Source organism: Lachnoanaerobaculum sp. ICM7, assembly GCF_000287675.1.
In the GTDB taxonomy this organism is placed as follows: Bacteria; Bacillota; Clostridia; order Lachnospirales; family Lachnospiraceae; genus Lachnoanaerobaculum.
The window spans coordinates 1-57,671 of record NZ_ALJL01000016.1 but is presented as its reverse complement, the minus strand read 5'-3'; the positions used below and the strand labels follow the sequence as shown (position 1 = coordinate 57,671).

The 57,671-nt window shown below is 35.4% G+C and carries 46 protein-coding genes (1 of these 46 running past the window's edge); 42 read left to right on the top strand and 4 right to left on the bottom strand.

What is annotated here, in order from left to right:
- The 18 genes from nifJ to HMPREF1140_RS02930 all read left to right on the top strand — a co-directional run.
- On the top strand, positions 1–2,618 hold the 3' portion of the coding sequence (gene nifJ / locus HMPREF1140_RS03015; RefSeq protein WP_009662442.1) for a pyruvate:ferredoxin (flavodoxin) oxidoreductase. Its footprint begins 910 nt before the window's first position; only the last 2,618 of its 3,528 coding nucleotides appear in the window; the start codon falls outside the window, past its left edge; the stop codon is at positions 2,616–2,618.
- A gap of 195 nt (positions 2,619–2,813) precedes the next feature.
- Complete coding sequence (locus HMPREF1140_RS03010) at positions 2,814–4,439, top strand: helicase HerA-like domain-containing protein (protein WP_009662494.1); 1,626 nt, start codon at positions 2,814–2,816, stop codon at positions 4,437–4,439.
- A 2-nt stretch (positions 4,440–4,441) separates the two neighbouring features.
- On the top strand, positions 4,442–5,452 hold the full coding sequence (locus HMPREF1140_RS03005) for a deoxyguanosinetriphosphate triphosphohydrolase (protein WP_009662456.1): 1,011 nt from the start codon (positions 4,442–4,444) through the stop codon (positions 5,450–5,452).
- Positions 5,453–5,462: 10 nt separating this feature from the next.
- Positions 5,463–7,202 carry a DNA primase gene (dnaG, locus tag HMPREF1140_RS03000; RefSeq protein ID WP_009662650.1) on the top strand — a complete coding sequence of 580 codons (1,740 nt, stop codon included), beginning with the start codon at positions 5,463–5,465 and terminating at the stop codon, positions 7,200–7,202.
- 10 nt (positions 7,203–7,212) lie between these two features.
- Positions 7,213–8,382 carry an RNA polymerase sigma factor RpoD gene (rpoD, locus tag HMPREF1140_RS02995; protein ID WP_009662565.1) on the top strand — a complete coding sequence of 390 codons (1,170 nt, stop codon included), beginning with the start codon at positions 7,213–7,215 and terminating at the stop codon, positions 8,380–8,382.
- 5 nt (positions 8,383–8,387) lie between these two features.
- A complete protein-coding gene (locus tag HMPREF1140_RS02990) occupies positions 8,388–9,068 on the top strand; it encodes a tRNA (adenine(22)-N(1))-methyltransferase (RefSeq protein WP_009662622.1) in 681 nt (226 codons plus the stop codon).
- The gene (locus HMPREF1140_RS02985) at positions 9,055–9,843 is read left to right on the top strand and encodes a Nif3-like dinuclear metal center hexameric protein (protein ID WP_009662682.1); all 789 of its coding nucleotides are present in this window, start codon (positions 9,055–9,057) and stop codon (positions 9,841–9,843) included. The genes HMPREF1140_RS02990 and HMPREF1140_RS02985 overlap by 14 nt, the downstream gene beginning before the upstream one ends.
- 3 nt (positions 9,844–9,846) lie before the next feature.
- Positions 9,847–10,941, top strand: a complete 1,095-nt coding sequence (locus HMPREF1140_RS02980) for a response regulator transcription factor (protein ID WP_009662706.1) — start codon at positions 9,847–9,849, stop codon at positions 10,939–10,941.
- Positions 10,931–12,370: a sensor histidine kinase gene (locus HMPREF1140_RS02975; RefSeq protein ID WP_051000435.1), complete on the top strand. Its 1,440-nt coding sequence runs from the start codon at positions 10,931–10,933 to the stop codon at positions 12,368–12,370. Before HMPREF1140_RS02980 ends, HMPREF1140_RS02975 begins: the two co-directional genes overlap by 11 nt.
- A 161-nt stretch (positions 12,371–12,531) precedes the next feature.
- The gene (locus HMPREF1140_RS02970) at positions 12,532–13,611 is read left to right on the top strand and encodes an ABC transporter substrate-binding protein (RefSeq protein WP_009662704.1); all 1,080 of its coding nucleotides are present in this window, start codon (positions 12,532–12,534) and stop codon (positions 13,609–13,611) included.
- Between the two features lie 80 nt (positions 13,612–13,691).
- Complete coding sequence (locus tag HMPREF1140_RS02965) at positions 13,692–15,191, top strand: sugar ABC transporter ATP-binding protein (RefSeq protein ID WP_035619856.1); 1,500 nt, start codon at positions 13,692–13,694, stop codon at positions 15,189–15,191.
- Positions 15,188–16,249, top strand: a complete 1,062-nt coding sequence (locus HMPREF1140_RS02960) for an ABC transporter permease (protein WP_009662539.1) — start codon at positions 15,188–15,190, stop codon at positions 16,247–16,249. Before HMPREF1140_RS02965 ends, HMPREF1140_RS02960 begins: the two co-directional genes overlap by 4 nt.
- Positions 16,239–17,258 carry an ABC transporter permease subunit gene (locus tag HMPREF1140_RS02955; protein ID WP_009662472.1) on the top strand — a complete coding sequence of 340 codons (1,020 nt, stop codon included), beginning with the start codon at positions 16,239–16,241 and terminating at the stop codon, positions 17,256–17,258. The genes HMPREF1140_RS02960 and HMPREF1140_RS02955 overlap by 11 nt, the downstream gene beginning before the upstream one ends.
- A gap of 199 nt (positions 17,259–17,457) precedes the next feature.
- On the top strand, positions 17,458–20,163 hold the full coding sequence (locus HMPREF1140_RS02950) for a vWA domain-containing protein (RefSeq protein WP_156789892.1): 2,706 nt from the start codon (positions 17,458–17,460) through the stop codon (positions 20,161–20,163).
- Positions 20,164–20,244: 81 nt separating this feature from the next.
- A complete protein-coding gene (gene lepB, locus HMPREF1140_RS02945; RefSeq protein WP_330370046.1) occupies positions 20,245–20,763 on the top strand; it encodes a signal peptidase I in 519 nt (172 codons plus the stop codon).
- The gene (locus tag HMPREF1140_RS02940) at positions 20,763–22,013 is read left to right on the top strand and encodes a DUF7601 domain-containing protein (protein ID WP_242822856.1); all 1,251 of its coding nucleotides are present in this window, start codon (positions 20,763–20,765) and stop codon (positions 22,011–22,013) included. The genes lepB and HMPREF1140_RS02940 overlap by 1 nt, the downstream gene beginning before the upstream one ends.
- A 3-nt stretch (positions 22,014–22,016) precedes the next feature.
- Positions 22,017–22,754 carry a class B sortase gene (gene srtB, locus HMPREF1140_RS02935; protein ID WP_009662411.1) on the top strand — a complete coding sequence of 246 codons (738 nt, stop codon included), beginning with the start codon at positions 22,017–22,019 and terminating at the stop codon, positions 22,752–22,754.
- A 1-nt stretch (position 22,755) separates the two neighbouring features.
- Entirely contained in the window at positions 22,756–23,589 is an 834-nt protein-coding gene (locus HMPREF1140_RS02930; RefSeq protein WP_009662702.1) for an LPXTG cell wall anchor domain-containing protein, read from the top strand.
- Positions 23,590–23,619: 30 nt separating this feature from the next.
- Here the strand turns inward: HMPREF1140_RS02930 and HMPREF1140_RS02925 are convergent, their stop codons facing one another.
- A complete protein-coding gene (locus tag HMPREF1140_RS02925; RefSeq protein WP_009662495.1) occupies positions 23,620–24,705 on the bottom strand; it encodes a response regulator in 1,086 nt (361 codons plus the stop codon).
- Positions 24,702–26,399, bottom strand: a complete 1,698-nt coding sequence (locus HMPREF1140_RS02920) for a sensor histidine kinase (protein ID WP_009662433.1) — start codon at positions 26,397–26,399, stop codon at positions 24,702–24,704. The genes HMPREF1140_RS02925 and HMPREF1140_RS02920 overlap by 4 nt, the downstream gene beginning before the upstream one ends.
- A 216-nt stretch (positions 26,400–26,615) precedes the next feature.
- Between HMPREF1140_RS02920 and HMPREF1140_RS02915 the strand changes: the two genes are divergently transcribed.
- From HMPREF1140_RS02915 to ftsH, 24 genes are all read left to right on the top strand, one after another.
- A complete protein-coding gene (locus HMPREF1140_RS02915; RefSeq protein WP_009662641.1) occupies positions 26,616–27,974 on the top strand; it encodes an ABC transporter substrate-binding protein in 1,359 nt (452 codons plus the stop codon).
- Between the two features lie 96 nt (positions 27,975–28,070).
- Positions 28,071–28,961 (top strand): carbohydrate ABC transporter permease, encoded by an 891-nt coding sequence (locus HMPREF1140_RS02910; RefSeq protein ID WP_009662579.1) that lies wholly within the window; start codon positions 28,071–28,073, stop codon positions 28,959–28,961.
- Between the two features lies 1 nt (position 28,962).
- The gene (locus HMPREF1140_RS02905) at positions 28,963–29,793 is read left to right on the top strand and encodes a carbohydrate ABC transporter permease (protein WP_007591734.1); all 831 of its coding nucleotides are present in this window, start codon (positions 28,963–28,965) and stop codon (positions 29,791–29,793) included.
- Between the two features lie 2 nt (positions 29,794–29,795).
- Entirely contained in the window at positions 29,796–32,129 is a 2,334-nt protein-coding gene (locus HMPREF1140_RS02900) for a transglutaminase-like domain-containing protein (protein WP_009662609.1), read from the top strand.
- Positions 32,129–33,439: an alpha-L-fucosidase gene (locus HMPREF1140_RS02895; protein WP_009662714.1), complete on the top strand. Its 1,311-nt coding sequence runs from the start codon at positions 32,129–32,131 to the stop codon at positions 33,437–33,439. Before HMPREF1140_RS02900 ends, HMPREF1140_RS02895 begins: the two co-directional genes overlap by 1 nt.
- Positions 33,440–33,448: 9 nt before the next feature.
- Positions 33,449–34,126, top strand: a complete 678-nt coding sequence (locus tag HMPREF1140_RS02890) for a copper homeostasis protein CutC (protein WP_009662486.1) — start codon at positions 33,449–33,451, stop codon at positions 34,124–34,126.
- Positions 34,127–34,734: 608 nt separating this feature from the next.
- Complete coding sequence (locus tag HMPREF1140_RS02885; RefSeq protein WP_009662612.1) at positions 34,735–41,337, top strand: RHS repeat-associated core domain-containing protein; 6,603 nt, start codon at positions 34,735–34,737, stop codon at positions 41,335–41,337.
- Between the two features lie 13 nt (positions 41,338–41,350).
- Complete coding sequence (locus tag HMPREF1140_RS02880; protein ID WP_009662540.1) at positions 41,351–41,770, top strand: hypothetical protein; 420 nt, start codon at positions 41,351–41,353, stop codon at positions 41,768–41,770.
- A 754-nt stretch (positions 41,771–42,524) separates the two neighbouring features.
- Positions 42,525–43,403, top strand: coding sequence for a YicC/YloC family endoribonuclease (locus HMPREF1140_RS02870; protein ID WP_009662463.1), 879 nt, complete (start codon positions 42,525–42,527; stop codon positions 43,401–43,403).
- Between the two features lie 7 nt (positions 43,404–43,410).
- A complete protein-coding gene (gmk, locus tag HMPREF1140_RS02865) occupies positions 43,411–44,043 on the top strand; it encodes a guanylate kinase (protein WP_009662697.1) in 633 nt (210 codons plus the stop codon).
- The gene (gene rpoZ, locus HMPREF1140_RS02860; protein WP_007591751.1) at positions 44,044–44,289 is read left to right on the top strand and encodes a DNA-directed RNA polymerase subunit omega; all 246 of its coding nucleotides are present in this window, start codon (positions 44,044–44,046) and stop codon (positions 44,287–44,289) included. It abuts the gene before it with no gap.
- 72 nt (positions 44,290–44,361) lie between these two features.
- Positions 44,362–45,684 (top strand): 30S ribosomal protein S12 methylthiotransferase RimO, encoded by a 1,323-nt coding sequence (gene rimO / locus HMPREF1140_RS02855; protein WP_009662503.1) that lies wholly within the window; start codon positions 44,362–44,364, stop codon positions 45,682–45,684.
- On the top strand, positions 45,681–46,220 hold the full coding sequence (gene pgsA / locus HMPREF1140_RS02850) for a CDP-diacylglycerol--glycerol-3-phosphate 3-phosphatidyltransferase (protein ID WP_009662488.1): 540 nt from the start codon (positions 45,681–45,683) through the stop codon (positions 46,218–46,220). Before rimO ends, pgsA begins: the two co-directional genes overlap by 4 nt.
- Positions 46,221–46,243: 23 nt before the next feature.
- Positions 46,244–46,972: a nicotinamide-nucleotide amidohydrolase family protein gene (locus HMPREF1140_RS02845; protein ID WP_009662446.1), complete on the top strand. Its 729-nt coding sequence runs from the start codon at positions 46,244–46,246 to the stop codon at positions 46,970–46,972.
- 34 nt (positions 46,973–47,006) lie between these two features.
- Positions 47,007–47,318: a hypothetical protein gene (locus HMPREF1140_RS02840; RefSeq protein WP_009662648.1), complete on the top strand. Its 312-nt coding sequence runs from the start codon at positions 47,007–47,009 to the stop codon at positions 47,316–47,318.
- A complete protein-coding gene (locus HMPREF1140_RS02835) occupies positions 47,315–48,193 on the top strand; it encodes a hypothetical protein (protein WP_009662557.1) in 879 nt (292 codons plus the stop codon). The genes HMPREF1140_RS02840 and HMPREF1140_RS02835 overlap by 4 nt, the downstream gene beginning before the upstream one ends.
- Before the next feature lie 37 nt (positions 48,194–48,230).
- The gene (locus HMPREF1140_RS02830; protein ID WP_009662484.1) at positions 48,231–48,572 is read left to right on the top strand and encodes an arsenate reductase family protein; all 342 of its coding nucleotides are present in this window, start codon (positions 48,231–48,233) and stop codon (positions 48,570–48,572) included.
- Positions 48,563–49,201 (top strand): cyclodeaminase/cyclohydrolase family protein, encoded by a 639-nt coding sequence (locus HMPREF1140_RS02825; RefSeq protein WP_035619790.1) that lies wholly within the window; start codon positions 48,563–48,565, stop codon positions 49,199–49,201. The genes HMPREF1140_RS02830 and HMPREF1140_RS02825 overlap by 10 nt, the downstream gene beginning before the upstream one ends.
- Positions 49,198–50,037: a bifunctional 5,10-methylenetetrahydrofolate dehydrogenase/5,10-methenyltetrahydrofolate cyclohydrolase gene (locus HMPREF1140_RS02820; protein ID WP_009662601.1), complete on the top strand. Its 840-nt coding sequence runs from the start codon at positions 49,198–49,200 to the stop codon at positions 50,035–50,037. The genes HMPREF1140_RS02825 and HMPREF1140_RS02820 overlap by 4 nt, the downstream gene beginning before the upstream one ends.
- A gap of 85 nt (positions 50,038–50,122) precedes the next feature.
- A complete protein-coding gene (locus HMPREF1140_RS02815; RefSeq protein ID WP_009662428.1) occupies positions 50,123–50,710 on the top strand; it encodes a helix-hairpin-helix domain-containing protein in 588 nt (195 codons plus the stop codon).
- Positions 50,711–50,719: 9 nt separating this feature from the next.
- Positions 50,720–51,415: a response regulator transcription factor gene (locus HMPREF1140_RS02810; RefSeq protein WP_009662715.1), complete on the top strand. Its 696-nt coding sequence runs from the start codon at positions 50,720–50,722 to the stop codon at positions 51,413–51,415.
- 3 nt (positions 51,416–51,418) lie between these two features.
- Positions 51,419–51,895 carry a 23S rRNA (pseudouridine(1915)-N(3))-methyltransferase RlmH gene (gene rlmH, locus HMPREF1140_RS02805; RefSeq protein ID WP_009662626.1) on the top strand — a complete coding sequence of 159 codons (477 nt, stop codon included), beginning with the start codon at positions 51,419–51,421 and terminating at the stop codon, positions 51,893–51,895.
- A 95-nt stretch (positions 51,896–51,990) separates the two neighbouring features.
- The gene (locus tag HMPREF1140_RS02800; RefSeq protein WP_009662606.1) at positions 51,991–54,285 is read left to right on the top strand and encodes a hydratase; all 2,295 of its coding nucleotides are present in this window, start codon (positions 51,991–51,993) and stop codon (positions 54,283–54,285) included.
- Positions 54,286–54,296: 11 nt separating this feature from the next.
- Positions 54,297–56,171 (top strand): ATP-dependent zinc metalloprotease FtsH, encoded by a 1,875-nt coding sequence (ftsH, locus tag HMPREF1140_RS02795; RefSeq protein ID WP_009662516.1) that lies wholly within the window; start codon positions 54,297–54,299, stop codon positions 56,169–56,171.
- A 49-nt stretch (positions 56,172–56,220) separates the two neighbouring features.
- Here the strand turns inward: ftsH and HMPREF1140_RS02790 are convergent, their stop codons facing one another.
- Positions 56,221–56,655, bottom strand: a complete 435-nt coding sequence (locus HMPREF1140_RS02790; RefSeq protein ID WP_009662666.1) for an aspartate carbamoyltransferase regulatory subunit — start codon at positions 56,653–56,655, stop codon at positions 56,221–56,223.
- Positions 56,655–57,569: an aspartate carbamoyltransferase gene (pyrB, locus tag HMPREF1140_RS02785; protein WP_009662583.1), complete on the bottom strand. Its 915-nt coding sequence runs from the start codon at positions 57,567–57,569 to the stop codon at positions 56,655–56,657. The genes HMPREF1140_RS02790 and pyrB overlap by 1 nt, the downstream gene beginning before the upstream one ends.
- Positions 57,570–57,671 lie beyond the last annotated feature (102 nt).

Below are 57,671 nucleotides of genomic sequence, written 5' to 3'. Positions count from 1 at the left end.
GACTTTACAGACCATTTAGTGCACAGGCACTTATCGACGCTATCCCTGACAGTGTTAAGAGAATCGAAGTTCTTGACAGAACAAAAGAGCCGGGATCACTTGGTGAGCCGCTTTGGCTTGATGTTGTTGCAGCACTTAAGGGAACAAAGTTTGATGCTGTTCCTGTATTCAGCGGTCGTTACGGTCTTGGTTCAAAGGATACAACACCTGCTCAGATAGTTGCAACATTCCACAACACAGAGAAGAAGAGATTTACTATCGGTATCAATGATGATGTTACACATCTTTCACTTGATCCCGGTCCTGTTCTTATTACAACACCTGAAGGAACTACAAACTGTAAGTTCTGGGGTCTTGGTGCAGACGGTACTGTAGGTGCTAATAAGAACTCTATCAAGATTATCGGTGATAACACAGACCTTTATGCTCAGGCATATTTTGACTATGACTCAAAGAAGTCAGGTGGTGTTACAATGAGCCACTTGCGTTTCGGTAAGAAGCCTATTAAGTCAACATACCTTATTCGTAAGGCAAACTTTGTAGCATGTCACAACCCTGCATATATGAGAAAGTACAACATGGTACAGGAACTTGTTGACGGAGGTACATTCCTTCTTAACTGTACATGGTCTGATGCGGAGCTCGAAGAGCATATCCCCGGACAGGTTAAGAAGTATATCCATGACCACAAGATCAACTTCTACACAATCGACGGTGTAAAGATTGGTATTGCTACAGGTATGGGACCTACAAGAATTAACACAATTCTTCAGTCAGCATTCTTTAAGCTTTCAGCAATTATTCCTGAGGAGCAGGCTATTGACCTCATGAAGAAGGCTGCTGAGAAGACTTACGGAAGAAAAGGTGAGGATGTAGTTAAGAAGAACTGGGCGGCTATCGAAGAAGGCGCTAAGAACGTTCATAAGGTAGAGGTTCCTGCAAGCTGGGCTGATGCAAAGGATGAGGGACTTGACTATGCAGTACATACAGAGGGTAGAGAGGATGCAATCAAGTTTGCCAACACTATCCAGACAGCTGTAAGCGCACAAGAGGGTAACAATCTTCCTGTATCCGCATTCGTTGACTATGTTGACGGTACAACACCTGTAGGTACATCAGCATATGAGAAGCGTGGTGTTGCTGTAAATATGCCTATCTGGAACAGTGATAACTGTATTCAGTGTGGATTCTGTTCATATGTATGTCCTCATGCTGTTATCAGAACAGTTGCTCTTACAGAGGATGAGGCAAATAATGCTCCTGAGGGAATGAGCGTACTTCCGATGACAGGTATGCCGAACTACAAGTTTACAGTAGCCGTATCAGCTCTTGACTGTACAGGTTGCGGTTCTTGTGCTAACGTATGTCCGGGAAAGAAGGGCGAGAAGGCTCTTGTAATGGAGAGTATGCCTGAGAATGTACATAGACAGGCTTGGTTCGATTACGCGGCAGCTACACCTGAGAAGGCTGAAGTTATAGCTAAGTTCAAGGAGACAACAGTTAAGGGATCACAGTACAAGAAGCCGTTACTTGAGTTCTCAGGCGCTTGTGCAGGTTGTGGTGAGACACCTTATGCAAGACTTATTACACAGCTCTTCGGTGACAGAATGTACATTTCAAATGCTACAGGTTGTTCATCAATCTGGGGTAACTCTTCACCTTCAACACCTTATACAGTAAATGATAAGGGTCACGGTCCTGCTTGGTCAAACTCATTGTTCGAGGATAATGCGGAGTTCGGTTACGGTATGTTCCTTGCAAATGAGGCTATCAGAAAGGGTCTTAAGTCAAAAGTAGAGGCTATTGCCGAGAACGGTTCAGAAGAACTTAAGGCAGCAGCTAAGGAATACCTTGATACATTCACTGTAGGTGCATTAAACGGTACAGCAACAGATAATCTTGTAGCTGAACTTGAGAAGTTAAATACAGCTGAAGCTAAGGATATCTTAGATAATAAGGAATTCTTATCAAAGAAGAGTCAGTGGATCTTCGGTGGTGACGGTTGGGCTTACGATATCGGTTTCGGAGGTCTTGACCATGTAATCGCAAGCGGTAAGGATGTAAACATCATGGTATTTGATACAGAGGTTTACTCAAATACAGGTGGACAGAGCTCAAAGTCAACAAAGACAGGTGCTGTAGCACAGTTTGCTGCCGGCGGTAAGGATGTTAAGAAGAAGGATCTTGCAAGTATTGCAATGAGCTATGGTTATGTATACGTAGCACAGATAGCTATGGGTGCAGATTACAACCAGACTGTTAAGGCATTGGCTGAGGCAGAGGCTTATCCGGGTCCATCACTTGTTATCGCATATGCTCCATGTATCGCTCACGGTATCAAGAAGGGTATGAGCAAGGCTATGACAGAGGAGAAGCTTGCTGTTGAGGCAGGTTACTGGAATAACTTCAGATTCAACCCCGATGCTGAGAACAAGTTCACTCTTGATTCAAAGACACCTACAGGAGATTACCAAGAGTTCCTTAAGGGTGAGGTTCGTTACTCATCTCTTGCACTCAAGGATCCTGAGAGAGCAGCTAAACTCTTCGAGAAGAATGAGGAAGATGCTAAGGAAAGATTCTCATATCTTGAGAAGCTTGTAACATTATATTCAAAATAATATAATCTTATATTTAATATAAATAGAATTAATAGACGAAAGTTTATTTAGTGTACAGACGGAAGCCGCTTTTGCGGTCAAAGAGAGTCGATACTTTAAGTATCGGCTCTTTTTGTATTAAAATATTTTATTCACTTGTTATAATATGAAAGTTGGGATAGAATAGAAGTATAAAGTGAAATTTCAGGAGATACTATGTATAAAGATAATGAAATATGGGTGGCAAGTGACGGTGATGCCAAATTATGTATAAAATCAAAATATGCAAACAGACACGGACTGATTGCGGGAGCTACAGGAACGGGTAAAACAGTTACTTTAAAGGTAATGGCGGAATCATTTTCAGACGCCGGAGTTCCGGTATTTTTATCTGATATAAAGGGTGATTTATCAGGTATGTGTAAGCCGGGCGAAGAAAAAGAAAGTATAACTAAAAGAGTTGCCGATCTTGGTATGGGAGAAGATTTTTCTTTTAAGGCATATCCTACAGTTTTCTGGGATATATTCGGGAAGAAGGGATTACCTCTCAGAACCACAATCTCGGAGTTCGGACCTATGCTTTTGGCAAAGCTTCTTGACCTTAATCAGATTCAGACAGACATACTGAATATTATATTTAAGATAGCGGATGATGAGGGATTACTTCTTATCGATTTAAAAGATTTAAAGAGTATGCTCAACTATGTCAGTGAAAATGCCACAGACTATAAGGCGGAGTATGGAAATATAGCACCTCAAAGTGTCAATACCATAATGAGAGGTCTTGTAGCTCTTGGAGATAAGGGCGGAGATGTATTCTTCGGTGAGCCGGCACTTGATATAAATGATTGGTTTGTTACCAAGGACGGCAAGGGTATGATAAATGTTCTTGATGCAACAACTATCATAAACGATCCGGGAATATATGCAACTTTTATGCTTTGGATGTTGGCTGAACTCTTTGAGATAATGCCTGAGGTCGGAGATCTTGACAAGCCTAAGATGGTATTTTTCTTTGATGAAGCACATCTTTTATTTAAAGATACTCCAAAGGCTTTACTTCAAAAGATAGAGCAGGTAGTAAAACTTATAAGATCAAAGGGTATCGGTGTATACTTTATAACACAAAACCCAAGCGATATACCGGATGAGGTACTTGCGCAGCTCGGTAACAAGGTTCAACATGCACTCAGAGCTTATACACCTGCAGAGCAAAAAGGTATAAAGGCCGCAGCACAGAGTTACAGAGCAAATCCTGATTTTGATACGGCTGAAATTATAACAAATTTGGGTATAGGTGAAGCAGTTGTATCATTTATAGAGGATGACGGTGCACCTGCTATGGTAAGAAAGGCTAATGTACTTCCGCCACAGTCATATCTCGGAGCAATTGATGATATGATGAGAGCCGCAGTTATTTCAATGTCGGATTTGGCAGAGAAATATAAAGATATGGTGGATAGAGACTCGGCATATGAATTCTTACAGAGATTGCAAGTGGAAATTTCACAAAAGCAGGAAGAGGAAAAACAGGCTGAGACAGCAAGAAAAGAAGCTGAAAAACAGGCTGAAATAGAAAGAAAAGAGGCCGAAAAGCAGGAAAAGGCGGCACAAAAGGAAGCTGAGAGGCAGGCTAAAGAAGCCGAAAAGGAAGAAAAAAAGAAAAAGGATGCCATAAAGAAGGGGGTAGCTGCTGTGGCAGGTACGGCTGCAGGAACTATCGGAAGGCAGATTGGTAAGACTTTAGGAAAATCAGGCGGAAAATTCGGTTCAAGCCTGGGAGGAAATCTGGGAGCAAGCCTTGGAAGAGGAGTACTCTCAACATTATTTAAACTAAAATAATTATGAATATAAGAGAAGATATAGAACTTAGAGAGGAATTGACTCTAAGTAAATACGCCGCTTTAAGTAAAAATTCTTTAGGAAGAGACAGGTATGAAGAGCCTTGTGATATAAGGACTGTATATCAAAGAGACAGAGACAGAATACTTCACTCAAAGGCGTTTAGAAGACTGAAACATAAGACTCAAGTTTTCCTGGCGCCTGAAGGAGATCATTACAGAACAAGACTTACTCATACACTTGAGGTGGCGCAGATTGCAAGAACTATAGCCAAGTCTCTAAGATTAAATGAAGATTTGACGGAAGCGATAGCTTTGGGGCATGACCTTGGACATACGCCTTTCGGACATTCGGGGGAGGATGTTTTAAATGATGTATGTTCATTCGGTTTTGCACATTATGAGCAGAGTGTTAGAATTGTTGAGTTCATAGAAAAATCCGGACGTGGACTTAATCTCACAAAAGAAGTCAGAGACGGTATATTAAATCATCGTACATCAGGTAATCCTTCCACCTTGGAGGGTCATGTTGTAAGACTTTCAGATAAGATTGCCTATATAAATCATGATATAGACGATTCTATAAGAGCACGTATTATGGAAGAAGATGATATTCCAAAAGAATACAGTGATATACTCGGCCATTCAGTGAGAGAAAGACTTAACAATTTGGTACATGGTGTGATAGAAGGAAGCATTGATAAGCCTGAAATTTCTATGAATAGAGAGATATATAAGGCAATGATGGGACTTAGAACATGGATGTTTAAAAAGGTATATTACAATGAAGTTCCAAAATCACAGGAGGGAAAGGCCAAGACTATGATAAAGTCATTATTTGACTATTATATGTGCCATACCGATAAGCTTCCGGATGAATATATATATTTTATAAAAGAGTTGAATCAGGACAGAGAACTGGTAGTTTGTGATTATATTGCCGGAATGACGGATTTATATGCAATAGAAAAATTCAAAGATATATTTGTTCCAAAGTCCTGGGATGTATATTAAGGAGAAATAATTGTATTATTCAAATGAAATAATAGATGAGGTAAGATCTGCAAATGATATAGTGGATGTTGTTTCAAGCTATGTGAAAATACAAAAAAAAGGTGCTAACTATATGGGACTCTGTCCCTTTCATGCAGAAAAATCTCCTTCATTTTCAGTATCACAGAGCAAGCAACTATTCCATTGTTTCGGTTGTGGTGTCGGGGGAGATGTAATAGCTTTTATAAGGCAGTATGAAAATTATTCTTTTACAGAAGCATTAACACTGCTGGCCAAAAGAGCCAATATAGAATTGCCACAGGTAAGTGACAATGACAGAGCAAAAAATGATGAAAAAAACATTATTCTTGAAATAAATAAGACTGCCGCAAAGTATTTCTATGAAAACTTGCTTTCAAAAGACGGTGAGATCGGATTGAAATACTTCAAAGACAGAGGGCTTGAGAGCAGACATATTACTCATTTCGGACTTGGATTTGCAAAAAAAACATCAAATGATCTGTATCAATATCTTAAAGGTATGGGATACAGTGATGATATATTGAAAAAAAGCGGTCTTATAAATATTGATGAAAAGGGTGCAAGAGACAGATTCTGGAACAGAGTTATGTTTCCGATAATAGACGTCAATTCCAGAGTTATAGGGTTTGGTGGAAGAGTCTTGGGCGACGGACTTCCAAAATATGTAAATTCACCTGAGACCCTTGCTTTTGATAAGAGTAGGAATCTTTACGGATTGAATTTTGCAAAGAGAACAAGAAGAGACTTTTTTTTGGTGTGTGAAGGATATATGGATGTCATAGCTTTACACAATGCAGGATTTGAGAACTCTGTGGCAAGTCTTGGAACCGCACTCACACCTCTGCATGTAAAACTTATAAGTAGATATACAAAAAAGGTTATACTTACATATGATTCTGACGGTGCAGGTATAAATGCGGCAAAGAGAGCTATTCCTCTTTTAAAAGAAGAAAACTTAAATGTAAAAGTATTATCTATGGCTCCGTACAAAGATCCGGATGAATTTATAAAAAATCTCGGAAGTGAGGAATTTCAAAAGAGGATAGATTCTGCAGATAATGCCTTTCTTTGGGAAGTTGAAATACTGAAGAAAGATTATAATTTAAACGAGCCTGATGAAAGGACAAACTTTTACAGGGAAGTTGCAAGAATGCTAAGCGGATTTCATGAAAAGCTTGAAAGAGAAAATTACACTCATGCTGTAGCAAAGAGATTGATGATTGAATATAATGCACTCTTTGATATGGTTAATTCCTTCGGAAATACTACAGTTTCCGAAAATAAAAATTCGAGTAAAGAAAATAAAAAAATTGATGACGGATATACAAAAGCACAGGGACTTTTGCTTACATGGATGGTTGAGGAAGTGTCACTTTTTGATAAGATAAGTGAGTATATTTCTCCGGAAAATTTCAGCGAAGGTTTCTATAGGGATGTAGCTGTAAAGATATTTGAAAAACTTAGAACCGGAGATTTGAGATTTTCAAATATATGTGATGACTATGCGGATGACATGGAAAAACAGAGACTGCTTTCCAAAATACTTAATACAACTTTGGGGACTAACCTCAGTGACGACGAAAAGAAAAAAGCTGTCACTGAAAGTATACTTAAAATCAGACAGGCGAGTTTAGACGAGAAAAGTAAAAATGCAAAAGGTATAGAAGAGTTTCAAAAAATTATCGAGGAACAGGCGATATTGCGAAAACTTCATGTTGATTTAGGTTAGTGGAGGAAGTATGAGGGGGAAGAATTTAAATAATGAGTTTGAAAAGATATTAAAGAAAGATTTTAACGGAAAAATCAATGCTTCAAATATCCAAAAGATTTTCTCTGATAATGATATACCGAAGGAATATCTTCCTGATTTTATTGAATTTCTTGAAAAGAGAGATATTTTTATTGATGAGGATTATGAGAAAGAGCCTACTGAATTTGACAGCGATGCAGACCCGGAAGAATTCATTATTCTAAAGGAAAATGAATTTGAAGATGAGTTCAATGAAGAGGATATAAAGGACCTTGAAAATATAAACTTAAATATACTTGATGATTTGGACGATTATGTTTCCGTAGAAGATCCTATAAAGATGTATCTGAAGGAAATAGGCAAAATTCCTTTACTTAGTGTGGAAGAAGAGATGGTACTTGCTCAGAAAATTTCCGACCCTGATGAAAACATAAGAAAGGAAGCCGCAAAAAAAATGGCGGAATCCAATTTAAGGCTTGTTGTAAGCATTGCAAAAAGATATATGGGCAGAGGAATGCAACTTTTGGACCTTATACAGGAAGGAAATCTTGGGCTTTTACGTGCTGTTGAAAAATTTGATTATCAAAAGGGATTTAAATTTTCAACTTATGCAACATGGTGGATAAGGCAGGCTATAACCAGATCTATTGCAGACCAGGCCAGAACCATAAGGATTCCGGTGCATATGGTTGAGACAATAAACAGGCTTATAAAGACACAGAGAAAACTTGTACAGGAGCTTGGCAGAGAGCCGAAACCTGAGGAAGTTGCAAAGATAATGAGTCTTCCGGTATCGAAAGTAAGGGAGATAATGAATTTTGCACTGGAACCTGTATCTATGGAAACACCTATAGGTGATGAAGACGATTCACATCTGGGAGATTTTTTACAGGATTTTAATGCTAAAGTTCCTGTCAACTTCGCAATGGATGTGCTCTTACATGACCAATTGATTGAAGTAATAAAATCACTTACCGAAAGAGAACAAAAGGTAATCCTCCTTAGATTCGGACTTGAGGACGGAAAACCCAGAACACTTGAAGAGGTAGGAAAGGTCTTCGGAATCACAAGAGAGAGAATAAGGCAAATTGAAGCAAAAGCTCTAAGAAAGCTTAGAAATCCGTCAAAAACAAAAAGATTAAAAGATTTTTTGGAATAGAAAAAATGAAACTGTCAAAAAGATTGCAAACTATTGCTGATTTTGTGAAGAAAAATTCAGTGGTAGCGGATATAGGAACGGATCACGCACATATACCTATCTATCTTATAAAAAATAATATAATAGATAAGGCTTATGCCTGTGATATAAATAAAGGACCATTGGAAAAAGCAAAAGAAAACATAGAAAACTTCGGTGTAAGTGAAAATATTGTTCTGAGACTTTCTAACGGTCTTGATAAAATGTCAAGTAAAGAGGTGGATACAATAATAATAGCCGGAATGGGTGGAGAACTCATTATAGATATTTTAAATAGAGGAAAAGCATTTTTTGATAAGAAAAATACCTTTATATTGTCGCCTCATACAAAAACAGATGAAGTGAGAGATTACCTGATAAGAAAAGGATTTAAAATATTAAAAGAAGATATGTGTATAGATGAGGGCAAGTTTTATACAGTAATGGAAGTAAGGTATACAGAAAATACAGTTATGTATTCGGAGGCTGAGCTCTTATACGGTAAATATCTTATAGAAAATAAACATCCGGTATTACTTGGATTTCTAAAAAAAGAAGAAGAAAAGTACCTAAGTATTCTATCAAATACCGGATTAAATGAAGACAGAAAAAAAGAACTTAGACATAGACTTGATATAATTAAGGAGACAATGAATGAAATGCAGTGAGATTTTTGAATACTTAAAAAGATTATATCCGCTTGAGCTTGCTATGGACTGGGACAATTCAGGTTTTTTACTGGGAAGAAGTGATAAAGAGGTAAGAAAAGTTTTGGTAGTACTTGATATTACAAATGAAGTACTTGACTACGCCGGCGCAAAGAGTATTGATTTGATTGTGTCACATCACCCGATTATTTTTTCAGCTATAAAGAGAGTTACAGATGACACACTCCTTGGAAACTATATTTTAAAGATACTTAAAAATGATATTTCCGTGATTGCAATGCATACAAATTTTGATATTGCAATAGGCGGTATGGCAGATATTGCAAAGGAAAAACTTTCACTTTCAAATACAAAACCGCTTGAAGTTACGGCAAATGTGGACGGTAAAGAGCTTGGAGTCGGAAAGATAGGAGATTTAAAAAAGGCGCTTTCATTTGATGAATTGCTTAATTTAATAAAGGAAACATTCGATTTAAAAAAATTAACTGTATTTGGAAGAGAGAATATAAAGGGGAATATTAAAAGGATTGCTATAAGCCCGGGCTCAGGAAGAGGAATGTATAAGTATGCTCTAGGTGAGGCGGATGTACTGATAACAGGTGATATTACACATCATGAAGGACTTGATGCTATTAATGAAGGCATCTGTATTATAGATGCCACACATTATGGCTTAGAGCATGTATTTACAGAAAAAATTGTAAATGATTTAAAAAAATATAGTGAATTGAATGTTTTTGAATTCAAAAATACAAATCCGGTGGAGATAATGTAGGGGATGGTAAAAGTCTTTTTAGTTGAGGATGAAAAGTTTGTAAGAGAAGGTATAAAAAATGAAATAGATTGGAATTCATATGGATTTGATTTTGTAGGGGAAGCTGCCGACGGTGAATTGGCACTTCCCCTAATTGAGATTTCAAAACCGGATATATTGATAACAGATATAAAGATGCCTTTTATGGACGGATTGGAACTTGGAAGAATAGTAAAGGAAAGGTTTCCGGAGACTGTTATTATATTTTTAAGCGGTTATGATGATTTTGACTATGCCCAGAAAGCTATACATATAGGTGCATCCGAATATCTTTTAAAGCCGGTTTCAAAAGAAAAGCTCATATCGGTTTTAAAGAAAATAAAGCCGATTGTAGATTCAAAACGACACAGTATCTTGCGAAATATAAAGGCGGAAAATATTGAATATGATATAAAGAAATTCGATACATCAGGATTTAATAAAGGAAGCTTCAAGGAATTTATTATAAATGGAAAGAGTCAGGATATTAAAAGTTATGTTGAAGAATATACTGACAATATGGACGGACAGTTAAAATCTTTAATATTCAGACAGTATGTTATAATGGATGCTTTTATAGAATCTGAAAAATTCCTCAGTAATGTTGATGATAAGGAGGAGCTGGGAAATAAATTCGGAAGTATGGAAGTATTTGATGAAGCTGTTACAGATATTTATACTATGAAGCAATATTTTTTAAAATTACTGGAATATATGATCGATAAAAGAGATCAGATTACAGGAAGGCAGTACAGCTTTTTACTTAATAAGGCAAAAGACTTTGTGGAGAAAAAATATATGGAGCCTGAGATTTCTTTAAACAGTGTTGCGGAATATATCGGGCTGAGTCCCACATATTTCAGTACTGTTTTTAAGCAGGAAGCAGGGATGAACTTTATAGACTATCTGACAAAAACCAGAATTGATGAAGCTAAAAGACTTCTTAGAAGCACGGATAAAAGGATATCTGATATAGCAATGGAAGTCGGATATCGTGATCAACATTATTTCAGTTCGGCTTTTAAAAAATATCAAGGAGACACACCTAAGTCATACAGAGAAAATAAAAATGAAGAATAGTATACAAAATTATATTATGAAAAGGTTGTTTGTAACCTTTATACCCATTGCATTTATCATTATTTACCTTTTATTCGTGATGAAATGGCAGAATGATAAGTATGGGAGTATAGTAAAAAATATAAGTATTGCAACAGAATTTAATTTTAAATTTAAAGAGAATGTAGACCATAAGATGTACAGGGTGGTAATAGGTGCGGATACTATAGAAAATCAAAATCCGTATGAAGACCTTGAATATGCAAATAAAATATTTGAAAAGTTGCTTGAAACGAACAATAAAGATGAAGGCATAAACAGACCGAAAGGCCTTATAATACTTTTAAATTTACTCAAGAAACAAATAGATAATATCGGTAAAAGTGATATATATAAAGACTATAATAAAAATATAGACAGTTTGGAGTATGATATCAGGGTTACAACCGAGCTGATAGAAGATACTGTAAATGACTATATATATGAGGAGACCAAAGAGCTTAACATAGTAAGTATAAAGATAAGAAATCAGATGGCTGTTATATTTATGCTTAGTATTATCAGTGTATTTCTTATTTTGTACTTTACTTTATACATGTATAAAAAGGTATCAAGACATATTGCGGCTCCTATTATAAATCTTTGTAATTATACAAAAAGAAGTGAAAATGATTTATTGGAGAATAATCCGGAGAGCAGTATTTTAGAAATCGATGAACTGTCGGAAAATTTTAATAATAAAATAATCAGAATAAAAGAGCTTATCGAGAATATAAAGACAGAGCAAAAGAATAAGAAAAACACGGAACTTTGGCTTTTACAATCTCAGATAAATCCACATTTTTTATATAATACACTTGATACTGTTGTATGGATGGCTGAAGCAGGTGATTCAAAAAAAGTGGTTGATATGATAACCGCATTGTCGGGCTTTTTAAGGATAGGATTAAATAACGGAAAAAGATTTATACAGATAAGAGAAGAAATAAGGCATATAGAAAATTATTTAAAGATACAAAAATTCAGGTATGAGGATATTTTGGAATACAGTATTGATGTAGAAGATAATCTGTTTGATATAAGAATTTTGAAACTTTTATTACAACCGATTGTAGAAAATGCACTTTACCATGGTATAAAGTATAAAAGAAGCGGCGGTAAGATTTCGGTAAAAGGCTATAGAAAAGATGAGCATATAATTTTACAGGTAACAGATAACGGGATCGGAATGGAGACTAAAAAGCTTGAAAGCTTAAAAAATATTATAAAAAGTGAATATATAGATGAAATTGATATAGTAAAGTCATCAAAAGAGAGCTTCGGACTTTATAATGTGGCGGAAAGAATAAGGCTTTATTATGGTAATGAATATGGACTGAATATAGACAGTACCGAGAATATAGGTACGACTGTAAGTATAATACTGCCTGTAGAAAGTGATTTAATCTAATCTGAATATATTAAACATATATCATAAAATAATATACATAAATTTCTTATAATGAAAATAATATAAAAAATGCGTAAAAAAATCTATGTTTACATAGATTTTTTTGTATTACAATATAGTAAACAAATAAATGTTTCGTAAATAATTTTAAGGAGGAGTTTATGAGTAAAAGAGGTTTAAGTTTATTTGTATCTGCAGTTATGCTGACAATGTTTGCACTTACAGGTTGCGGTGGAGGTACAAAAGCACCTGAGGAGAGCAAGGCGGTTGAATCATCAGAAACCGCAGGTGAGAGTAAGAGTGAGGAAGCAAAGAGTGAAGCGTCTAAGGATGCTTCAAAGGTTATTGTAGTAGGTTATGCACAGGTTGGGGCTGAATCTGATTGGAGAACGGCAAATACCGAGTCATTCAAATCTACATTTGTTCCTGAAAACGGATATGAGCTTATATTTAACGATGCTCAGCAAAAACAGGAAAATCAGATTAAGGCTATCAGAGATTTTATTCAGCAGGAAGTTGACTATATCGTACTTGCACCTGTTGTAGAAACCGGCTGGGATACGGTTTTACAGGAAGCAAAGGATGCAGGAATCCCTGTAATACTTTCAGACCGTATGATAAAGACTTCAGATGATTCTCTTTATACAGCACTTGTATGCGGTGACTTTATAAAAGAGGGTGAGACTGCAGGACATTGGCTTGAAGATTATTTGAAATCAAAGAATGTAGCTGCTGACGAGAAGATAAATATTGTTACTCTTCAAGGTACAATAGGTGCATCCGCACAGGTTGGCAGAACTGACGGATTTGCAAATATTTTAGGACAGAACGCAAACTGGAATATGCTTGCAAAGCAGACAGGTGAATTCACACAGTCAAAGGGTCAGGAAGTTATGGAATCATTTTTAAAGCAGTTTGATGATATTGATGTAGTGGTTGCGGAAAATGACAATATGGCTTTTGGAGCTATTGATGCGATAAAGGCTGCAGGAAAAACATGCGGACCGGAAGGCGATATAACAGTTATATCATTTGATGCTGTAAAGGCCGCATTTGATGCAATGATTGCAGGTGATTTAAATGCAAGTATTGAGTGCAGTCCGCTTCATGGACCTAGAGTGGCTGAAATCATTCAAAAGCTTGAAAAGGGTGAAACGGTGGATAAGATTCAGTATGTTGATGAATCATATTTTGATACAAGTATGGATCTTGAGAAAATTAAGGCAGGAAGAGCTTATTAATAAGGCATAATTTTATATTTTGCATAAAGAAAATATCGGGAGTGAGGAGTTGTTTGCTCCTCACTCCTTTTGAGGTGATTATGGATAATCTATTGAAAATGAGAGGAATCTGTAAAAATTTTCCGGGAGTAAAAGCACTTGATAATGTGGATTTTAATTTAAACAAGGGTGAAATACATGCTCTGATGGGGGAAAACGGTGCGGGTAAGTCCACACTTATAAAGGTACTTACAGGTGTGGAAGAGTTTGAAACCGGACAGATAATTCTTGAAGGTAAAAAAAGTATAATAAATAAAAGCCCCAAAGAAGCACAGGAAAATGGAATAAGTACTGTGTATCAGGAAGTAAATCTTTGCCCGAATATCTCAGTGGCTGAAAATTTATTTTTGGATCGTGAGCCAAGAAAATTCGGACTTATCGATTGGCAAAAAATGAATAGAATGTCCAAGGAACTTTTGGATAAATTGGATATCAAAATAGATGTAACTAAACCTACAGAAAGCTATTCTATTGCAATACAGCAAATGATTGCTATAGCAAGAGCGGTTGATATGTCGGCAAAAGTATTGATACTTGATGAGCCCACTTCATCACTTGATGAGGGAGAGGTTGAAAAACTTTTTCTTTTAATGAAAAAATTGAAAAATGACGGAATAGGAATAATATTTGTTACCCATTTTTTGGAACAGGTATATGCGGTATGTGATAAGATAACTGTTTTAAGAAATGGAGCTCTTGTAGGAGAGTTTGAAGTGAATAATCTCCCGAGAGTACAGCTTGTAGCAAAAATGATGGGTAAGGATTTTAACGACCTTGAAAATATTAAGAGTGAAAGCACACAGACTACCGGTAAGGAAGTACTTCTTAGCACAAAGTCACTCGGATCAAATGGTAATATAAAACCGTTTGATCTTAAGTTAAATAAAGGAGAGGTTATAGGAATAACCGGTCTTTTGGGATCAGGGCGTTCTGAACTTGTCAGAGCTATATACGGTGCCGACAAAACGGATACCGGTCAAATAGTATTTAAAAACAAAGAAGTTAAAATAACTGCTCCGATTGATGCCATGAAACTTGGGATGGCATATCTTCCTGAAAACAGAAAAGATGAAGGAATTATAGCGGATCTGTCTGTAAGAGAAAATATAATAATAGCCATGCAGGCAAAACAAGGAATATTTAAACTTATACCGAGAAAAAAGCAGGAAGAATTTGTAGATAAGTATATCGAAATATTACAGATAAAAACAGCCGGGAGAGAAACACCTATAAAACAGCTTTCCGGTGGAAATCAGCAAAAGGTAATTCTTGCAAGATGGCTGCTCACAAATCCTGAACTTCTTATTCTTGATGAACCTACCAGAGGGATTGATGTCGGAACAAAAACTGAGATTCAAAAATTGGTTTTAAAATTGGCGACCGAGGGCATGAGTGTAATATTTATTTCATCAGAAATCGAGGAGATGATCAGAACTTGCCAAAGAATGGTAGTAATGAGAGATAAGAAAAAAGTAGGTGAATTAAAATCTGATGAAATATCTCAAAATAATATAATGAGTGCTATAGCAGGGGGTGAATGACAGTGAAAGAATTTAAAATAAAAAACATAACATCCGCAAGACTCTTTCTGCCTATAGTAAGTTTGATTTTAGTCTTGATTATAAATATGATAAAGACACCGAACTTTTTTAATATTACTATACAAAACGGAGTGTTTTACGGATACATAATTGATGTAATAAACCGTGCAAGCGAGCTTGTAATACTGGCTGTAGGCATGACTCTTGTAGTTGCTTCATCAGGAGGTACGGATATTTCGGTAGGTGCGGTATGTGCACTTGCAGGCGCTGTTGCATGTTTTATTCTTGCAGGTGGAGAAGTTTCAACAGATGTATATCGGGCACCTTATATAACAGCATTTATTGCTGCAATATTTGTTGGATTACTTTGTGGCTCTTTCAATGCTTTTCTTGTTGCAAAGATGAATATTCAACCTATGGTTGCAACTTTGATATTGTTTACAGCAGGTAGGGGAATGGCACAGCTTGTTACGAACGGACAAATAACCTATATAAGAGTTGAATCATTTAAGATGCTTGGTAATTCTATACATGGAATACCGCTTCCCACACCTGTATTTGTGGCGTTAGCGGTCGTTTTGATAACACTTATTATACTCAAAAAAACAGCTTTGGGGCTTTACATTGAAACTGTGGGAATAAATAATAAAGCTGCAAGACTTGTGGGCTTAAATCCTGTGTATATACAGTTTATAGCTTATGCATTTTGTGGTCTTTTGGCAGGACTTGCAGGAATGATAGTTTCATCAAGAGTATATTCTGCAGATGCAAACAATGCAGGACTTAATATAGAGCTTGATGCAATACTGGCTGTAGCCCTTGGCGGAAACAGTCTTGCAGGTGGAAAGTTTTCACTTCTTGGAAGTGTTATAGGAGCTTACACTATTCAAGCATTGACTACAACATTATATGCTATGAGTGTCTCGGCAGATCAGCTTCCTGTATATAAGGCGATTGTAGTTGTAATAATAGTATCATTACAGTCAAAGGAATTTATAAAGATAATAAGAGGATTTAATTTAAATAAGAAGAAAGCCGAGGTGGCACATGAAAGATAAGTTAAAAAATATAGATAATAAAACCTTCTTACTTTATATTACAATTCTCCTTTTTATTATAATGTATGGTATAGGAATTATAATGTTTGGAAGTAAGGGATTTCAAAAACCACAAGTTTTTTTAAATCTCTTCATATCTAATGCGGGACTGATTGTTATAGCAACAGGTATGACCATGGTTATAATATCCGGTGGAATAGATATTTCAGTCGGTTCTTTTGTAGCACTTACATGTATGGTATTGGCTTATTTGATGGAAAAAGTCAAGATGAATGCGCTAAGTGCGATAGTACTTGTAATCATAATCGGTCTGATATTCGGTCTTATTCAGGGTATACTTATTTCATATCTCAATATTCAACCATTCATAGTTACTTTGGCAGGTATGTTCTTTGCCAGAGGCATGACGGCGATCATATCTCAAGAGATGATCAGTATAACAAATGAGACCTTCCTTTCATGGGCGAATAAGAAAATAACAATACCTTTATTCGGTATAGTAAATAAAAAAGGAGCTGTAGTATACCCATATATCTACCCTACAGTAATAGTCGCACTTATTATACTTGTACTGATGTTTATTATGTTAAGATATACAAAGTTTGGAAGAAGTGTATATGCTGTAGGCGGAAATGAGCAGTCAGCCTTGCTTCTTGGATTAAATGTTAAAAAGATAAAACTTCAGGTATATATACTGAACGGATTGTTATGTTCGATAGGAGGATTTTTATTCTGCTTAAATACCTGTGCAGGATTTGTGGAACAGGCCAAGGGATTTGAGATGGAAGCAATAGCAGCGGCGGTAATCGGTGGAACATTGCTTACCGGTGGAGTAGGTAATGTATTCGGAAGTCTTTTCGGTGTACTGATAAAAGGTACTATAGAAGCTTTTGTAAGTTTTCAGGGAACATTATCATCATGGTGGACAAAGATAATAATAGCTGCCATACTTGCATTTTTTATAATACTGCAAAGTATACTTGCAATGTCGAAGAGAGGGAAGAAGTAGCAATAAATGGACATTTGTAGAAAAGTGTACATTTCTATGAAAAATACTGTCATATATTTTATGGCGGTATTTTTTGTTTCTTGTTGAAATTTTATAAACATATGTTATGATAAAGTCATTAAATTTTGAGTAGAGGAGGTGCGTAATAATTTTAAAATTTGTATACAAACATTTCAGAAAAATATTGTTTGTTTTTTTCATGTGCTTAATTGCGTACCTGTTCACTGACTCTTTGGCAGATATGGCCACACCTTCAAATGCCGAGTTTAATGATATTGTCATAACACCGGGTATGGATACGGCTACCTCTTCCGATGCAAGGCGGCATGAAGTAAAGCTTGACGGCATAAGTGTAATTGTTGATGTGCCGGAAGGTGCCTTTGATACAAAGGTAACGCTTAAGGCAAAAAGATTAACCGTAAACGAGCTTGAAAATAATATAACTCCTGAAAAAGGAGATGATATAAAAGACAGTGACTCAGAAAAAGTAAGTAAAACCACAGTTGGGTCGGACGGTATAGAAAATATCGAAGACTCCTCTGAGAGTTCGGGAACTGTAGAGGTTCAGAAACCTGATGAAAGTACTGAAAGCATAAACGGTACACATGTTCCGGAAACTGTTGAAAGCACTGAAACAGTTTTGAATGAAACTGAGACAACTCTATCTCTAAACAGTGATGAAATGATTGAAACTGCACAGCTTGCAGGTAATGATGCTGATGAAAGCGTAAAATTATCTGATGAAGGTAATCAGGCGGACGGAAGCAATCAGGTTACAGAGAAATTAAGTGAATCTGTAAGTGAGAATACAAATTATTTAGAAGATGCGGTAATAAGAAATACTGAATCTGAAAATGAAGAGTTTCCGAAAGATTCGATTTCTCTTGATATTCATTTTGAGGATGAAAACAATGTAGAGATAGAACCTTTGACAACTGTATATGTAAATATAAAAATCGACAATAATTTACTTCCTGAAGGAGCAAAGCCTGAAGATACGGAAGTTTATCATATAAAGGATGATAATACCGTAAATAAGATAGAAGATATAGCTCTTATAGAGGATAAAGATGACAACAGTATTACCACAAACTTCAGTGCGGACGGGTTTTCGACCTTTACAATTTCATGGGGGCTGGCTGCCAGCAAGTTTAAAGTAAATGTAAAGTATGTTGACACAAATGGAGATGAAATAACTGCCGATTTGGCAAAATTGGGAGATTTATACACTAGTGGAGGTAATTTTGGTGTAGCACCAAAAGAAAAGATAACACCAATACATCTGGATACTGGTATAGTTGGTATGAGATATAAATTTGCCAGAGCCAGAATGTCGAACGGGACTGTAGTAGACAATATACTTCAGATAGAAAGAGAAACAAGTATATCACAGGGGCTTAGATATACTGTTGATGGAACAAATTGGGTGCCGTTTAGACAACAAGATATGAAATTTCTTGAACTTGTGTATGAGCCTGAAGGAAGGACTATTTCAAACCGAAGAATAAGGACTGATATAAGTAAGACTGTAGAAGATCCTGATAAGGATGGAATCTACGATCTTACACTTACAATAAATAATCAGACCGGAAGTACCTCAAACAGAACGAATATGGATGTACTGTTCCTGCTCGATACTACAAGCAGTATGAGTGAGGGTATTGGAGGTCGTGGTACAGATCCGAAAATATCTTCAGTTTACAGTGTACTTAGAAATGTAATAAGCAACAATTACTTTGACAGCAGTAAATATAATGTAAACTATGCGCTTGTGGGAATTGACAGCGAGCCGCATCTTTATCAAAATTGGACAAGTAACGGAAATTCCGTTATAAGTAAGATTCCTGTAAGTCCGAATAATGTGAGCAGAATAAACTATGAAAAGGGATTTGTTAAGGCAAATGAACTTTTTAGAAACGGCAGAAGCGATGCACAAAAAGTTCTTTTCTTTATTACAGACGGAAACCCTACCTACTACACAAATCACAATACAGGTTGGAATGAGGGACATATAATTGACAGGTACAGTACAATGGCGATGCTTCACGGACAGTTTGCATTGTATGCTATTGATTTGGACTATTTCTTTACAATAGGTCTTGGTAATCAGGGAGATTATGATAAGCTGAAACTTTTGACAAATTCAAATGACTCTGACAGCCCTGTAAGAGGATATAAGGGTATCACCTTACCTGCGCCGGGAGTGGAGGTTGGTAGAAGTCCATATTCAGCAGACAGTAAAAATTCTTTTTTAGATAGAATGAGGGAAATAGTAAGTGTGCTAAAAAGTCCAAGGCTGAGTAATGTCGTGCTGGAGGATAAACTCAGTCAATATGCAATGATTGCAAAGGATCCTTCAGGTAATCCATATCCCCTTGAAATTGAGGTTTTAGGGCCTACAGGAATTCATACAGGAAATTATGTAGTGCGAAACAGTACGTACAGATTATTTTCCACTCCGAGAAATGCAATGGCGGATATTGTATCCTCATACAATGATGCTACCAAAACAATCAGATTGGAGTTTCCGACCGCCTATACTTTAGAGACGGGATATACCTATATGATAAAGGCAAAGATAAAGACTACACCTTTAGCCGAGGCAAAATATGCCGCCACAAAGCAGTTCCAGAAAAATTCCAACGGAACGGATGTGGTCGGAGATCCGGGAACCGGATCGAAGTCATCAAACCAAAAGGGATTTTATTCCAATGATATGGCAAAACTCACATACAAGTATAAGGATCAGGAAATAATTGAAACATTTAAAAAGCCTGTTATCCAACCATACATAAATCCGATACCTACGGGTGTGGCGTTTGATATATCTTATGCCGTAATTTTTATAATAATGTCGATTCTTTCGATTGGAATATTTTATTTTAACAGGAGGAAGAGATGTTAATATATTTTAAACTATTCAAAACCTGTGCCATATGAGAGCATGAAAAAGCAATAGTTAACACATATATAGGAGGATGGATTTATAGAGGAAAAGGAGAAAATCAAAAAGCGTAGTATAGCGGAATTAAAGTCGTTTATAATAAGGTTTCTTACACTTGCCGCAATGATTTATGTCTTGGTATTCATAGTATTCGGAATAAGGATTTCGCCGAATAATGAGATGTTACCGAGAGTAAGAGCAGGGGATTTATTATTTTTCTATAGACTGGAAAGCAGACTCAAATCAAGTGATGCCATATGCTATCATTTTGACGGTGAAAAGTATATAGGGAGAATAATAGGAGCGCCGGGAGACACTATTGATATAGATGATAACGGAAGTGTTATACTAAACGGTGCCGTGTTGGTAGAGGATGATACCAGAGGCAAAACAGATAAGTACGATACGGATGTAACATATCCTATTGTACTGGGGGAAAATGAATTTTTTATACTTGCCGATAACAGAACGCTGGCAAAAGACAGCAGATATTTCGGCGCTATAAAAAAGAAAGATATTGAAGGTAAAATAATTATCGTTATAAGAAAGGATAATATATGATGTTAAAAAGAATTATGACTTTGGCGGCAGTGTCTGCCATGACAATCGCAATGGCGGGAAGTGCAATAGCTGCAGAGACAACAAAGCAGTTAAAGCCTGCAGCAGGATCACCTAATAAAATTAAGTTCACTAAGGAAATGAAAATCTACAATGTTGACGATCCGACAGGCGGAAGTGCAAAGGCACCTGATGTAAAGTATACATATACTATCGCAGGAAGTACCGGCGGTGGCGGAAAGACACCTGTCAGCGGTACCGACGGTGGACTTACAGTAGTTGCAGGTACAGCAATGCCTACTATATCATCGGCTGAATTCAGCCACAATGATACAATTACAAGCAACCTTGTAAAAAAGGAAGTTACAGTAGACTTTACAGAGCAGTTTAATGAGGACGGTAATAACGATATAACAGTTCCGGGTATCTATAGATATGAAATTACAGAGACAGGAAACTTTAACCTTACTACAAGCCAGCATGACTACACAGGAGATGTAAGCCAGCTTACAGGCGGTAAGGAGAAGAGATATCTTGATGTATATGTAGGATACAATGCGGCAGGAAAGCTCGAAGTAAAGACAGCCGTTATGATGAAAAAGGATACTACAGTTACTGACAACTCAAAGACTACAGGTTATATTGATGATTTAAACGGTGCGACTACAACAGACAATAAGGATGATGTAAGTACATTTAAAACAAGAGATATTATCCTTCAAAAGGATGTAGCGGGTAACATGGGTTCTACAACTGAAGAGTTTAAGTTCACTATAGATCTTAGCAATATCGGTGTAGGTATGGACTATAAAGTAACATCTACAAATACTGCAAACCCGACTGCCATTACAGGTGTTACAGCAAATACATATTCACTTACTAATGTTAAGTTAAAGAGCGGTCAGACTATAAAGATTTCAGGTCTTCCATCTACAGCAAAGTACAAAGTTACCGAGGATGTTACTACTGTAGGACCTGCAGGATACAAGACAACTCATGGTATAAATGTTGCAAGAATTGCAGCACCTACATCTACAAATCAGTATGCCAATGTGGCCGCTGTAACAGCAGTTACTCCTGTAAAGGCAGACGATACAGTTGCGGATACAATATTCTTCTTGAACTACCGTGATACACCTACACCTACAGGTGTTGCAATGAGCGTGGCGCCTTTTGCAATCATGGCAGGATTCGGTATTTTACTTATCTTGGTATTCTTTAAGAGAAGAAAAAAAGAAGAAGTTGAGAACTAAAAGATGAATCTTATAGGAAAATGTGCATACATAGGAAACAGGATTATAGATATAATCGTTATTCTTATGGCTGTGATAATGCTTTTATTCGGGGCATATTCACTATATGATATTTTTCATGTATATAAAGGGGCATCTCTGTCAAGTGAAATCTTAAAGAGTGCCCCCGGTACTGCCGGAAATGCGGATGATACCGTAAATGTAGAGGCTTTATTTAACAAATATCCTGATATGAGAGCGTGGCTCAATATTTTTGATACCAATATAAACTACCCTATAGTTCAGGGTATTGATGATGCGGAGTATCTCAATAAGGATATAGACGGTGAGTTTTCTCTGGCCGGATCTATATTTTTAAGCAGTCTTTGTAGCGGTGATCTAAATGAGCATTACTCACTTGTCTACGGACATCATATGGACAATGGAGCTATGTTCGGTGATGTTGAAAAGTTCCTTGATAAGGGCTTTTTTGACAGTCATGTGGACGGAATACTATATACCAAAACAGAGATCTATGATGTAAAGGTATTTGCCGTTTTGGAAACAGATGCCTATAATGAGAAGATTTATTTCCCGTATTTTGCAAATGAAAACAAAGATGATTTTTATAATTATCTTCAGAAAAATGCGGTACATATGAGGGATGTAAACCGTAACAATAAGGTTATTACAATGTCTACATGTACAGAGTCCTATACAAACGGAAGGATTGTGCTTTTTGGCGAACTTATAAGGAGATGATATGAAGCAAATTTATAAGAAAATCATATTTTTCCTTTTGTTGACATATTTTATATTTGTGCCAAGGGATGCCTTGGCTGCAAATGTAAAATTGCCTATTAACATAAATGTATCGGGAACCAACCCTGTTTACTACAGATATGATGTAAATATCAGCAGACTTGATTCAAGGAATAATGTTGTTTCAACTGAAGAAATTTCGATACCTTTACGAAGAAACGGGACATATACTTATGATTTCGGAGATTTTGACGATGTTGGAGAGTATAGATACAGTATCAGTTTGGTAAATGCAGATGATGAAAGATTTGCCTGTGACAGAAGAAATTATATTGTTCATATACAGGTATTGACAAACGGAACTGATATTTATACAAATACATATCTTGAGGACCCGAATGAAACGGCAAAGCCTGCTGCAGTGGATTTTAATGTAAAATATCTTGTAGAAATAGTTTATCCGAACGAGAGGGATAAGAACAAAGGCGGCTCCGATACAGGGGATAATAGAAAAAATAATAATAAAGATAATAAAAAAGATAATAAAAAAGATGGTCAAAAAAATACAGATAAAAATAATAAAAAGCCCTCAGATGATGAAAGTCGACCTGATAACAGAATAGACGGTGAGCCTTTAATTATCATAGACAAGCCGGATAATAACAAACCCGATAATAATAATAAGGGTAAAATGATTGAAGTGGCAAAGAGATTGCAAAAGGCTATTGTAAAGACAGGAGATGAGAGCTCTCTTAGTTTCTATACAACTCTGTTTTTTGTTTCAACATGTATTTTTATATTACTGTTTTTTAGGAGAAAGAAAAACCACCGGTAAATTCTATAATTTTTACATGGTGGTTTTTTCTTATAATTTCAAGTTTTCTTCACTTGGAGGATATCCAAACTTTGCCTTGTATCTTTTGCTGAAATAAAATATATCGGAATATCCGCATTCTGAGGCTATATCCACTATTTTCATATTACTGTTTCGCAAAAGTTTTTTCGCTTTTTCAAGTCGGTAATCCGAGAGAGTTTGTTTTATTGTACTTCCATATACTTTTTTAAATACCGTATTGATATATGACGGATTTTTACCTATATTCTTTGCGATTTCTGCTACAGTGTAATCATAATTCGAATAATTTCTTTCTATATCTTCAAGTATCTGCTTTCCGATAAGCTGCTCCTTAGTTAAGATAGTGTTTAATCCCATACAGTCAACACCGATTTCAATTAAAATATCCTCAAGTTTTTCTATACAGGATATATCCTTTTCAAAAATATTTTCCTGCATAAACTGAACCAGGGTAAGGCTCTGCAGTATATGATACTTTATATCAAGACTGTTTAGTATTTCACGAATGAATTTATAAAGAGTTGTTGCATTATAATTATCCAGTATATCTTTTGTATTAGCACTTATAAAACTCACATAAGACTCTTTATCTGAATTTGACATATATTTTATAACAGACGGTCTTATAGTACTGATATCTTTAGCTTGTAAGATTACATTTTCTTTTTTAAACAATACTGATAACTTAGCTATGCTTTGGTCTTTTGGCATATTTTTTGAAGATTCAATAACATCAATGCATTTATCAAGACTTTCTAAAAGAGCTTCTTCACTTATGGGCTTTGTGAGATAGTCAAATACACCGTAGCGCATTGCCTCTACGGCAAAATTAAAATCATTATATCCTGATAGAAGTATTATTTTTGTATTTAATTTATTTTCAAAAATATATCCGGCCACTTCAAGACCTGTTACAGATATCATTTTTATATCCATAAGTAAAAGATCTACTTTAGTAAGTGAAAGACATTTTATAACATCTTCTCCGTCTTCACATAAGGAGACTATATCTATATTTGTTCTGTTGTCGGATATAATCTTTTCAAGTCTTGCACGAATAAAATATTCATCATCGGCAATAACAAGTTTTATCATAAGAACTCCTTTTTTATTTTAAAAGAAATACTGCAGCCGAGAGTTTGATTCTCAAAGTCGAGCTTGTAATCATTACCGTAATACAGCTTTAAAATCCTGTTTATATGCTTTAGAGCAAAGTGGTGGTTATTATCGGTTTCATCTTCAAGTATATGATTTAAATTATCCATATCTATTCCGAAGCCGTTATCAGATACTGTAAATAATATATTATCTTCGTCCTGATTTACGGTTATATTTATATTTCCCTTATACTTTAAACCCTTTATACCATGATAAATACTGTTTTCCACAAGCGGAAGCAGTATGAGTTTCGGGCATTTAAATTGCGTTATATTTCTGTCACAGGAAATGCTGTATTCAAATTTGTCATGGTATCTTACAGACATTATATCAAGATAAGCCTTGCAAGTATGTAACTCTTCTTCTATATTCACAAAACTTTTTCCGAGGCTTAAACTTCCTCTGTAAAATTTTGAAAGATTCATCACAAGTTCCATTAAAGTTTGCTTTTCATCAAGACTTGCAAGAGAATATATATTGTCAAGAGTGTTGTAAAGAAAATGAGGCTTAATCTGTTCATTCACCTTATCTATCTCAATACGGTTTTTCTCTTTTTCAATATCTATCAACTTGTTCTTAAGTTCATTTTGAGACTTCAACATTATATTAAAATCTCCTATAAGTTCTTTCATCTCAGGAGAGTCGGCTTCATATGAAAATTCTTTCCAATTTCCTTTACTTACAAATCTTGTATGTTCTACCAAAGCATAAATAGGCTTACTGAGGTTTTTAGCAATATCTTTTGACATAAAAAGTGCCAGTCCGAGAGAAAAGCATGCAGTTATAAAAAAAGCGATTCCTATAGTAAGCGCAGGCTTTATAAAAAAGAAAAGGGGAATAAAATGTACAAGCTTCCAAGGATAGGACTTTAAAGGCATTGTATTTATAAAGCCGTAACCTGAAAAAATATGCCCTGATTTTCCCGATTTGACCGCGCCTATTATAGTATCCGTAAGAGTATTTTTCTCATTCAGATAGTCGGATTTACTTATAATATCATACTCATTATCTACAAGCAGATAAAGAGAACTTGAGGTATCGGATACCGCGTATATATCTGATATACTTTTTTCCGAGATAATAAGTTCTATATAGCCGTACAGATCACCGCTCCTGTAGTCATATATCGGATGTACATATGAGAATGTATCGATCAGATTATCACTGGAGATATCATACTTTTTTGTTGCAAACCATTTTCCGCCGGTTACAAGGATAGCTTTAAAATCACTTGGATACTGCTTCCTTTCAGAACTCATAATAATACTGTAGTCCTTATCATATATACTGATACCGTATATATATGGTGCAGGATATATAAGTTTGTAAATTTCCAGACTCATATTGATTTTCTGAGCTGAAAAACCGTCCGTATTATTATAATAAGTGTCAAAGCCATGCTGTATAACATCATTGTTTAAAAGAAGTCTTGAATAGTGTGTAGCTGAAGTAAAGTAGTGATCCAGACGATTTTCTATATGGCTAAGCTGTATATCGGAAGCCTCAATTCTATCGTCTGTATAATAGAACATAAATATAATACTTGTAATAAAAAACAGTATACCTACAGGAAGTAACACCATAAGCCTGAGGCCGTCAAACAGTTGCAGATAAATACTCTTACTTTTCAAACTCAACTCCTAAAAATAGCGATAAATAACCTTATATTTTTAACTTTGACTAAAATATAACTATTGATATGCGTTTTAATCAAAAATTCATTGAAATAATTATACATGGGTGAGTTTAAAATGACAAGAAATCTATAAAAATTCCATGGGATGTAAGAATCTAAATTGCTATAATCAGAGCATAAATTTTGTATCGTGTTTTTTAAGGAGGAGTTTATGAAGTTAAAGAAAATTGCGATGCTGGGTATGACATTGGCACTATCAATCGGAGCACTTGCGGCTTGCGGTTCGGGAAAAAACGGAGGCGGTGAATCACAAAAGGCAGCCGATTCCGCAAACAGTTCAGGCGATTCAAGTGAAAAGATTAAGATAAGACTACTTACCCGTATGGCAGGAACTTCAGATATAGTAAAAATCTACAACGGTATTATAGATGAATTTAAGGCGAAGCATCCTGAAGTTGAGATAATTGACGACTCACAGGGAGATGAGAGCGCATTTAACAATATCTTATCAACAGATATGGCTTCAGGTAAAATGGCTAATATTTATCGTGTACAGGGTGTTGCAAACCTTCAAAAGTATATTGATAACGGATTCCTGTTGGACGTTACACCATACCTTGAGGCGGACCCTGAGTGGGGTAAGAGTTTTGCACCGGGAGCATTGTCATACTACAGTGTTCCGGGTAAAGAGGGAACTTATGCAATTCCTATGGAGTCGGGTCTTATAGGTGTTTATTATCATGAGGATATATTAAAAGAGGCCGGAGTTGAGAAATTCCCTGAGACATGGGATGAGCTTTTAGCAGCAATTGATAAGTTAAATGCAAACGGTGTTACACCTATTGCTTTAGGCGAGAGCTCAAACTACATGGGTGGACATTTACATGATCAGATTTTCTATAAGTGGCTTGGAACAGAGGCTGCAAAAGAACTTGGAAACAGAAGCAAGAAGTGGACAGACCCTGATGTTGTACAGACACTTCAGTATATCAAGGATTTAATTGATGCTAAGGCATTTGATCCTAATGCTGTAGGTATGCAGGATGATGTGGCGATGACAGCTTTCCAAAACGGTGAGGCTGCAATGGTTGTTACAGGACCTTGGATGATCGGTAGATTTACAGATCCTGAGAAGACACCTGTAAATGAAGATATCAAACTTGCAAAATTCCCTTATTTTAAAGAGAAGCCGGAATATAAGAACTATGATATGCAGGTAATCAGCCCATATATGATAAACGGAAAGCTTGAAGGAAAAGAATTGGAGCTTACAATTGAACTTGTAAAGATGCTTACAAGCAAAGAAGCGGCAAAGAAATACGCGGAAGAAGCACAGTTTATTATGCCTATAGAGGGCGTTGATATTGATGAGAGCAAGGTAACACCTTTATTTGTGGAAAGCATGAAGCTTGGTGCTACAAGTGAGGGTATCGGAGTTGATGTATTTGACTTTGATGAACTTACATCTATGCAGGACAGAACAAGAAACTCAATTATGAGCTTATTTACAGGATCAAGTGCAGAGGAAGCAGCTGCCGAGATTCAGGCTGAAATAGATAATGCAAAATAAGAATAGCTTAGAGCCGAAATATAGGCTAAGCTTTTAGAGGTATTAGAGCTGTTTGATTTAGCAAACAGCTCTATTTTAAATATTAAGGAGACAAGAATGATAAAGTTAAAAACCACCAAAGCAAAATTCACGATTTTTTTATTTATCTTACCGGCATTACTCCTATATACGATATTTCAGCTGATACCTATAGCCGGAGGAATATACTTCTCCTTTGTAGAGTGGGACGGACTGGCAGGTACCAAGCTGACATTTGTAGGTTTTGATAATTATATAAGTGCATTTCACAATAAGCAGTTTATACTTTCACTTTCAAATATGGCAAGGATGGTAGTATTCAGTGTGCTTTTACACACACCGATAGCGCTTCTTTTGGCTGTGGCCGTAAATGCAAAGCTTAAAGGATACAGAGTGTTTAAAACAATATTTTTTGTACCCACAGTTTTTCCTATGACTGCGATAGGTCTTATGTGGTACTTTGTTTTCATGCCTACAGGTGCACTTAATACTTTGCTTACAAATATAGGATTAAAGCAATTTGCCATTCCCTGGCTTGTAAATAAAGCAACCGCAATGAATACAATAGTAGGTGTAAATGTCTGGGCAGGAATAGGTTATTATATGGTAATCATATTGGCAGGACTTACAGTAATTCCGAAAGACTTATATGAGGCGGCATCTATTGACGGTGCCAATCCTGTACAGATGTTTTTTAATGTTACAATTCCTATGTTAAAGCCTACTTTGATTATGTGTATAGTTATGGATATCATAGGAAGTGTGAAGGTTTTCGATCTTGTGTATGCAATGACAAGCGGAGGTCCGAACGGACTTACAAACCTGCCTACAACTCTCATGATAAGTGAGGCATTTAAGTACAGCCATTATGGAGTAGGTTCCGCTATAGGTATAATTATAATGCTTATATGTCTTATAGGAACCGTTGGAAGTAATACATTATTAAACAGAGGAAGGAGAGTGGACTGATATGAAAAAATCAAATATAAGTATGAAGGTAATAGCATATACTTTCCTAATTATTATGGCAATAATATTTGTAATGCCCATGTTATTTACTATTATTTCTTCTTTGAAAACAAAGTTGGATATATTTTCAGATCCTTTTGCACTGCCTAAAAATCCGCAGTGGAGCAATTATGTTATAGCATGGAAAGATGCAAACATGAGTGCTTACTTTATAAACTCTGTAATACAATCAGGCTCAACCGTTATTTTAACAAGTTTGATTTCCACAATGGCTGCATATGCTCTGGCAAGATTTGATTTTAAACTTAATAAGGTTTTGGTATTGGTATTCATGCTTGGAATGATGGTACCGATGCATACTATCTTGGTTCCGGTATCTTATATTATAGGACTATTTAATTTAAAGAATAATATTTTTGCTCTGGTACTGGTATATGTTGCATTTAATCTTCCTTTCAGTATTATGGTAATGATTACCTTTATGAAGGGAGTTAACCGTTCTTTGGAAGAGGCGGCTATTATAGACGGGGCAAATTATTTCCAGATTTATTCTAAGATAATGATACCTCTTACATTACCTGCAATATCCACTATTTCCATATTTAACTTTATGGGCGCATGGAATAATATACTTTTCCCGCTTCTCTTTATCAACGATAAGAGACTTCGCCCGATTTCACTCGGACTTTTAAATTTCAACGGTGAAAGAGGATCTGAATACGGTCTTATGATGGCAGGTATAGTTATAACTGTTGCAGTACCTCTGGCAATTTATCTTTTATTCCAGGAAAAGGTTGAGAGCGGACTTGCAGCAGGTGCTGTAAAGGAGTAAATATGTGTGAATATTTTATTGAGATGGAAGACAGACTTAAAAATCATCCTTTTGCAGATTCGATAAAGAACTTTATTTTAAGTTTTGAAGATGAAGAACTTAAAAAATATTTGTCATTTTTATATTTACATATGCCGTATGCGGATATAGCAAATGTAGATAAGGAAGTGATTTTAGACTATGCAAAGTCAGGTGTGTACCTAAGAAATACAAGATGTAAAAATCTGGATGAAGATATATTTTTAAACTATGTTTTATTCCACAGGATAGGTAGTGAAAAAATAGTTGCAAACAGGACTTTTTTCTATGATCTTATAAAGGATATGCTTGGAGAATCTGAGACGGAAAATGTTTTGAAACTCAACTATTTTTGTGGCAAAAATGTTACCTACAGAACTACGGATATAAGGACCTTGGATCCGATAACAATATATAAGTCCTCTTTTGGAAGATGCGGTGAAGAATCAATTTTTGCAGTATCTGTTTTCAGAGCGGCAGGTATACCGGCAAGACAGATTTATGTACCGCTTTGGGCCCATTGTGATGACAATCATGCATGGGTAGAGGTGTATGTGGATAATGACTGGCATTATCTTGGAGCATGTGAACCTGAAGAAATACTTGATAAAGGCTGGTTTGATGATGCTTCAGCCAGATCAATGATAGTAAAAAACATATTGTATGGAAATATAAAAAAAGAGGAAAAGGACTATCTTGGATGTAATGCCGGACTTTATGAGATAAATCAAACAAAAAGATATGCTGATACAAAGCATATAAAGATATATTTATATGCCGGTGACAAAATTCTTTCAAATTTTGATTTTAATATCTGTCTTATGAATTATTCGATGTTTTCGCCTATAATAAAGGCAAAAACAGATGTATATGGAGAGTATGAGACAGATATAGGAATAGGAGATGTTTTCCTAAGCATGTATATCGATAAGAACTATATAATACCTTTAAACCTTAAGGATAAAAGTGCTTTTTATATTGATATAAATGATTTCGAGCCTGAGTACAATAAATATCAGGAAATATTTATTAATGTTCCACAGGCAAGTACAAGAAACAGAAAGAAATCTCCAAAAAAGAGAGAAAGCGAGTACAAAATAAAGGAATTTCCAAATGATACGGTAAGAAAAACGGCTGTATCTGAAGGAATGGAAAAGCTTTGGGATATACTCTCGGAGAAGGATAAGAGAGATATAAGTATAGAAGTGCTTAGGGACTGCTTTGATTCAAAGAATATATATAATGTAAATGTAGAAATATATTTAAACTATATTCAAAATCCAAGAGTTTACTTTGAACATCTTACCCCATGCAGACATGTTTTCAGAGATATATTTACAGATATAGAATCTTTACTGGAATTTGTTAAAGGAATAAGTCTTACAAGAGAAAAGCCGATTACAGGAGCAATAGGAGTATATAAAACAAGGATTTCAAATGCGCTTTCTGTAAAGATTTTTGCTGTTAATGTACTAAGAAGTATGGGAATAGCTTCTAAACTTGTAAATGCTGATGTATATGTATATGAGAATGAAGAATTCAGATTGCTGTCTGAACTTTCCAAGATACTTGATACTTTAAAGTATATAGACAGTTGCTGTATCAGGGAAGAGGTTACAAATACAGAAATATCTCATTTACATATTGAGGGAGATCTTAGCGGATTTGGAGAATCGTTTTCAATCTCAAAATATGACAGTTTTGAAAATAATCTTATATCTCTTGATAAGAGCAGTATTAAAGAACATATGGAATTGCCTGCCGGAGAGTATGTTTTGGCTACTCAAAACAGATTGCCGAACGGAAACATATGTGCAAAATATAATATATTGAATCTAAAACCTGCCGTTGAAAATAAGGTTAAATTGGAATATATGCAGGCTGATATAAATGATATGCTTTCCGCCTTTATATTGCCAAGGGAACTGGAGGAGAGGTTAAATATTTCCGATGACAAGATAAGACTTATTATGTGGATGAAGGAAGAAGAGGAACCGTCACAACATATTGCAAATGATCTTTTGATAAAAGAAGATCTTTTAAAGAATATGAAGTTAGACCTTATTTTTACAAATGAATTTGAAAATAAAGACAGTGCAATAAATGAACTATTGAAAAAAAGCTTGTATAATAATATTCATACAAACTTTGGTGAGGATCTGCAGGAGGCATTCGGAAGAAGTACTTTTGTAAATCATGAGACTTTGCCGATAGTTGCTCTTTGTAAGGGCAATAGGGCTGTATATGCATTTAGCGGTTATCAGGTAGGAAGCGGAAATCTGATAGAAAAGATAAGTGATCTTATAAAGGAGAAGTAATGAATAAACTTATTGAAGAGAGAACAAGAAGAACCGAGTGGTATAGGGATGCCAGATTCGGTATGTTTATACACTGGGGACTTTATGCAATACCTGCAAGAGGCGAATGGGTGCGTTCAAGAGAGAGGATAAAAAAAGAGGACTATGATTATCTGATGGATGAGTTTTCATGTGAGAATTATGATCCTAAGGAATGGGCAAGACTTGCAAAAAAGGCCGGTATGAAATATGCGGTGTTGACAGCTAAGCACCATGACGGATTCTGCCTTTATGACAGTAAGGTGAGTGATTTTAATTCCATGAATGCCGCATGCCACAGAGATCTGGTACGAGAGTTTTTGGATGCATTCAGAGCGGAGGGTATAAAGGTCGGTCTTTATTTTTCACTGCTTGACTGGAGACATGAGGACTATCCCCACTATGGTGATATGCACCACCCTATGAGAGATAATGAGGAGTGGAAGGGGTACAATCACAATTTTGATAATTATCTTGATTTCATGCATGCTCAAATAAAAGAACTTGTAACCGGATATGGAAAGCTTGATCTGATGTGGTTTGATTTTTCCTACGGTCCTATGAACTGTGATAAGTGGAAGGCAAAGGAACTTATGGAGATGGTAAGAGAGTATCAGCCGGATATTATCACAGATAACAGACTTGAGGGCAGTGCGGAATATGCAGGTACAATCAAAACATTAAACCCAAGTACTTATGCAGGTGATTTTGCATCACCGGAGCAAATGATACCACCTGAGGGAATTGTGGATGAAGCAGGCAACTCAATACCGTGGGAGGCTTGTATCACTATGAATAATAACTGGGGATATCACGCTCATGATAAGCATTTTAAATCCGACAAGCTTATAATCAGAATGCTTGTGGAATGTGTAAGCAAGAACGGAAATCTTATTTTAAATGTCGGACCTAAGGCAAATGGAGAAATACCGAAGGAATCTGTTGAAATACTCGAAAAAGTTGGTGATTGGATGAAGGAAAACTCAAAGAGTATTTACGGATGCGGAATTTCGGAATATAATAAACCTGAGTGGGGTAGATTTACTCAAAACGGAAAGTTTTTATATGCACATGTGTTTGAGGAACAGGCAGGTGCTATAGCTTTATGTGATATGGTCGGTAAAATAAAGAAGATGCGTCTTTTAAGAGATGGAAGTGAAATATTGCAAAGTAATTACTGGAATTTAAAAGAATTTGCAAAGGATGCTTTCTTCTTCTTTGATACATCTGCGAGCGATTGTTATCCACTTCCGGATGATAGAGATTCTGTGGTGGAGATAGAATTGAAATAGGGAGAGAATATGATTTTAGAGGCTTGTATTGAAAATATTACTTATTTGAAGGAAGTGGTAAATGCCGGTGCAAAAAGAATTGAGCTTTGTGACAATTTGGCTGTAGGAGGAACTACAGTAAGTGTCGGAGTAAGAGACTATGCCAAGTATTTTTGTGATTCAAATAATGTAGAGCTTGCAGTCATGATAAGAGCCAGAGGCGGAAACTTTGTATATAACAATATTGAAAAAGCGGTTATGTATAATGATTTAAAGGATATGGCAAAACAGGGTATAAAAAGAGCCGTAATAGGTGCTTTGAAAGAGGACGGAGAACTTGACAAGGAATTTATCAAAGAACTTGTGGGTGCACCTAAGTTTTTCAGAAAAGATATGGACTTTACATTCCATATGGCCTTTGATCAGATAGGTGTCGGATTAAATCCTGAGGAAGCCCTTGAAAAAAGACTGGAGGCAATAAAGACATTATCAAAACTTGGAATAGATACGATCCTTACACATGGTTATCATGAAAATAATGATATATTTGACAATATAGATACTCTTAAGGCATATATTGAATGTGGAAATGAATGCCATGTGGATATAATGCCGGGCGGTGGTGTAAGCTTTAAAAATCTGGATAAATTAATAAAGAAGCTCCCTAATATAGTTGCAGCACATGGAACTAAGATAGTGGAGATATAATCGTAAAACAGCAAAGGAAAATCAGTAATTAAGAGTTAATGAAGAGATTTTTGAGACAGTAATAACTCTTCAAAGCCTCCTTCATTTGATTGATATTTGAAATTAAAAGTACTGAACACATATAATTCATGAATTAAGAGCAAGAGCTCTTTGTGTCTTTAAAAGAATATTAGGAAAAACTATTTAAAGAAAAGGCATCAAAGATTTGAAGCTGTTTAAAAGGGTTAAGCATGAAGTAGTTAAAGATACGTTTGAATACAAAATCTTTCATGTGATAAATTTCATATAGTACACATTAAAAATTGTAGAATTCAAGATGGAGTATAGAATATTCATGTAGAATTAGGTATGCATGAAAAAATTCGAGACTTCAAAGTACTAATTTTTGAAAAGCGAGATATTTTATATCTAGGACTGCATAAATATTAAGCTAAGTATAACTCTTCTTTTAAAACAAAATTGAAACCTAAATAGTAGATGGACAAGAGAAAACTATTGCCAAAAATTGGATTTTTCTGTTGACAAAACTTATCTATATATTGTATAAAATCAGTGTAATTTGTATTTATAAATTAAATACTCGTAGTGTTAGAAAAAGGTGAATAGGAATGAAAAATAGAATAATATTTAAAAGTATTGTCACAGGGATTTTGAGTGCAAGTCTTGTTTTGGAGTCAATATTTCCAGCATTTGGTGTAAATATTGATAAAGAGGCTATAACAAGGTATTATTATTACAAGGATGCTCTTAGAGAGGCGAATGGGAGCATTGTAAAGCTGGAAAAAGCTGCAAGATTAAAGGGCGGATTTACAGGTGGTGACAGTAATGATATAGCATCAGCTATAAGAGATTATAAGGTGACTGATGAATCTCTACTTGGAGAAATGTCAAATACTGAATTTACCCAAGGTGTCAATGTTACAACAGGAAATTTTCTTTTAGCCGATGAGGATGTGAGCTTATCAGAAGATTTGTCTGTATACTATAATTCAATGAGTTATAAAACAGGGCTTTTTGGATTTGGCAGGTCCTTTGTCTATGATGAATCTATAAATCAAAGTAGTAATGTTATTATTTATAGAAGGTATGACGGGGCATGTATTAACTTTACATACAATGAAGGTTTATATTATTCAAATTTGAATCCTGAACTTTCAATAAAAAAAGAGCCTTCAGGTGAGTTCATTTTAAGAAATGATATCGGCGGGATTTTAGAAAGATTTGACGAAGATGGAAAGTTGCTGGAAATTTCAGATTTATCTAACAACAAAACACAGCTTCTATATAATAACGGGAAATTATCTAAAATTATTTTTGATGAAGAAAAAACATATGATATACAAATAAATAATTCAGGTTTTATCTCTGAAATAAGTTCAGCGGATATAAACCTGAAATATGATTATGATGATGACAGACTGGTATCTGTAACAAACACTTCCGGTGAAAAAATTATTTATAAATATGATGTCTCTAAGAGGCTTGCAAATAAATTTGATAATGAAGACAAAGAAGCTTTTCGAATATCATATAACACTGATGGAAGAGTTAAAAATATAATAATTGGTAATGATAAAGAAGTATCTTTTAACTATTTAGATGGAAAAACAGAAGTTTTAGATGAAAAGGGAAGTAAAGATTCCTATTTTTTTGATGAAAAGTACCGTGTAATAGGCATAGAGAGTAATGATAGTACTATTTCTAAAATAATATATGACAAAGCGATTAATGCACCGGAAGCATTAATTGATGCTTTTGGAAATTTCACAGCATACTCATATGATGATAAGGGAAGAATTACATCTATAACTGATGCTAATGGAGGGCTTACAAAGTATGCTTATAAAGACGGTATAGCAGATCCTGTAGAATTTATTGATGAGTACGGTGCAAAAACTGAAAATTCATATGATGATTCAGGAAATTTTATAGGAAGTAAATTTAATGGAAATCGAGTTTTAAGTATTGCCTATGATGATAGCGGAAATATCTCAAGTATAACAGATGCTCTTGGAGATGAAACCAAATACGAGTGGGATGAGTCAGGAAGAGTTATAGCGCAAATAGACGCCATGGGGAATAGAACAGGGTATAGCTATGTAAAAAATGAGAATATATCCACAGTCACATTAGCAGACGGAAATGTTTATAATTATACATATGATGATTTTGACAGATTGATTTCACAGGAGGAACCAAATGGATTGATCACGAATATAGAATATGATTCCGAGGATAGAATAATCAGGATTTTTGATAATAAGGATCTGGATGAAAAATATACATATGATAATTCAGGAAATTTACTTACAGAGACCAATAGCTTAGGTGAAATCATTAGGTATAAATATAATAGTGATAGCAGGATTACTAATATAGCCTATGCCGACGGTACAACTGAAAGCTTTTCCTATGATGAAGTCGGCAACTTAATAAGCAGTACAGATATATTTGGTACAGTTACAACTTATACCTATGATGCATTTGGGAATTTGACAAAAGAAACTACAGGAGATGACTTTACTGAGTATACATATGATGGTTTAGGTCAGGTTTTAAGTGAAAAAGATGGAGATGGTGCCACGGTTTTATATACCTATGATGTAAAAGGGAATATAACACAAGCTGTGGATGCTTTGGGAAATATCAAAAAATTTTCATATGATATAAACAATAATCTTATCATGTATACTGATGGGAACAATAATCCTATTCTATACCGCTATGATGCCCTTGGAAGAAATACAGAGATAATATATCCTAATGGGGCAAGTGAAAAGTATCAATATGATGCATTAGGAAATATAACTGAAATAACTGATGTTGATGGGAAAAAAGTTACCTATTCATATGATTCACTGCTAAGAATTACAAGAAAAGAGTATTCCACAGGGGAATATGAAAAATATATATATGATGCTGTTGGTAATATCACTTCTATTATTGATAATGCCGGAAATGAAATAAAATATAATTATGATTTATACGGTCAAATTATAGAGGAAAATAACTCCTTGGGTGAAAGATCCACTTACAGTTATGATAAGATAGGGCAGATAGTCAACGAAAGCAATAGTGAGGGTGAATTTAATTATACCTATGATACCTTTGGAAATATTCTGGAAGAATCCAATAGTTGGGGAGAAAAAAACAAATATGAATATGACTCCTGCGGTCAGCTTAAAAAAGAGAACTTATTCTCAGGAGATACTTACAGCTATGAATATGATAAGATAAGTAATCTTATAAAAGAGATTCATTCATATGGTGGAGAGAATGAAGAAACCCTTTATACAGTGAATGCGAAGAAACAGCTTTTAGACATAAAAAATGACAAGGATGAAGTAAAGTTTAACTATGATGCCAAAGGTCAACTAGTAAAAAAGGAAAGTAATGCAGGCGTTGAAAAATTCTCATATGACGGAAATGGCAATCTGATATCTATTACAGGAGTAGCTGGAGATGATACATATTTTACCTATAGTCCTAGAAATCTTGTTACCTCTGTAACACCTAACGAGGTTAATACAAAAAGGCCTGAAACAGGTTTGCCCAATGTGCAAAGCTTTAAAGTAGGTGATATTTCATATAAAACTAATACTGGTGGAGATTTACTGGAATTTACAGATGGAAATTTTCATATAACACAGTTTATCAGAGATAATCTTTCAAGAGTCATAAAAAGAAAAAATCCTTTGGGAGATATTGAAAGTTATGAATATGGTGAGTTTGACACACCTGTACGCATTATAAAGGCTGACGGCACAATACTAGAGTACACTTATGACAAAGAGGGACAAATTACAGCTCAAAGCAGGGTTATGGGTGGTGAAAAAAGAGAATTGGCAAGGTATAGATATGATTCCACTGGAAATGTAACGGAAGCCGTTGGAGAGGCAGGTACTTCCACATACGAGTATGACTTATTTGGTAACATTACAAAGTATACAGATAGCTTTGGTAAATCAGTCAATTATAATTATGATACTGCTGGAAATTTAATAAAGGTACAGATTGATACAGAAACTCCTGTACAATATACTTATGATGAAGTGAGTAGAATAACAGCTGTTACATATGGAGAAAATAAAACTGTCCGCTATGAATATGCTGATAATACAACTGCCACATATTTACCAAACGGTGAAATTATTACAGAAACCGTTAATGAAAATGGAGAACTGGTAAATAAGTCATATAAAGATACGTCTGAGGCAGTTATTGCCGAACTTACAATTTATTATGACGATAATGAAAGAATTGTTCAAAAGGCTGTTGCTTTTAAAAGAGAAGGTGTAAGTCACGAAAATGGTAATGAACAAAACCAAAACGATGAAAATAATTTTCAAAAAATTACTTATCAATATACCTATACCGATAGAGGTGAACTTTCCAGTTGCATAATTATAAATGATGAAGCTGTAGAAGACATCAGCTATACATATGACAATGCTGGAAACAGGCTTAGTGAAACACATACATCAGGTGATAAAACTGAAAATACAATTTTTAAATATGACGAAAATAACAGACTAATAGAAAAAAGTTCACCAGATGGTATTACATTATATACTTATGACAAAAACGGAAACCGTATATCAGCAATAAGTAATGATGAAAAATATACATATGTCTATGACTACAATGATAATCTGATTGAGGTAAAGAAAAATGATATCAAAGTATTCGAAGCTGTATATGATGCGATGGGCGAGAGAACTATTACAAGAAGTTTAGATTCTGAAACTGGAATTTTAAAAGAGAAAAGATTTATAAATGATGTAAGCTTTGACAATACTCAGGTGTTAAAGGTTTATGGCGAGAATAATGAAAGTAATTATCTATATGGAAATGAAAGAATTGCAAAGTATTCAAATGACTTTGAATCATTTTATTTTTCAGATAATAATGATAGCGTATTGGCAAAGTTTGGAGTCTCCAAAGATTTCTTTGCTTATACACCATTCGGCATAAAAGATGGTAATGAAGAAGACTTCGGATTTGATGGGGAATGGAGTGATAATACCAAATTATATTACCTTAGAGCCAGATATTATTCACCAAGTGATGGGGTATTTCTTTCTGAAGACAGCTTTGAAGGAGAATTGGATGAATCTTTAAGTTTAAACGGATACAGTTTTGTAGAAAATGATCCTGTTAATTATAATGACCCAGCAGGCTATAGAAAAAGTAGGTCAAAAGGCTCATCCAGATCAAGTTCTAAAAGAACAACTTCAAAATCAGGAGGAAGTAGAAGTCTATCCTCTAAGATAAGCTCAAAGTCCGGTTTAAAGCCAGTTTCAAGAGGAAGTAAACTTCCAAAATTAAAAAGTCAAAAGTCGGCTCCTAAAAGGTCAAGTGCAGCTCCAAAGAAAGCAAAGACTTTTGAAGGTAAACGGGTAGGGAAGGCAAGCAAAAGGCAAAGTTCAGCTATTTCAAGGAATCTAGCAAGGAGTACAACCTTAAACAGAAGTAGAAATTCAAGCAGACTTGCAAATAAGAGATTACCTCAAAGGGTGGGAAGATTCACACCAAATAAATTTGCCAGGGCGATTCGCTCAAGTACCGTCATCACAAGAAGAGCAAGTACAGCAAAAAAGCTTGTAAAATCTAAGATTCCTGCAAGAAATTATGCACGAGCTGATGCAGGCAAAATAAAAACACAAAGGCTTCTTAGACCGGTAAACACAATGGACTTAAAACCTAAAATTTATGTAAATGGAATGCTTGATAAACCTAAGACGATACCAAGTAAGTGGGATATTGCATATTCACAAATACAAAAAAATACAGCAGATTTGCAAAATAAGTTCCTCAACAATCCCATAGCTGCCTTGATTCCTATAAAAGCATATGGTGCAGGACTTGGTTGGATAACACAAAACATTAGAGTCTTGGACAGCACAGGTTTTATAAAGTTTCCAAATACTGGAATATATTATGACAATGTTAGGAATGCTTTAATTAAAGGAAGTACACAGCTTGGCAATGATATATATGCTAGAAATATTCCTTTAGTATCAAACTATTTAGGAAGTTTCTTAGGTGCAACTAATATGCCTGTAAACGCAGGGTTTATGTCAATGTGGGGTGCTCATAATAGAGGAATATTTATTGACGGCTTAGGCGGTACTTTGGACGGCATCGGGAATCTGATAGTACATCCTTTAGATACCTTAGAAGGTATTGCAGGAGTAATGGAAAATCCGGAGATGGTTTTACAGACGGGAACTAACTATGTTAATGAAAAACTTATCCATGGAACAATGGAAAGTAGGGCAAACTTTGTAGGAAGACTTAAGTTCGAAGTAGCAATGTTTATGGTGGGATCCGCTGCTAAAACTAAATATTTAACAAAAGGTGCTTCCTCTATAGCAAAGGTTGAAAAAGAACTTGATACTGCGATAGATATAGCTAAAGCATTTGATAAAGTAGATGATGCGGGTAAAGCTATAGATAAAGTATCAGATACTGAGAGGGCTGCGAAAGTAGCAGAGATAACGAATAATGCTGATGATGTGGTAAAACATAATTCTATAGCGGAGGGAATAGCAAAGAATGTTGATGAGGCTGCAAACGCAGGTATGGCGGAAGAGCCTAAGGTAAAGCTTCCTGATATTAATAAACCAAATGATCCTAAGATAGAAGTTCCTGAAATTAATAAAATAAGCGAAACTAAGCCTGTAAAACCAATTTTGGAAATTGGAGAAAATACTTCTGATGCGGTTAAAGCAGGTAAGGGAAGTGTAGTTGATGATGTAAAACCAGGAGATAAGAAAACACTGGCTGATAAAGTTGATGATGTAGCTAAAACGACGGATAAAGCTGCTAATATAAAAGAGGCGATACAAAAAAGTGATAATGCGAGAAAATGGGGAGTGCTTGAGGATGGAACAAATCAAGGCGTAAAACATTTTTCAGAATATTGGGATAAATTTCCTGAAAGAATTCCATCATTAGAAGAAAGATTGGGAGTAGCGCCTGGAGATTTTAATAATTCGCTTGAAGGTTTTAATAATTTTACGGAACAAGCAGAAAAAGTTGTACGTGAGGCGGAATTGAGTGGAAATGTAAGGAATATTAATGGGAAATCAATATACTATATAGACGGTGCAGCAAAACCAAAGAAAGGCGTTGTTGTAATTGTAAAGGATGGTAAATTTCAGTCAATGATGCCGAGTGATATAAAGTCCTTTAATAATATACAATAATTTGGTTATATTAATGAAGATAAAAATTAATAATATTTATGTAGACGGTTGGGAGCGATTTGTAGAAGGCAATACCCCTGATAATAGAAATATAACTGTTCATTTTCTTGAATACAGTGAGTATATTACTCAATATGAAATATCAAAGAAAAAAAAGATTGGGGATGTATTAGAGGGGGATATTAGAATAGATTTGGTTACTCATTCATTTATTACAAAAGATAAATTAATGTATATTCAACCTATTAAAGAATCGTCACATATAAGAGCAATTATAGAAGTAGAGAATGTGGAGGATGATTATTCTATTTATGCTAGAACAAACATATGTGACAAAAATATTTTAGTGGAATTTGAAAGAAAAGTTCAATATAATATAGGAGATAGGTTATATTTGGAGGGATCTTTAGAAATAGATTTGGATATGGTTTAATAAAAACATAAAGAACATATAATTTAAAATTTGGCTAAAGTGTAAATGTTAATGAAACCTAAAAAATAAAAATATTTAAGTTACATTTAGTTTTAAAGAATCGCTGAAGTGTAAAGTTTAATGCAACTAAAAAAGTGTGATTATATAAGTTGCATTTAGTATTACAAAAGCAAGGAAATGTAACATTTATAGTACAAAAATGATGCAATAAGTGTTACAATGTAAGTATTATGGAAGAAAGTTTGGGTGTGTAAATGCCATTTTATGGCATTACAAATAAGTGGACTTTAATCGAATTTTTTAAGTGTAGGACTAATTTCCACTTGTAAAATACCATTATAAGACACCCCGGTGGCTACCTATAATTAGAGTTATCTATTTTTCAGAAGATAGGGTTTTAAAACAATCCTATCTTTTTCAATTTCCTCTATACCATATGCCATAAGTTTTTCATAGAGATTAGGATACATAAAAGATGCAACCTCTAAAGGACTCCTGCCACCAAATTTTTCAACGGGTGCTGAGTTTATATGGCTTAATACAATGTTAAGTGCATCTTGATCAGTTAACCCAAGAGATGCTAAGTCAGTCTGCTTTGGAAGTATATACAGTAGTCTTATGTGGTTGTTTTCTAAATATCCTTTTTGTCTGGAGCTAAATTATTGTTAAATTATTATATTCCGTTTCTTGACTTGTAAAAGAGAAATCAGTATAATCAAGTGTATATGTCATAAACCTGAATGGAGATAAAACATTGATAAAGAGTATGACAGGCTTTGGAAGAGCCGAAGAAATAACAGGTGATTATAAATTATCTATAGAGATTAAGTCAGTAAACCACAGATATCTGGATTTGAATATAAAGATGCCCAGAAGATTTTTCCCGTTTGAAGCAGAGATAAGAAATATTGTAAAAAAATATGTTTCAAGGGGCAAAGTGGACCTTTTTATCAATTATCTGGACTTTAAAGACAAAGCAAACGGAGTATATCTGAATAAAAATATTGCAAAAAAATATTTGGATATAGGGTTGGAACTTTGTAAAGAGTATAGAATAGTTGATGATTTGAAGGTTTCACATCTTTTAAATCTTCCGGATGTGATAAGTATTGACGAGCCTAAGCTTGATGAAGAAGAGATAAAGGTGCTTTTATTTAAAGTATTGGAAGATGCTTGTAAATCTTTTTATGATACCAGAGAAGCGGAAGGGAAGAAGCTGTTTGAAGATATAAGTTCAAAGCTTCTACTTCTGTCTTCTACAACAGAGGATATAAAGGAAAGATATCCTGCAGTTTTGGATGAATATAAAAATAAGTTGTATTTAAAAGTGAATGAACTTTTAAACGGGTCCGGTATAGAAGAAAACAGAATTGCTACAGAGGTAACACTCTTTGCAGATAAGATATGTGTGGATGAAGAGGTTGTAAGACTTATAAGTCACATAAAAGCTATGTCTGATGAAATGAAACTGGATGTTGGAATTGGTAGAAAGCTTGATTTCCTTGCTCAGGAAATGAACAGAGAAGCAAATACAATTCTTTCAAAATCAACTGATTTAAATATAGCAAACTATGCTATAATATTAAAAACTGAAATAGAAAAAATAAGGGAACAAATTCAAAACATAGAATAGAGGAATTATGGCTGACGGAATTTTGGTTGTTGTATCAGGTTTTTCAGGCTCAGGTAAAGGTACTTTGATGAAAAAGCTGCTGTCAGAATATGATAAGTATGCATTGTCTGTCTCTGCTACAACAAGAGCTCCAAGAACGGGAGAGGTAGAAGGAAGAGAATATTTTTTTAAAAGCAAAGAAGATTTTGAAAAACTTATAGAAAATGATGAGCTGATAGAGTACGCATCATTTTGCAATAATTACTATGGTACACCAAGAGATTATGTGCTGGAGCAAAGAAAGAGCGGTAAGAATGTAATTCTTGAAATAGAAGTACAGGGTGCTCTAAAGGTTAAGGAAAAGTATCCTGATACAATGCTTATCTTTGTAACACCTCCGGATGCTCATACACTAAGGGACAGGCTTGTAGGCAGGGGAACCGAGTGTGAAAGGGATATAAAAGCAAGACTGCGTCAGGCAAAGAAAGAAGCTGATTGCATGAGCAAGTATGATTACGTTGTTATAAATGATGATTTGGAAAGAGCGGTAAAAGAGCTCAATCAGATTATTTCACACCGTGGAGATATGAAGTCAAATAATACAGACTTTATTAAGAAGATAAAAGAAGATTTAAACAGGATTTTTATGGAGGAAGAATAAATGTTACACCCATCATATAGCGAACTTATTAATGTTGCAAATGCGGACGTAGATCCGGGTGAGGCACCTGTAGTACAGAGCAGATATTCAATTGTAATTGCAAGTGCAAAGAGAGCAAGACAGATTATTGACGGTGAAATACCTGAGGTAAAGGCTGACGGAAAGAAACCGCTTTCTATTGCGGTTGAAGAGCTGTTTGAGCAGAAGGTCAGAATAACAAATGATGATCCTAATAACGAAGCTTAAGAATCATTTTGATTTGCCATCATTTTCATGATGGCTTTTTATTAATATTAGGATTTATATTGAAAGGTTTATATGAAAATGTCAATGGTGTCACTTGGATGTGACAAAAATACAGTGGATTCAGAGATGATGCTGGGTCTGATGAATGATAAAGGATTTGAATACACAGATATTGATGAAGAAGCGGAGATAATGATAATCAATACATGTGGCTTTATACAGTCAGCAAAAGAAGAAAGCATAAATGCTATCTTGGAAGCGGCAAGATTAAAAGAAGAAGGTGCTCTTAAGGCATTGATAGTTACAGGCTGTCTGGCTCAAAGATACAAAGATGAGATAATAAAAGAAATTCCTGAGGTAGACGCTCTTCTTGGTACATCAAGTTTTGATAAGATTGTCGAAACTGTGGAGGATGTACTTGGTGGAGAGATAAAAAATGAGTTTCTGGACCTTGATAGATTGCCTTCCATTTCAAATAAGAGAACAAATTCCACAGGCGGATACTATGCATATTTAAAGATTGCTGAGGGCTGTAATAAAAACTGCACTTATTGCATTATTCCGTCATTACGTGGCAATTACAGAAGCTATCCCATGGATGATTTAATTGCTCAGGCAAAGGATTTGGCTGCACAGGGAATAAAGGAGCTTATCTTGGTAGCACAGGAGACTACACTTTACGGTGTAGACCTCTACGGTGAGAAGAGTTTACCTAAACTTTTAAAGGAGCTTGCAAAGGTTGAAGGTATAGAGTGGATAAGAATACTTTATTGCTATCCTGAAGAGATTACAGATGAACTGATAGAAGTTATTGCAAATGAAGAAAAGGTTTGTAAGTATCTGGATATACCGATACAGCATGCTTCAGACAATATCTTAAGAAGAATGGCCAGAAGAACAACTCATGATGATTTGGTAAATATTATAGGTAAGCTTAGAAAGAATATACCGGGTATTACACTTAGAACCACAATAATCTCAGGATTCCCGGGTGAGACTGAAGAAGATCTTGAGACTGTAATTGATTTTATCAAGAATATGAAGTTTGAAAGACTGGGTGTTTTCACATACAGTGAAGAAGAAGGTACGGTTGCGGCAGGCTTTGAAAATCAAATCGCAGAAGAAGAAAAAGAGGCCAGAAGAGATCGAATAATGAGAGTGCAGCAGGAAATTTCCGAAAAGAATCTTGAAAAAATGGTCGGAAGGACATTCAAGGTGCTCATAGAGGGTAGACTTCCTGAGGAAAACGTATATATCGGAAGAACATATATGGATGTTCCCGGTGTGGACGGATATGTCTTTGTAAATACCGACAAAAACTTCATGTCAGGTGATTTTTGTGATGTTATCATAACAGGTTCATCCGAGTATGATTTGATAGGAGATGCAATATGAATTTGCCAAATAAACTGACGGTTTTAAGAGTGCTGCTTATACCTTTCTTTGTAGCAAGCCTTTTATTTAAAGGTGGAGAAGATTATAAGTTCAGAATAATTGCGCTTATTATATTTGCTGTTGCGGCGCTTACAGATACTTTGGACGGAATGATTGCCAGAAAATATAATCTGATTACAGATTTCGGAAAGTTTATGGATCCGCTTGCGGATAAGGTCTTGGTATGCTCAGGGCTTATCTGTTTTGTGGAGCTTAGACAGTTGAGTTCTGTTATTGTGCTTATTGTTATAGCAAGAGAGTTTATTATAAGCGGTATAAGGTTGGTGGCTTCCGACAACGGCGTGGTTATTGCGGCGGCAATGTCGGGAAAGTTAAAAACTGTTGTACAGATGGTTACTGTTATTTTGCTTATATTGAATCTACCTAAGCTTAGCTTGGTAACAAATATTTTTATTATCTTGATGCTTTTCCTTACAATATTTTCTCTTTGTGAGTATATTATCAAGAATAAGAATGTTATAATGAGCAGTAAGTAATATGCATTTATAAAGGAGTGGAAATGGATACTGTTACCAGAAATAAGACGATAAAACTTATTGGAATGAATGAAGCGGATATAAGAACTTCTATTTCAGACTTGATTGATAATGAAGATGTGAAAATTGAAATAAAGCCTTTTGATGCTAAAACTTATATTATTCTTTCAGCCGATGCGGATACCGAAGAGGCTGCCAAAGATTTGATAAAGCCGGTTTCAAAGGAAATAAAAAGAAGATTCGGAAAATATATTTATTCAACAAAGGAAAAAATAACTCTTGAAATGAGTGTGGTAAATCTTCTTGAAAAGAACGAACTCACAATTTCTACAGCCGAGTCATGTACAGGCGGACTTTTGGCGGGAAGACTTATAAATGTACCCGGAGTTTCGGACGTATATAAAGAGGGATTTATTACGTATACAAATAAGGCAAAGAGAAAAACTCTGGGGGTAAATAAATCAACTCTGAAAAAATACGGAGCGGTAAGTGAGCAGACGGCAAAAGAGATGGCTGTCGGTGCGGCTCTTGCGGCAGATACAGATATAAGTATATCTGTAACCGGTATTGCAGGTCCTGACGGAGGAACAAATGAGAAGCCTGTAGGACTTGTATATGTAGGAGTTTGTATAAAGGATATTGTACATGTAGAGGAGTTCAGATTCTCAGGTGACAGAGCAAATGTCAGAGAGCAAACAGTCATTTCTGCACTGGGATTACTGAGAAAATGCATTTTGGAACATTTCTCTTAAGAAAGGGACAGATATTTAGGTATCAAGGTAGATTATGATATTTTCAAAAAAGATATATCTCTCACCGGATATAAAACAAGACTATAGAAAATATATGAGAATGCTGAAATTTAACAAATCAAGCTTTTTATTACACCTTGTGGTATTTCTTGAGGGAGAAGAGACACTCTCGCTTGTGCACAATTCCATTTTTCTGAATAATTACAGAAAGACAGATGCTCTTATAGTGGGTCTTGCTCTCGGTAAAAAGTCGGGAATAGAGCTTATCTCAAATATAGTTGAAGATACCTATAGAACAAGAAAAGATTTTGAGTATTACAGCTTTTTTAAAATGGAGGGAGTATGATCGGTATACTGCTCACAGTATTGAAAATAATAGGTATTGTCATACTCGCAATCATTGCTTTGGCATTACTGATTATACTGATGGTGCTTTTTATTCCTGTAAGATACAAGGGAAAAGTGTATTTTAAAGAAGTACCGGATATATCTTTAAGCGTAACATGGTTTTTTAAGTTTTTATCTTTAAATATTACATATAAAGACGGACTTGATATTATAGGCAAGGTGGGATGGCTTTTTAAAGTATATTCAAATCATGATGATGATACTGATACAAAAGAAGAAACAGAAGAATACAAGTCGGAAGTTAGAGAAACTGCAGATACAGTTAATGAAAATAAAAAAGAAGATATCTCAGTAGATAATACAAATAAAGCTAATGTAATTACTGAAAAAAAAGAAAATTTAGAAGCTGAAAATAAAATAAAAGCGCTGGATAAACAAGAAAAGAAACAATCAAAAAAGAAGAAAAGTAAGTCCAATAAAAAGAAAAGCACAGCCAAGAAAGAAAGTAAACTTGATAAACTTATAAATAAAGCAAAGGATATTCATTACTTACTTACAGAAGAAGAAAACAAGAAAACTCTTTTACTGATGCTTGAAAAGACCAAAAATCTTTTGGTACATATATTGCCGAAAAGAATAGTCGGATTTTTTAAATTCGGTTTTGATGATCCTTCCACAACAGGGCAGGTACTTGAGGCGGTGGCGATATTCTATCCGCTTTACAGAGATGATTTTAAGATAGTACCTATGTTTTATGATGAAATAATAGAAGTGGATATATCTTTTAAAGGAAGACTTAGAGTTTTTTATGCTCTTTATATAGGATTGATTCTTTGGTTAAATAAGAAGAAAATAAAAACGAGGCCCAAATAAGGGCCTTTATTTTAAAAAGGCATGTTTTGGAGAAAATATGAATATACAGATATTTGGAACTAATAAGTCTTCAGATACAAAGAAGGCTGTCAGATTTTTTAAAGAAAGAAATATTAAGTTTCAGCTTGTGGATATGAAGGAAAAGGGCTTATCAAAGGGCGAGTTTACTTCAGTAATGCAGGCGGTAGGAGGATTTGAAAATATGCTTGATGAAAAATGCAAGGATATTGAAACTCTTACATTGATAAAATATCTTTCCGAGGAAGATAAAATACCTAAAATTCTGGAAAATCAGCAGGTTCTAAGACTTCCGATAGTAAGAAACGGTAAGGAAGCAACTATAGGGTATGCACCTGAAGTGTGGAAAGGATGGTCATAGTGAATACAGCCGGATACAAAATAGATGAATATATAAATGAACTTGGCTCTAAGGCTCCTGTACCGGGAGGTGGAGGTGCAAGTGCCGTTGCAGGCGCACTCTCGGCGGCTCTTGCCGGTATGGTCTGTAATCTTACAGTAGGTAAGAAGAGCCATATTGCAGTGGAAGATGATGTGAAAAGAATATTGGAAGATATGAATAAGCATATGGAAAGTTTTATAAGGCTTTCAGATAAGGATGCGGAAGTTTTTTATCCGCTTTCACAGGCATATGGCTTTAAACCGCAAAATAACGAGGAAAAGAAATTGCATGAAGAGAATATGGAAAAACTTCTTTTTAATGCAGCTATGGTACCGCTTGACATTATGAAAGAAGCTTATGCTATGCTTGGTGCCATTGATTTTCTTGCAAAGAAGGGATCAAAGCTTGCCGTATCGGATGCCGGTGTGGCGGTAAGTATGCTTAGGAGTGCGGTATGCGGTGCTATGATGAATGTAGTAATAAATGTAAAGTATATGAAGGATAGAATTAAAGCTCAAAATATTTTGGATGAAGCAAGTGAATTACTTGAAAACACTATGAATAAGGCGGATGTCATATACAGAGAAGTTTTGGAGGTGCTTTTGTGATTTTATTATATGGGGCAGATACAGCTGAGAAAATAAAAGCTGAAATTTCAGGAATACTTTCAGAACTTAAGGGTTATATTCCAACTCTTGGAATAGTAAGAATAGGATCAAATTCTGCTGACATTTCATATGAAAAAGGCGCCGTAAAAAAGATGGAATCTCTTTCATTAAAAACAAAAGTATTTGAATTTGATGAAAACATTTCATCGGAAGATTTTATAGACGAGTTTAAGAAAATAAATGAAGATGATGAAATTGACGGAATTTTGCTTTTCAGACCATTGCCTGAACATATAGATGAGAAGAAGGTTATAGAGGTACTGGATGAGAGAAAAGATTTGGACGGTATTTCATATAAAAATATAGCAAAAGTATTTGCAGGAGATGAAAGCGGATTTGCACCATGTACTGCAAAGGCGGTAATAAAAATCCTTGAAAGCAATAATATAGAGCTTGAGGGAAAAAATGTAGTGGTACTTGGAAGAAGTATGGTAATCGGTAAGCCTGTAGCTATGCTTGCAATTCAAAAAAATGCTACAGTAACACTTTGTCATTCAAAAACAGCTGATTTAAAGAAGGTATGTAAAAATGCCGACGTTCTAATAGTTGCAATAGGCAGAGCTAAGATGATAAATGACGATTATATCGGAGAAGACGCTGTAGTAATTGATGTAGGTATAAATTTCTTTGAAGGAAAGCTTTGTGGAGATGTGGACCTTGAAAATGTAAAAAATGCAGCTATGGCAACACCGGTTCCAAAAGGTGTAGGGGCTGTGACCACATCCGTATTGGCACAACATCTTGTAATTGCAGCTTTAAAAAAGAGACTGTATTAAATACTTAATATTTTAGATACTTGTTTTTAACATTTTATTTGCTAGAATATAATTATACTTACAAGGCTTTCTTAAGGAGAAAGCTATGAAAAAGATTTTTTTAATAATGTTTTTAACGATTTTATTAACATCTTGTAAAAAAGATTCCGATATAGAGTTTGGAAAGAATATTGAAACCGAGGCCAAGGAAGTTGTTACAGAGAGTTTAACTAAAGAGAGTATATCAGAAGCCGTAACTGTGGAAGAATATATCGATGTATTTATTTCGGGATGTGTGAATAAACCTGATGTATATACATTGAAAAAGGACTCAATAATAAAAGATGCTGTTGAGATGGCAGGAGGCTTCAGTGAAAATGCATGTAGGGATTATGTAAACCTGGCAAAAAAGATTGAATCCGGTGAACATATAATAATTCCAAGCCGGGATGAAGTTAAAGATCTAAAGCCTGTGCAGGGTGAAGATGCTCTAAACAGCAGTTCCCTTGTAAATATCAATAAAGCTTCAAAGGAAGAACTTATGAGTTTACCGGGTATCGGAGAGAGAAAAGCTGAAGCTATAATAAAGTATAGAAACTCTAAATCTTTTTCGAATATTGAAGATATAATGAATATATCGGGAATAAAAGAATCAGCATTTAATAAGATTAAAGATAAGATTTGTATAAATTAGGAGTAAATAATGAATAAAGCACTTGTTGTAGATGATGAAAAATTAATAGTCAAAGGAATTAAGTTCAGTTTGGAGCAGGACGGTTATGAGGTTGATGTAGCCTATGACGGCAGTGAAGCTTTAAAAATGGCTAAAGAAAAAGAATATGATATAGTGCTTTTGGATGTAATGTTGCCTGAGATGGACGGCATGGAAGTTTGTCAGGCTATCAGAGAGTTTTCTGAAATGCCGATTATCATGTTGACTGCCAAGGGTACAGATATGGATAAGATACTCGGGCTTGAATACGGAGCAGATGATTATATTACAAAGCCTTTTAATATACTCGAGGTTAAGGCAAGGATAAAAGCAATTATAAGAAGAAATTCAAAGAAGTCTAAGGCTGCACAAAAAAATGAGAGAATCATAGAAGTCTCCGATCTTAAGCTTGACCTTGACAGCAGAAGGGTATTTGAAAAGGATAAGGAGCTTAATCTTACAGCAAAGGAATTTGATATACTTGAGCTTCTTACACAAAATCCTGATAAAGTATATTCCAGAGAGAAGCTTTTAAACATTGTTTGGGGAAATAAGTTACATGAAGCAGGTGATGTAAGAACTGTGGATGTACATGTGAGAAGGCTTAGAGAAAAGATTGAACCGAACCCGAGTGAGCCGAAGTATATTCATACAAAATGGGGCGTGGGATATTACTTTAAGGAATAGTTTATGAATATCAATATTGTGGTTATCGGAAGTATCAAAGAGAAGTTTTTCAAAGACGCTATAGACGAATACTCAAAAAGGCTTTCAAGGTATGCAAAGCTAAACATAATAGAATTAAAGGATGAGAAAACTCCTGCAAATGCAAGTTTGCTTGAGGAAGAGAAAATCAAGGAAGTTGAAGCTGAAAGGATTTTATCAAAGCTTTCAAACAGCTATGTTGTTGCACTTGCAATAGACGGTAAGAAATATTCTTCAGAAGATTTTTCTAAGAGAATGGAAAAATATGATATTTTATCAAAAGGAAATCTGGCATTTGTAATCGGAGGTTCTTTAGGACTTCATAAAACCGTGCTTGACAGAGCTGATGAAAAACTTAGCTTTTCAGAGATGACTTTTCCACATCAGCTTATGAGAGTTATTTTACTTGAACAAATTTACAGAGCATACAGGATCAGATATAATGAACCGTATCATAAATGAGGGCAGTGCCCTCATTTTGGTTTTTCTTATAAAATCATCAGCCTTGAAAATAATTTTTTGATAGTATATACTATTCTGGAAAACTAGGAGGAAATATGGTTAATTTGTACAATGGTGGAGCTTACCTTATTAACGGTAAGACTCTTATAGAAGAAAACGATATAGATAAATTAAAAGCTGTTACAGGCAAAGATATAGATAAGGAAGAAGCCGGAAAGGGAAGTATAGCTTACAATATACTTGAAAAACATAATACTTCAGGAAATATGGATAAGCTCAGACTGAAGTTTGATGCAATGGCTTCACATGATATTACTTTTGTAGGAATAATACAGACTGCAAAAGCAAGCGGTATGGAAAAATTCCCGATACCCTATGTTTTGACAAACTGTCACAATTCACTTTGTGCAGTTGGAGGAACTATAAATGAAGATGATCATATGTTCGGTCTCTCCGCCGCAAAAAAATACGGAGGAATATATGTACCACCTCATATTGCGGTAATACATCAGTATATGAGAGAAGCGTTTGCAGGTTGTGGAAAGATGATACTGGGATCGGATTCACACACCAGATACGGAGCGCTTGGAACAATGGCTATCGGTGAAGGCGGTGGTGAGCTTGTAAAGCAGCTTTTACAGGATACTTATGATGTAAACAGACCTGAAATAATTGCAATCTATCTTGAGGGAGCACCGAAAGCAGGTGTAGGACCGCAGGATATCGCACTTGCAATAATAGGTAAGGTATTTAAAAACGGATATGTAAAGAATAAGATAATGGAGTTTGTAGGACCGGGAATCGCATCTATGACTACTGATTACAGAAACGGTGTAGATGTTATGACTACAGAGACTACCTGCCTTTCATCTGTTTGGGAAACTGATGAGGATACAAAGAAATTCCTTACTGTTCATGGAAGAGCTGAGGATTATAAGGAGTTAAAACCTGCCGATATTACATACTATGATGGAGTTGTTCATGTAGACCTTTCTACAATTAAGCCTATGATTGCACTTCCGTTCCACCCAAGTAATGTATATGAAATAGATTTCCTTAATGAGAATTTAAAAGATCTTCTTCATGAAGTGGAACTTGAGGCGATAAAGATAGGTGGAGAAGCCGGAAAGGGGCTCAGACTTTTAGATAAGATAGAAAACGGAAAGCTTAGAGTTTCACAGGGTATTATAGCAGGTTGTGCAGGCGGAACATATTCAAATGTAATGGAGGCGGCACATATACTTAAAGGACATAGTACAGGATTTGATGAGTTTAATTTAAATGTTTATCCTTCATCACAACCTGTATTTATAGAAACAACAAGAAACGGCGCTGTGGCAGATCTTATGGAAAGCGGTGCGGTAGTAAAGACTGCATTCTGTGGTCCATGTTTCGGTGCGGGAGATACTCCTTCAAATAACGGTCTTTCTATAAGACATACTACAAGAAACTTCCCTAACAGAGAGGGATCAAAGCCGGGATCAGGTCAAATGTCCGCTGTAGCTCTTATGGATGCAAGATCTGTAGCCGCAACTGCAAGAAACAAGGGATTTTTAACACCTGCTACAGAGTTTGCGGATGATTATATTGTGCCCGAGTATAATTATGATGACACAATATATAAAAACAGAGTATATCAGGGATTTGGAGATGCGAGAGAGGACAGCGCTTTGGTTTACGGTCCTAATATTAAGGACTGGCCTGAGATGACTGCTCTTACCGACAATATTCTTTTAAAGGTATGTTCAAAGATACTTGACGAGGTAACCACTACAGATGAGCTTATACCTTCTGGAGAAACATCATCTTACAGATCAAATCCGCTTGGACTTGCGGAGTTTACACTTTCAAGAAGAGATCCTGAATATGTAGGCAGAAGTAAGGCGGTAGATGTTATTGAAAAGTCAAGAAGAAAGGGTGAGGATATCTTAAAAGATAATACCGAGCTGGCCAAAATATTTGATAAGATAAAGACTATACCGGGATTTGCAGATATTATTGCAAATGAAACTGAGATAGGCAGCATGATTTATGCCAAGAAACCCGGTGACGGTTCTGCAAGAGAGCAGGCTGCAAGTTGCCAGAGAGTTATCGGCGGTCTTGCAAACATTGCTAAAGAGTATGCAACAAAGAGATATCGCTCAAATGTAATGAACTGGGGTATGTTGCCGTTCCTTTTAGATTCGGAACCTGATTTTGAGGTTGGAGATTATATCTTCGTACCGAATATCAAAAAGCATCTAAGAGGTGATATGTCAAAAATTCCTGCCTATATTATAGGTGAAAATATAAAAGAAATAAGCTTAAGCATTGCGGAAATGACTGATGCGGAAAAATCCATAGTGGAGGCAGGTTCTCTTATAAATTATAATAAGAGTAAAATAAAATAGAAAGGAAGTGTATGGATAAAAAAAATAAAAATGAATCCAATGGGCTGAATAACAGGACGATTATTATACTTATTATTGCAGCTGCCATAGCATTCTTTGCAGTAAGCATACTTTCAAACAGGCTTAAGAAGGCCACAACGAAGGAAGTGCCTTATACTGAGTTTATGCAAATGGTAAATGACGGGAAGGTGGAGTCGGTAAAGGTAATGGCAACTGCCATTGAAATAAAGGTAAAGCCTAATCTTTCAGATTACTCAACCATGACTGTGTATAAGACGGTCAGAATAGAAGACGATTCATTGGTTGACAGATTATATGCGGCTAATGTTCCGGCGACTATGGAAAGGTTTGAGACTACATCTACGATACTGTCATTCCTCAGTTTTATTCTACCGTTTATTTTCTTCATACTTATGATGAATTTCCTACTGAAGAAAATGGGTGGAGGCGGATTCATGGGAGTCGGCAAGAGCAATGCCAAAGTATATGTTCAAAAGGAAACCGGTATTACATTTAAGGATGTAGCAGGTGAAGATGAAGCAAAAGAGTCTTTGACTGAAATCGTTGACTTTTTGCACAATCCTGAGAAATATACAAAGATTGGTGCCAGACTTCCGAAGGGAGCTCTTTTGGTAGGACCTCCGGGAACAGGAAAAACACTTTTAGCAAAGGCGGTGGCAGGAGAAGCGGATGTACCGTTCTTTTCTCTGTCAGGTTCAGACTTTGTAGAGATGTTTGTAGGTGTAGGTGCTTCAAGAGTAAGAGATTTATTCAAACAGGCACAGGAGGCGGCTCCTGCTATCATATTTATAGACGAGATAGATGCAATAGGTAAGAGCAGAGATTCCAGAATGGGTGGAGGAAATGATGAGAGAGAACAGACTCTCAATCAGCTTCTTTCCGAAATGGACGGCTTTGATTCATCAAAAGGTCTTATAGTGCTTGGTGCTACAAACAGACCTGAGATACTTGACCCTGCATTACTTCGTCCGGGTAGATTTGACAGAAGAGTAATTGTTGAAAGACCTGATCTTAAAGGAAGAGTTGACATCCTTAAGGTACATTCAAAGGATGTGCTTATGGATGACAGTGTAGATCTTGAAGCAATAGGACTTGCTACATCAGGTGCTGTAGGTTCAGACCTTGCCAATATGATAAATGAAGCGGCTATTTTGGCGGTAAAAAAAGGAAGAAAAGCTGTAAAGCAAAAAGACCTTTTTGAAGCTGTTGAAGTTGTTCTTGTAGGTAAGGAGAAAAAGGACAGAGTAATGAATCAGGAAGAGAGAAGAATTGTATCTTACCATGAGGTGGGACATGCACTTATCTCTGCACTGCAAAAAAACTCCGAGCCTGTACAAAAAATCACTATTGTACCGAGAACCATGGGTGCTTTGGGTTATGTAATGTATGTACCTGAAGAAGAGACATATCTTAAGTCCAAGAAAGAACTTGAGGATATGCTTGTAAGTACTCTTGGAGGTAGAGCGGCCGAGGAAATAGTATTTGATTCCGTAACAACAGGTGCATCAAATGATATTGAAAAGGCTACCTCTATTGCAAGGGCAATGGTTACACAGTACGGTATGAGTGATAAGTTCGGACTTATGGGACTTGCAAGAGTTGAAAATCAATATCTTTCAGGACAGGCAATACTTGACTGTGGTGACAATACAGCTACTGAAGTTGACAAAGAAGTAATGAAAATACTTAAAAAGAGCTATGATGAAGCCCTTAGTATCCTTAGAAAAAACAAGGATGTAATGGACAAACTGGCAGAGTTCCTTATAGAAAAGGAAACTATTACCGGAAAAGAGTTCATGAAGATTCTAAGAGAAATTAAAGGATTACCTGAAAAGGTGGAAATAAAGAAAGCCATATTGGTATAAAAAGGCTGCCGGATTAAAATTTAATCCGGCAGTTTTGTAGTTTAAAGTATTATTTTTTCTTATTTCTTTTCTCTTCACAATAGATGCAGCGATATACCTCGTTATCCTTATCTGAAAGATAGAAGATATGTGGAAGCTCCTGCTCTATCGAAGTGATACATCTTGGGTTCTTACACTTGATAATATTTGTTATCTTCTCAGGTAATGAAACTGTTTTTTTCTCAACTATCGCATTATTCTTTATAACATTGATTGTGATATTGTGATCTATATATCCGATTACGTCGAAATCTATTAAATCAAGTACATCACCTTCGATTTTGATAATGTCTTTCTTACCCATTTTTTTAGACTTGGCATTCTTTATAATTGCAACAGGTATATCAAGCTTATCAAGTCCTAAGTGAAAATATATATCCAAGCTTTTTCCGGCTTCTATATGATCAAGTACCACACCTTCATTTAATCCACTGATATTTAACATTATTTTACCTCCAAAAGAGTGAGAATCAAAGCCATTCTTACATATACACCAAACTCAGCCTGTTTGAAATACGCGGCTCTCGGGTCATTATCAACCTCAACGCTTATTTCATTTACTCTTGGAAGCGGATGGAGTATATACATATCCTTTTTAGCATGCTTTAATTTCTGCTTATCCAAAATATATGTGTCTTTCAAACGAATATAATCTTCCTCGTTGAAGAAACGCTCCTTTTGAACTCTTGTCATATAAAGAATATCAAGCTCAGGCATAGCCTCATCAAGGCTGGTAACCTCACTAAACTCGATATTATTAGCCTTAAGTACATCATCTCTGATATAGTCGGGGACTTTAAGCTCTTCAGGTGAGATAAGAACAAATTTGATATTCGGATATCTGATAAGAGCGTTAATAAGTGAATGAACTGTTCTACCGAACTTAAGGTCGCCGCAAAGTCCGACTGTAAGGTCTGAGATATTTCCCTTCATTCTCTTTATTGTCAAAAGGTCTGTAAGAGTTTGTGTAGGATGCTGATGTCCACCGTCACCGGCATTAATTACCGGAATAGAAGAGAATTTGCTTGCAACAAGCGGTGCACCCTCTTTTGGATGACGCATTGCCGCTATATCTGCATATGAAGAAATTACTCTGATAGTATCTGCAACGCTTTCGCCCTTTGCTGCAGATGATGAGTCGGCAGAATGAAAGCCAAGTACGCTACCTCCCAAATTAAGCATCGCTGCTTCAAATGAGAGTCTGGTTCGTGTGCTTGGCTCATAAAATAAGGTTGCTAATTTTTTTCCTTCACAAATTTTAGAATACTTTCCCCTGTTGTTTTCAATATCAATAGCAAGCTCTAAAAGTGCATTAGTTTCTTCAACAGAAAAGTCCAATGGGTTTAAAAGATGTCTCATACTTCTCCTTTATAAAAATCATTTTTCGTATTATAGTCCAAATTTTACACTTTTACAAGACCTAAAATGGAAAAAGAAATTAATTAACAGGGGACATAAAAT

Coding starts and splice junctions, on each gene's coding strand:
- pyrB (WP_009662583.1), bottom strand. CDS start 57,569: ATGAGACATCTTTTAAACCCATTGGACTTTTCTGTTGAAGAAACTAAT.
- gmk (WP_009662697.1), top strand. CDS start 43,411: ATGGCTGACGGAATTTTGGTTGTTGTATCAGGTTTTTCAGGCTCAGGT.
- HMPREF1140_RS02825 (WP_035619790.1), top strand. CDS start 48,563: ATGGTCATAGTGAATACAGCCGGATACAAAATAGATGAATATATAAAT.
- HMPREF1140_RS02975 (WP_051000435.1), top strand. CDS start 10,931: ATGAAGAATAGTATACAAAATTATATTATGAAAAGGTTGTTTGTAACC.
- HMPREF1140_RS02880 (WP_009662540.1), top strand. CDS start 41,351: ATGAAGATAAAAATTAATAATATTTATGTAGACGGTTGGGAGCGATTT.
- HMPREF1140_RS02990 (WP_009662622.1), top strand. CDS start 8,388: ATGAAACTGTCAAAAAGATTGCAAACTATTGCTGATTTTGTGAAGAAA.
- rlmH (WP_009662626.1), top strand. CDS start 51,419: ATGAATATCAATATTGTGGTTATCGGAAGTATCAAAGAGAAGTTTTTC.
- HMPREF1140_RS02910 (WP_009662579.1), top strand. CDS start 28,071: ATGATAAAGTTAAAAACCACCAAAGCAAAATTCACGATTTTTTTATTT.
- HMPREF1140_RS02890 (WP_009662486.1), top strand. CDS start 33,449: ATGATTTTAGAGGCTTGTATTGAAAATATTACTTATTTGAAGGAAGTG.
- HMPREF1140_RS02830 (WP_009662484.1), top strand. CDS start 48,231: ATGAATATACAGATATTTGGAACTAATAAGTCTTCAGATACAAAGAAG.
- HMPREF1140_RS02840 (WP_009662648.1), top strand. CDS start 47,007: ATGATATTTTCAAAAAAGATATATCTCTCACCGGATATAAAACAAGAC.
- HMPREF1140_RS03010 (WP_009662494.1), top strand. CDS start 2,814: ATGTATAAAGATAATGAAATATGGGTGGCAAGTGACGGTGATGCCAAA.
- HMPREF1140_RS02965 (WP_035619856.1), top strand. CDS start 13,692: ATGGATAATCTATTGAAAATGAGAGGAATCTGTAAAAATTTTCCGGGA.
- rimO (WP_009662503.1), top strand. CDS start 44,362: ATGAAAATGTCAATGGTGTCACTTGGATGTGACAAAAATACAGTGGAT.
- HMPREF1140_RS02905 (WP_007591734.1), top strand. CDS start 28,963: ATGAAAAAATCAAATATAAGTATGAAGGTAATAGCATATACTTTCCTA.
- HMPREF1140_RS02815 (WP_009662428.1), top strand. CDS start 50,123: ATGAAAAAGATTTTTTTAATAATGTTTTTAACGATTTTATTAACATCT.
- HMPREF1140_RS02955 (WP_009662472.1), top strand. CDS start 16,239: ATGAAAGATAAGTTAAAAAATATAGATAATAAAACCTTCTTACTTTAT.
- HMPREF1140_RS02970 (WP_009662704.1), top strand. CDS start 12,532: ATGAGTAAAAGAGGTTTAAGTTTATTTGTATCTGCAGTTATGCTGACA.
- HMPREF1140_RS02985 (WP_009662682.1), top strand. CDS start 9,055: ATGAAATGCAGTGAGATTTTTGAATACTTAAAAAGATTATATCCGCTT.
- HMPREF1140_RS02800 (WP_009662606.1), top strand. CDS start 51,991: ATGGTTAATTTGTACAATGGTGGAGCTTACCTTATTAACGGTAAGACT.
- HMPREF1140_RS02810 (WP_009662715.1), top strand. CDS start 50,720: ATGAATAAAGCACTTGTTGTAGATGATGAAAAATTAATAGTCAAAGGA.
- HMPREF1140_RS02925 (WP_009662495.1), bottom strand. CDS start 24,705: ATGATAAAACTTGTTATTGCCGATGATGAATATTTTATTCGTGCAAGA.
- HMPREF1140_RS02790 (WP_009662666.1), bottom strand. CDS start 56,655: ATGTTAAATATCAGTGGATTAAATGAAGGTGTGGTACTTGATCATATA.
- HMPREF1140_RS02915 (WP_009662641.1), top strand. CDS start 26,616: ATGAAGTTAAAGAAAATTGCGATGCTGGGTATGACATTGGCACTATCA.
- srtB (WP_009662411.1), top strand. CDS start 22,017: ATGAATCTTATAGGAAAATGTGCATACATAGGAAACAGGATTATAGAT.
- HMPREF1140_RS02980 (WP_009662706.1), top strand. CDS start 9,847: ATGGTAAAAGTCTTTTTAGTTGAGGATGAAAAGTTTGTAAGAGAAGGT.
- HMPREF1140_RS02845 (WP_009662446.1), top strand. CDS start 46,244: ATGGATACTGTTACCAGAAATAAGACGATAAAACTTATTGGAATGAAT.
- rpoZ (WP_007591751.1), top strand. CDS start 44,044: ATGTTACACCCATCATATAGCGAACTTATTAATGTTGCAAATGCGGAC.
- HMPREF1140_RS02940 (WP_242822856.1), top strand. CDS start 20,763: ATGTTAAAAAGAATTATGACTTTGGCGGCAGTGTCTGCCATGACAATC.
- HMPREF1140_RS02930 (WP_009662702.1), top strand. CDS start 22,756: ATGAAGCAAATTTATAAGAAAATCATATTTTTCCTTTTGTTGACATAT.
- pgsA (WP_009662488.1), top strand. CDS start 45,681: ATGAATTTGCCAAATAAACTGACGGTTTTAAGAGTGCTGCTTATACCT.
- HMPREF1140_RS02835 (WP_009662557.1), top strand. CDS start 47,315: ATGATCGGTATACTGCTCACAGTATTGAAAATAATAGGTATTGTCATA.
- HMPREF1140_RS03005 (WP_009662456.1), top strand. CDS start 4,442: ATGAATATAAGAGAAGATATAGAACTTAGAGAGGAATTGACTCTAAGT.
- HMPREF1140_RS02885 (WP_009662612.1), top strand. CDS start 34,735: ATGAAAAATAGAATAATATTTAAAAGTATTGTCACAGGGATTTTGAGT.
- HMPREF1140_RS02960 (WP_009662539.1), top strand. CDS start 15,188: ATGACAGTGAAAGAATTTAAAATAAAAAACATAACATCCGCAAGACTC.
- ftsH (WP_009662516.1), top strand. CDS start 54,297: ATGGATAAAAAAAATAAAAATGAATCCAATGGGCTGAATAACAGGACG.
- rpoD (WP_009662565.1), top strand. CDS start 7,213: ATGAGGGGGAAGAATTTAAATAATGAGTTTGAAAAGATATTAAAGAAA.
- HMPREF1140_RS02900 (WP_009662609.1), top strand. CDS start 29,796: ATGTGTGAATATTTTATTGAGATGGAAGACAGACTTAAAAATCATCCT.
- HMPREF1140_RS02895 (WP_009662714.1), top strand. CDS start 32,129: ATGAATAAACTTATTGAAGAGAGAACAAGAAGAACCGAGTGGTATAGG.
- HMPREF1140_RS02950 (WP_156789892.1), top strand. CDS start 17,458: ATGTGCTTAATTGCGTACCTGTTCACTGACTCTTTGGCAGATATGGCC.